The 57,671-nt window shown below is 65.8% G+C and carries 47 protein-coding genes and 5 tRNA genes (1 of these 52 running past the window's edge); 27 read left to right on the top strand and 25 right to left on the bottom strand.

Annotated elements, in window-relative coordinates; all coding sequences use genetic code 11:
- The first annotated feature begins 39 nt into the window (after positions 1–39).
- The 15 genes from rlmE (at position 40) to ABR323_RS18120 (ending at position 15,206) form a co-directional block, all read left to right on the top strand.
- Positions 40–672: a 23S rRNA (uridine(2552)-2'-O)-methyltransferase RlmE gene (gene rlmE / locus ABR323_RS18190; protein ID WP_005409014.1), complete on the top strand. Its 633-nt coding sequence runs from the start codon at positions 40–42 to the stop codon at positions 670–672.
- 69 nt (positions 673–741) lie between these two features.
- Positions 742–2,676, top strand: a complete 1,935-nt coding sequence (gene ftsH / locus ABR323_RS18185; RefSeq protein WP_167796794.1) for an ATP-dependent zinc metalloprotease FtsH — start codon at positions 742–744, stop codon at positions 2,674–2,676.
- A gap of 102 nt (positions 2,677–2,778) precedes the next feature.
- Positions 2,779–2,964 (top strand): hypothetical protein, encoded by a 186-nt coding sequence (locus ABR323_RS18180; protein ID WP_135273106.1) that lies wholly within the window; start codon positions 2,779–2,781, stop codon positions 2,962–2,964.
- A gap of 398 nt (positions 2,965–3,362) precedes the next feature.
- Complete coding sequence (folP, locus tag ABR323_RS18175; protein WP_439450294.1) at positions 3,363–4,259, top strand: dihydropteroate synthase; 897 nt, start codon at positions 3,363–3,365, stop codon at positions 4,257–4,259.
- Positions 4,259–5,212 (top strand): tRNA (adenosine(37)-N6)-dimethylallyltransferase MiaA, encoded by a 954-nt coding sequence (miaA, locus tag ABR323_RS18170; RefSeq protein WP_439450293.1) that lies wholly within the window; start codon positions 4,259–4,261, stop codon positions 5,210–5,212. The genes folP and miaA overlap by 1 nt, the downstream gene beginning before the upstream one ends.
- A 96-nt stretch (positions 5,213–5,308) precedes the next feature.
- Positions 5,309–5,584 carry an RNA chaperone Hfq gene (hfq, locus tag ABR323_RS18165; RefSeq protein WP_004152891.1) on the top strand — a complete coding sequence of 92 codons (276 nt, stop codon included), beginning with the start codon at positions 5,309–5,311 and terminating at the stop codon, positions 5,582–5,584.
- Positions 5,585–5,598: 14 nt separating this feature from the next.
- Positions 5,599–6,909 (top strand): ribosome rescue GTPase HflX, encoded by a 1,311-nt coding sequence (gene hflX / locus ABR323_RS18160; RefSeq protein ID WP_135273109.1) that lies wholly within the window; start codon positions 5,599–5,601, stop codon positions 6,907–6,909.
- 132 nt (positions 6,910–7,041) lie between these two features.
- Positions 7,042–7,536 (top strand): CinA family protein, encoded by a 495-nt coding sequence (locus ABR323_RS18155; RefSeq protein WP_135273110.1) that lies wholly within the window; start codon positions 7,042–7,044, stop codon positions 7,534–7,536.
- Positions 7,537–7,570: 34 nt separating this feature from the next.
- On the top strand, positions 7,571–9,253 hold the full coding sequence (gene ubiB, locus ABR323_RS18150) for a 2-polyprenylphenol 6-hydroxylase (RefSeq protein ID WP_439450305.1): 1,683 nt from the start codon (positions 7,571–7,573) through the stop codon (positions 9,251–9,253).
- A gap of 193 nt (positions 9,254–9,446) precedes the next feature.
- Entirely contained in the window at positions 9,447–10,082 is a 636-nt protein-coding gene (lexA, locus tag ABR323_RS18145) for a transcriptional repressor LexA (RefSeq protein WP_135273111.1), read from the top strand.
- A gap of 204 nt (positions 10,083–10,286) precedes the next feature.
- The gene (gene recA / locus ABR323_RS18140; RefSeq protein ID WP_439450304.1) at positions 10,287–11,324 is read left to right on the top strand and encodes a recombinase RecA; all 1,038 of its coding nucleotides are present in this window, start codon (positions 10,287–10,289) and stop codon (positions 11,322–11,324) included.
- Between the two features lie 110 nt (positions 11,325–11,434).
- On the top strand, positions 11,435–11,926 hold the full coding sequence (gene recX / locus ABR323_RS18135; protein WP_439450292.1) for a recombination regulator RecX: 492 nt from the start codon (positions 11,435–11,437) through the stop codon (positions 11,924–11,926).
- Between the two features lie 109 nt (positions 11,927–12,035).
- Positions 12,036–14,684: an alanine--tRNA ligase gene (gene alaS / locus ABR323_RS18130; protein ID WP_439450291.1), complete on the top strand. Its 2,649-nt coding sequence runs from the start codon at positions 12,036–12,038 to the stop codon at positions 14,682–14,684.
- A 147-nt stretch (positions 14,685–14,831) separates the two neighbouring features.
- Positions 14,832–15,035: a carbon storage regulator CsrA gene (gene csrA / locus ABR323_RS18125; protein ID WP_004152909.1), complete on the top strand. Its 204-nt coding sequence runs from the start codon at positions 14,832–14,834 to the stop codon at positions 15,033–15,035.
- Between the two features lie 78 nt (positions 15,036–15,113).
- Positions 15,114–15,206, top strand: a tRNA-Ser gene (locus tag ABR323_RS18120).
- 91 nt (positions 15,207–15,297) lie between these two features.
- Here ABR323_RS18120 and ABR323_RS18115 read toward each other — a convergent pair.
- Positions 15,298–15,744: a DUF4189 domain-containing protein gene (locus ABR323_RS18115; RefSeq protein WP_439450290.1), complete on the bottom strand. Its 447-nt coding sequence runs from the start codon at positions 15,742–15,744 to the stop codon at positions 15,298–15,300.
- Between the two features lie 120 nt (positions 15,745–15,864).
- Positions 15,865–18,195 carry a TonB-dependent receptor gene (locus ABR323_RS18110; protein WP_439450289.1) on the bottom strand — a complete coding sequence of 777 codons (2,331 nt, stop codon included), beginning with the start codon at positions 18,193–18,195 and terminating at the stop codon, positions 15,865–15,867.
- Positions 18,196–18,334: 139 nt separating this feature from the next.
- On the opposite strand from ABR323_RS18110, the gene ABR323_RS18105 reads away from it, so the two are divergent.
- Entirely contained in the window at positions 18,335–19,273 is a 939-nt protein-coding gene (locus ABR323_RS18105) for a helix-turn-helix transcriptional regulator (protein ID WP_439450288.1), read from the top strand.
- A 111-nt stretch (positions 19,274–19,384) separates the two neighbouring features.
- Complete coding sequence (gene fauA / locus ABR323_RS18100) at positions 19,385–21,556, top strand: TonB-dependent alcaligin siderophore receptor FauA (protein ID WP_439450287.1); 2,172 nt, start codon at positions 19,385–19,387, stop codon at positions 21,554–21,556.
- A 17-nt stretch (positions 21,557–21,573) separates the two neighbouring features.
- Here fauA and ABR323_RS18095 read toward each other — a convergent pair whose 3' ends face one another.
- From ABR323_RS18095 to ABR323_RS18080, 4 genes are all read right to left on the bottom strand, one after another.
- Positions 21,574–22,680: a YdcF family protein gene (locus ABR323_RS18095; protein ID WP_439450286.1), complete on the bottom strand. Its 1,107-nt coding sequence runs from the start codon at positions 22,678–22,680 to the stop codon at positions 21,574–21,576.
- Complete coding sequence (locus ABR323_RS18090; protein WP_439450285.1) at positions 22,680–25,175, bottom strand: TonB-dependent receptor; 2,496 nt, start codon at positions 25,173–25,175, stop codon at positions 22,680–22,682. Before ABR323_RS18090 ends, ABR323_RS18095 begins: the two co-directional genes overlap by 1 nt.
- A gap of 86 nt (positions 25,176–25,261) precedes the next feature.
- Complete coding sequence (locus tag ABR323_RS18085; RefSeq protein WP_439450284.1) at positions 25,262–26,419, bottom strand: ROK family protein; 1,158 nt, start codon at positions 26,417–26,419, stop codon at positions 25,262–25,264.
- On the bottom strand, positions 26,416–27,645 hold the full coding sequence (locus tag ABR323_RS18080) for an MFS transporter (RefSeq protein ID WP_439450283.1): 1,230 nt from the start codon (positions 27,643–27,645) through the stop codon (positions 26,416–26,418). The genes ABR323_RS18085 and ABR323_RS18080 overlap by 4 nt, the downstream gene beginning before the upstream one ends.
- 192 nt (positions 27,646–27,837) lie before the next feature.
- On the opposite strand from ABR323_RS18080, the gene ABR323_RS18075 reads away from it, so the two are divergent.
- On the top strand, positions 27,838–28,320 hold the full coding sequence (locus ABR323_RS18075) for a LuxR family transcriptional regulator (protein WP_439450282.1): 483 nt from the start codon (positions 27,838–27,840) through the stop codon (positions 28,318–28,320).
- Positions 28,321–28,378: 58 nt separating this feature from the next.
- Here ABR323_RS18075 and aceE read toward each other — a convergent pair whose 3' ends face one another.
- The 5 genes from aceE to ABR323_RS18050 all read right to left on the bottom strand — a co-directional run bounded on the left by aceE (position 28,379) and on the right by ABR323_RS18050 (position 38,194).
- Positions 28,379–31,051, bottom strand: coding sequence for a pyruvate dehydrogenase (acetyl-transferring), homodimeric type (gene aceE, locus ABR323_RS18070; protein WP_439450281.1), 2,673 nt, complete (start codon positions 31,049–31,051; stop codon positions 28,379–28,381).
- Positions 31,052–31,310: 259 nt separating this feature from the next.
- Positions 31,311–33,419 carry a phosphocholine-specific phospholipase C gene (locus ABR323_RS18065; RefSeq protein ID WP_439450303.1) on the bottom strand — a complete coding sequence of 703 codons (2,109 nt, stop codon included), beginning with the start codon at positions 33,417–33,419 and terminating at the stop codon, positions 31,311–31,313.
- Positions 33,420–33,427: 8 nt separating this feature from the next.
- Positions 33,428–35,806, bottom strand: a complete 2,379-nt coding sequence (locus ABR323_RS18060) for a TonB-dependent receptor (RefSeq protein WP_439450280.1) — start codon at positions 35,804–35,806, stop codon at positions 33,428–33,430.
- 118 nt (positions 35,807–35,924) lie between these two features.
- Positions 35,925–36,851: a c-type cytochrome gene (locus ABR323_RS18055; protein WP_439450279.1), complete on the bottom strand. Its 927-nt coding sequence runs from the start codon at positions 36,849–36,851 to the stop codon at positions 35,925–35,927.
- Positions 36,848–38,194: a c-type cytochrome gene (locus ABR323_RS18050; protein ID WP_439450302.1), complete on the bottom strand. Its 1,347-nt coding sequence runs from the start codon at positions 38,192–38,194 to the stop codon at positions 36,848–36,850. Before ABR323_RS18050 ends, ABR323_RS18055 begins: the two co-directional genes overlap by 4 nt.
- Before the next feature lie 183 nt (positions 38,195–38,377).
- Between ABR323_RS18050 and ABR323_RS18045 the strand changes: the two genes are divergently transcribed.
- Positions 38,378–39,496, top strand: a complete 1,119-nt coding sequence (locus tag ABR323_RS18045; RefSeq protein WP_439450278.1) for an alpha/beta fold hydrolase — start codon at positions 38,378–38,380, stop codon at positions 39,494–39,496.
- Between the two features lie 77 nt (positions 39,497–39,573).
- Here ABR323_RS18045 and ABR323_RS18040 read toward each other — a convergent pair whose 3' ends face one another.
- On the bottom strand, positions 39,574–40,713 hold the full coding sequence (locus ABR323_RS18040) for an MFS transporter (protein ID WP_439450277.1): 1,140 nt from the start codon (positions 40,711–40,713) through the stop codon (positions 39,574–39,576).
- Positions 40,714–40,897: 184 nt separating this feature from the next.
- Here ABR323_RS18040 and ABR323_RS18035 point away from each other — a divergent pair, with 184 nt between their 5' ends.
- Together ABR323_RS18035 and ABR323_RS18030 are read left to right on the top strand one after the other, a co-directional pair.
- The gene (locus ABR323_RS18035; RefSeq protein WP_439450276.1) at positions 40,898–41,593 is read left to right on the top strand and encodes an alpha/beta hydrolase; all 696 of its coding nucleotides are present in this window, start codon (positions 40,898–40,900) and stop codon (positions 41,591–41,593) included.
- A 147-nt stretch (positions 41,594–41,740) separates the two neighbouring features.
- Positions 41,741–43,939, top strand: a complete 2,199-nt coding sequence (locus tag ABR323_RS18030; RefSeq protein WP_439450275.1) for a TonB-dependent siderophore receptor — start codon at positions 41,741–41,743, stop codon at positions 43,937–43,939.
- Between the two features lie 83 nt (positions 43,940–44,022).
- Here ABR323_RS18030 and ABR323_RS18025 read toward each other — a convergent pair whose 3' ends face one another.
- On the bottom strand, positions 44,023–44,724 hold the full coding sequence (locus ABR323_RS18025) for a pirin family protein (RefSeq protein ID WP_439450274.1): 702 nt from the start codon (positions 44,722–44,724) through the stop codon (positions 44,023–44,025).
- A 140-nt stretch (positions 44,725–44,864) separates the two neighbouring features.
- Here ABR323_RS18025 and ABR323_RS18020 point away from each other — a divergent pair, with 140 nt between their 5' ends.
- Positions 44,865–45,785, top strand: coding sequence for a LysR family transcriptional regulator (locus ABR323_RS18020; protein WP_439450273.1), 921 nt, complete (start codon positions 44,865–44,867; stop codon positions 45,783–45,785).
- A gap of 591 nt (positions 45,786–46,376) precedes the next feature.
- Here ABR323_RS18020 and ABR323_RS18015 read toward each other — a convergent pair.
- The 10 genes from ABR323_RS18015 to ABR323_RS17970 form a co-directional block, all read right to left on the bottom strand.
- Positions 46,377–46,453: transfer RNA gene (locus ABR323_RS18015), tRNA-Arg, on the bottom strand.
- Positions 46,454–46,485: 32 nt separating this feature from the next.
- A tRNA-Arg gene (locus ABR323_RS18010) sits at positions 46,486–46,562 on the bottom strand.
- A gap of 69 nt (positions 46,563–46,631) precedes the next feature.
- Positions 46,632–46,708 (bottom strand) — tRNA-Arg (locus ABR323_RS18005).
- Complete coding sequence (locus ABR323_RS18000; RefSeq protein ID WP_439450272.1) at positions 46,699–47,625, bottom strand: alpha/beta hydrolase family protein; 927 nt, start codon at positions 47,623–47,625, stop codon at positions 46,699–46,701. The genes ABR323_RS18005 and ABR323_RS18000 overlap by 10 nt, the downstream gene beginning before the upstream one ends.
- Positions 47,622–48,431, bottom strand: coding sequence for a bifunctional hydroxymethylpyrimidine kinase/phosphomethylpyrimidine kinase (gene thiD / locus ABR323_RS17995; RefSeq protein WP_439450271.1), 810 nt, complete (start codon positions 48,429–48,431; stop codon positions 47,622–47,624). Before thiD ends, ABR323_RS18000 begins: the two co-directional genes overlap by 4 nt.
- A 64-nt stretch (positions 48,432–48,495) precedes the next feature.
- Complete coding sequence (locus tag ABR323_RS17990) at positions 48,496–49,164, bottom strand: YoaK family protein (protein WP_135273152.1); 669 nt, start codon at positions 49,162–49,164, stop codon at positions 48,496–48,498.
- An 11-nt stretch (positions 49,165–49,175) separates the two neighbouring features.
- Complete coding sequence (locus tag ABR323_RS17985; protein ID WP_439450270.1) at positions 49,176–49,682, bottom strand: hypothetical protein; 507 nt, start codon at positions 49,680–49,682, stop codon at positions 49,176–49,178.
- The gene (locus ABR323_RS17980; RefSeq protein WP_135273154.1) at positions 49,679–51,079 is read right to left on the bottom strand and encodes a PhoH family protein; all 1,401 of its coding nucleotides are present in this window, start codon (positions 51,077–51,079) and stop codon (positions 49,679–49,681) included. Before ABR323_RS17980 ends, ABR323_RS17985 begins: the two co-directional genes overlap by 4 nt.
- 84 nt (positions 51,080–51,163) lie before the next feature.
- Entirely contained in the window at positions 51,164–51,643 is a 480-nt protein-coding gene (locus ABR323_RS17975; RefSeq protein ID WP_439450269.1) for a peroxiredoxin, read from the bottom strand.
- A 79-nt stretch (positions 51,644–51,722) separates the two neighbouring features.
- On the bottom strand, positions 51,723–52,283 hold the full coding sequence (locus ABR323_RS17970) for a glycine cleavage system protein R (RefSeq protein WP_439450268.1): 561 nt from the start codon (positions 52,281–52,283) through the stop codon (positions 51,723–51,725).
- Positions 52,284–52,447: 164 nt separating this feature from the next.
- Between ABR323_RS17970 and dapA the strand changes: the two genes are divergently transcribed.
- Positions 52,448–53,341 carry a 4-hydroxy-tetrahydrodipicolinate synthase gene (dapA, locus tag ABR323_RS17965; RefSeq protein WP_135273156.1) on the top strand — a complete coding sequence of 298 codons (894 nt, stop codon included), beginning with the start codon at positions 52,448–52,450 and terminating at the stop codon, positions 53,339–53,341.
- Between the two features lie 32 nt (positions 53,342–53,373).
- Complete coding sequence (locus ABR323_RS17960) at positions 53,374–53,889, top strand: hypothetical protein (RefSeq protein ID WP_439450267.1); 516 nt, start codon at positions 53,374–53,376, stop codon at positions 53,887–53,889.
- A 165-nt stretch (positions 53,890–54,054) separates the two neighbouring features.
- On the opposite strand, the gene fdxA is transcribed toward ABR323_RS17960, so the two are convergent.
- Positions 54,055–54,378 (bottom strand): ferredoxin FdxA, encoded by a 324-nt coding sequence (gene fdxA / locus ABR323_RS17955; RefSeq protein WP_005409054.1) that lies wholly within the window; start codon positions 54,376–54,378, stop codon positions 54,055–54,057.
- A gap of 190 nt (positions 54,379–54,568) precedes the next feature.
- On the opposite strand from fdxA, the gene ABR323_RS17950 reads away from it, so the two are divergent.
- Complete coding sequence (locus tag ABR323_RS17950) at positions 54,569–55,993, top strand: sugar porter family MFS transporter (protein ID WP_439450266.1); 1,425 nt, start codon at positions 54,569–54,571, stop codon at positions 55,991–55,993.
- A 98-nt stretch (positions 55,994–56,091) separates the two neighbouring features.
- On the opposite strand, the gene ABR323_RS17945 is transcribed toward ABR323_RS17950, so the two are convergent.
- A tRNA-Glu gene (locus ABR323_RS17945) sits at positions 56,092–56,166 on the bottom strand.
- A 49-nt stretch (positions 56,167–56,215) separates the two neighbouring features.
- On the opposite strand from ABR323_RS17945, the gene pcnB reads away from it, so the two are divergent.
- Together pcnB and folK are read left to right on the top strand one after the other, a co-directional pair.
- Complete coding sequence (gene pcnB / locus ABR323_RS17940; RefSeq protein ID WP_135273170.1) at positions 56,216–57,595, top strand: polynucleotide adenylyltransferase PcnB; 1,380 nt, start codon at positions 56,216–56,218, stop codon at positions 57,593–57,595.
- Positions 57,596–57,598: 3 nt separating this feature from the next.
- On the top strand, positions 57,599–57,671 hold the 5' portion of the coding sequence (folK, locus tag ABR323_RS17935) for a 2-amino-4-hydroxy-6-hydroxymethyldihydropteridine diphosphokinase (protein WP_439450265.1). 413 nt of this gene lie beyond the right edge of the window; only the first 73 of its 486 coding nucleotides appear in the window; the start codon lies at positions 57,599–57,601; the stop codon falls past the right edge of the window.

The following is a 57,671-nucleotide window of genomic DNA, read 5'->3' as shown; positions in this document are numbered from 1 at the left end:
ATCAGGGTATCATGAGGACCCCATCAGCCCCTATTTTCAATGGCTACCCGCAGCAAAAGCAGCCAGCGCTGGCTCAAGGAACACTTCTCCGACCCCTTCGTGAAGAAGGCGCAGGCCGAAGGCATGCGCTCACGCGCCGCCTACAAGCTTGAAGAGCTGCTCGAACGTGACCGGCTGCTGAAGCCGCATATGGTCGTGGTCGACCTTGGCGCGGCCCCGGGCGGTTGGTCTCAGCAGGTGCGGAGACAGATCGGCGATACCGGCCGCGTGCTGGCCCTGGACATTCTGGACATGCCGCCGCTGGCTGGCGTGGAGTTCCTTCATGGTGACTTCAGGGAAGAAGCCGTTCTATCGCAGTTTGAAGCCATGCTCGGGGATCAGCCGGTAGACCTTGTGCTGTCGGACATGGCCCCCAATAAGAGTGGGGTAGGCGCGGTCGACCAGCCGCGGATGATGCACCTGGCGGAGCTGGCACTGGATTTTGCCGACAACCACCTGAAGACCGGTGGGGCATTCCTGATCAAGCTGTTCCAGGGTGAAGGCTTTGACGACTACGTGCGCGACATGCGCCGCCGGTACGACAAGGTCTCCATCCGCAAGCCGGAAGCGTCGCGCAAGCGCTCTCCCGAGGTGTATGCCTTGGGTCAGGGAAAACGCGCCCACATGAAGTAAGCTCGCAACGTACGCAAGTTCGACCCCAACGCAACGCCAGCACTAAGAGGAACACCGGAGCCAATGAGGATGAACGACTTGACCAAGAACCTCCTGCTATGGGTGGTCGTCGCCGTCGTGCTGATGGTGGTCTTCCAGAGCTTCTCGCCCAAGACTTCCGGGGCAGGGGCGCAGGGCGCGTCGTATTCGCAGTTCCTGGACCAGGTGGACACCGGCAACGTGCAGAAGGTCGCCTTCGGCGGTGACATGCGCGGCGGCACCAGCCAGCTCACCTACACCACCCGCGGTGGGCAGTCGGCCACCATCACCGCACCGTTCGATCGTGACCTGATCAACGTGCTGCGAACCAAAAACGTTGAAATCGTGCAGGAAGAGCCGTCCAGCGGCATCTCCCTCGGCGCGATCCTGATGAATTTCCTGCCGGTCATCCTGATCATCGGTTTCTGGTTGTTCATCATGCGCCAGATGCAGGGCGGTGGCGGCGGGGCCAAGGGCGCGATGTCCTTCGGCAAGTCGCGGGCCAAGCTGCAGGGCGAGGACCAGATCAAGGTCACATTCGCCGACGTCGCCGGTTGCGATGAAGCCAAGGAAGAAGTGGGCGAACTGGTCGACTTCCTGCGCGACCCGTCCAAGTTCACCAAGCTGGGCGGCAAGATTCCGCGCGGCGTGCTGATGGTGGGCCCGCCGGGTACCGGCAAGACGCTGCTGGCCAAGGCCATTGCCGGCGAAGCCAAGGTGCCGTTCTTCTCGATCTCCGGTTCGGATTTCGTGGAAATGTTCGTCGGCGTCGGCGCCAGCCGCGTACGCGACATGTTCGAGCAGGCCAAGAAGCATGCCCCGTGCATCATCTTCATCGACGAAATCGACGCCGTCGGTCGCCACCGTGGTGCCGGTCTGGGCGGCGGTCATGACGAGCGCGAGCAGACCCTGAATCAGCTGCTGGTCGAGATGGATGGTTTCGAGGGCGGCGAAGGCGTGATCGTCATCGCCGCAACCAACCGTCCGGACGTGCTGGACCCGGCGCTGCTGCGTCCGGGCCGTTTCGACCGCCAGGTCGTGGTCGGCCTGCCGGACGTGAAGGGCCGCGAGCACATCCTGAAGGTCCACATGCGCAAGCTGCCGCTGGCCGACGACGTCGAGCCGATGGTGATCGCGCGCGGTACTCCGGGCTTCTCCGGTGCCGACCTGGCCAACCTCTGCAACGAGGCGGCCCTGTTCGCCGCGCGTGGCAACGAGAAGGAAGTCCGCATGGACCACTTCGACCGTGCCCGCGACAAGATCCTGATGGGTGCCGAGCGTCGTTCGATGGCCATGAGCGAGGAGGAGAAGACCCTCACCGCCTATCACGAAGCCGGCCACGCCATCGTCGGCCGCCTGGTGCCCGAGCATGATCCGGTCTACAAGGTCACCATCATCCCGCGCGGCCGTGCGCTGGGTGTGACCATGTACCTGCCGGAAGGCGACAAGTACTCGATGAACCGCGTGGCGATCAAGTCGCAGCTGTGCTCGCTGTACGGTGGCCGCGTGGCGGAGGAGCTGATCTTCGGTGCCGACAAGGTCACCACTGGCGCCTCCAACGACATCGAACGCGCCACCAAGATGGCCCGCAACATGGTCACCAAGTGGGGCCTGTCCGACCAGCTCGGCCCGATCGCCTATGGCGAAGAGGATGACGAGGTGTTCCTGGGCCGTTCGGTTACCCAGCACAAGAGCGTGTCCAACGACACCGCGCGCCGCATCGACGAGGAAGTGCGCAATATCCTCGACGAAGCCTACGCACGCACCACCGAGCTGATGACCGCCAACCTGGACAAGCTGCACGCGATGTCCCAGCTGCTGCTGCAGTACGAGACCATCGACGCGCCGCAGATCGACGCCATCATGGAAGGCCGCGATCCGCCGCCGCCGATGGGCTGGAACAAGTCGAACAAGGACGGTGGCAACGACAAGGGTGGCGACGCCCGTCCGCTGCCGCCGATCGCCGGCCCGGCCGAGTCGCACTGACGGCCTGCTGCACGTGATACCAGACGAGGCCGGGGCAACCCGGCTTCGTCGTTTCTGGGCCGCCGGCCCATCCCGAAGAACCGATCTGACGCTGGAGCCTGCATGTCCACCCCGAAGCCCGAACCGATTTCCCACACCGCCGAAATGGTCATCGCCACCGTGGTCGGTGTGGGCGTAGGCCTTGGCGCAGACAACCTGTTGCTGGGCTGCGTGGTGGGTATCGGGGTCGGCATCGTGCTGAGCATCGCCAAGACCCTGTACGTGGACCGCAAGCGCCGCCGCCGTTGAGGGGGTGTCGGCAGGGCTGCGCCCCACCTCTGACAGATTCCGGCAGCTGTTGGTAGGTGCCGACCTTGGTCGACGCGGTAGATCCACGCCATGCGTGGATGAATCTCCATCGAAATCGAATATTTCGAGAATTGAACGAAGAGCATCCACGCATGGCGTGGATCTACTCGATCGCGGAAATCTGTCAGAGGTGAGGCGGTGGCGGATTGCGGGGTGTCAGCCGCATGGATGCGACTGCCAAGCCTACAAGGACGTACTTGCGGCGTCCCCGCAATCCGGCACCGCCTCGCCCAACCACGGAATCTCGCCTTTGCTTTGGCTTTTGATCTGGTCTCTGCGGGTGCAGGGCGCCGCCCTGCCGAACTAAACTACCCGCCGTTGTCCCTGCAGGATTGCCCATGTTCGATACCTCGCCCCAGCTCGATTGCGCCGGCCGCATCCTGCGCCTCGACCGTGCCCGGGTCATGGGCATCGTCAACGTCACCCCGGATTCGTTTTCCGATGGCGGCGCGCACGACACCACCGAGGCCGCGGTCGCACATGGCCTCAAACTGGTCGAGGAAGGCGCAGACCTGCTCGATATCGGTGGCGAATCGACCCGCCCGGGCGCTGCGCCCGTATCGGTCGAGGAGGAACTGCGCCGGGTGATTCCGGTGATCGAGCAGCTGGCCGCTCGTACCCAGGTGCCGATCAGCATCGACACCTTCAAGCCCGAGGTGATGCGCGCGGCGGTGCCGGCCGGCGCCGGCATGATCAACGACATCTTCGGCCTGCGTCAGGAAGGTGCGCTTGAGGCCGCCGCTGAAAGTGGAGTGCCGGTGGTGCTGATGCATATGCAGGGCGAGCCGGGCCACATGCAGGCCGATCCACACTACGACGACGTGGTGGCCGAGGTGCATGGCTTCCTGGTGCAGCGCCTGTTCGCCGCAGAGATGGCCGGCATCGCGAAGAAGAATCTGCTGATTGATCTCGGTTTCGGCTTCGGCAAGAGCACCGCCCACAACATGACCCTGCTGGCGCGCTCGGAGCGTTTCCTGGAGCTGGGCGTGCCGATGCTGGCCGGCCTGTCGCGCAAACGCAGCCTGGGCGAACTGACCGGCCGCGACATGCCGTCCGAACGGGTGGCGGCGTCCGTGGCCGCGCATCTGATCGCGGTCCAGCGTGGCGCGCGCATCGTGCGCGTGCATGACGTGGGCGGCACCGTCGATGCGCTGAAGATCTGGCAGGCGGTCGAAGCGGTGCCGACGCCGCGCGCCGACGCGACGCCGACGATCCGCTGGCCGGACGAAGACTGATGGGCATCGACCGGCGGCCACTGGCGATCGCCGTGATGGGGCCGACCGCCAGTGGCAAGACCGCCACCGCGATCGCCCTGGCGCAGCAGCTGGATGGCGAAATCGTCAGCGTCGATTCGGCACTGGTGTATCGCCATCTGGACATTGGCTCGGCCAAGCCCGATGCGGCCGAGCGCGCGCAGGCACCCCATCATCTGCTGGACCTGCGTGATCCGTGGCAGACCTATTCGGCGGCCGAATTTGCCGCCGATGCGGGGCGAGTCGTCGCGGACATCGTGGCGCGCGGTAAAACGCCGATCCTGGCCGGTGGCACCGGCCTGTATTTCCGGGCGCTGCTGCAGGGCCTGTCGCCGATGCCGGAGGCCGATCCGGCGACGCGCGAAACGCTCAGCGCCGAAGCGGCCGTACGAGGCTGGACAGCCTTGCACGCTGAGCTGGCCAAGGTCGATCCAGTCGCGGCCGCACGCATCCATGCCACCGACCCGCAGCGCATCCAGCGTGCACTGGAGGTCTACCGCCTGACCGGCATCCCGATCAGCGAGTGGCAGCGGCGGCCCGGCGTGGCGCGGTTGCCGGTGCGCACCCTCAAGCTGATCCTGGCCCCGCGTGATCGCGCGGTGCTGCACCAGCGCATCGAGGCGCGCCTGGACGCCATGCTGGCGCAGGGCTTTCTTGACGAGGTGCAGGCATTGCGTGCGATGCCCGAAATGGCCGCCGTGGAAGCGCCGCTGGACCTGCCGGCGGTGCGCGCGGTCGGCTATCGCCAGGCCTGGGAATACCTGGACGGGGAGGGTGATGCCGCCCGTTTCCGTGACAAGGCGATCTTCGCCACCCGCCAGTTGGCCAAGCGCCAGCTGACCTGGCTGCGCGGCGAGCTTGATGCGCGCTGGTTCGACCCCCATATGGATCAGGAGCGCCTGGCCCGCGCGGTGTCGACCTTCGTTGCACGCTGAACCCCCGCCAGCCGTGTAACATCATCGGTCGGTGGGCGGCTCGGGGGCCGCGGCAACCGCCGGCAACCCAATAAGAACAATAATCAGGAGTGTGCAATGTCCAAGGGACAATCGCTGCAGGATCCTTTCTTGAACGCACTGCGGCGCGAACGCGTGCCGGTTTCGGTGTACCTGGTGAACGGCATCAAGCTGCAGGGCACGATCGAGTCGTTCGACCAGTTCGTGGTCCTGCTGCGCAACACGGTCAGTCAGATGGTCTACAAGCACGCCATTTCCACGGTGGTGCCGGCCCGCAACGTGAAGGTCGGCCCGGGCGGTGGATATGTGCAGTCGGGTGAAGGTGGTCAGGCAGGTGATGAAGCAGACGAGTAAGACCGGAGCGGTGAATGTTTGACCGCTCGAAAAAGGGCGAACACGCCCTCTTGATCCAGCCGCATTTTGGCAAGCTGGAAGACGATGTGCTGGAAGAATTCGGCGATCTGGCCCGCTCTGCCGGGGCCAGCATTGCTGCCACCATCACTGCGCGCCTGGATCGCCCCAACCCCTCGACCCTGATCGGCAGCGGAAAGCTGGATGAGATCAAGGCAGCGGCCGATGCCAGCGGTGCCGACCTGATCCTGGTCAACCATGCGTTGAGCCCGGGCCAGGAACGCAATCTGGAACGTTTCCTGGAGCGCCGGGTGATCGACCGTACCGGACTGATCCTGGATATCTTCGCCCAGCGAGCGCGTAGCCATGAGGGCAAGCTGCAGGTCGAACTGGCCCAGTTGCGCCATATGGCGACGCGGCTGGTGCGCGGCTGGACCCATCTGGAGCGCCAGCGCGGTGGTTCGATCGGTCTGCGCGGCCCGGGTGAAACCCAGCTGGAAACCGACCGCCGCCTGTTGCAGAAGCGGGTCGAGCAGCTGCAGAAGCGATTGGAAAAGGTCGAGGTGCAGCGCACCCAGATGCGCCGTGCGCGTGTGCGCAGCGAACTGCCGCGCGTGGCCCTGGTCGGCTACACCAATGCGGGCAAATCAACGTTGTTCAACGCGATGACCGGCGCCGAGGCCTATGCCGCCGATCAGCTGTTCGCCACGCTGGACCCGACCGTGCGCCGCATTGCCGTGCCCGGTGGCAACGTGGTGCTGGCTGACACGGTCGGTTTCGTTCGCGACCTGCCGCATGACCTGGTGGCCGCGTTCCGCTCGACCCTGTCTGAAGCGCGCGAAGCAGATTTCCTGCTGCACCTTGTCGATGCCGCTGATCCGCATCGCGAGGAGCGCATCGCCCAGGTGGACGAAGTGCTGACAGCCGTCGGCGCCGGCGACCTGCCGCAACTGCTGGTGTTCAACAAGATCGACCGCATCGAGGGTGCCGAAGTGCGCCACGATGGCCAGGACGGCGTGCCGGATGAATCTCGGCGTGAGCGGGTATGGATTTCCGCACGCGACGGGCAGGGCATCGAGCTGTTGCAGGCCGTGCTCGGCAAACGCCTGGGGCTGCAGCATGTCACCGGCGAACTACGCCTGCCGCCGGATGCAGGGCGCCTGCGCGCGCGCCTGCACCAGCTGGAGGTGATCCGCAGCGAGCAGGCCGATGAAGACGGCTGGCTGCTGCAGGTCGACCTGCCCATTGCCGAAGCCGAAAAGCTGGCCGCCAGTGCCGACGGCGCGCCGATCCGGGCGTTGCTGCCGGAAAAGCTGCCGGAGTGGTGAGGTCGCGCCGGGTCATGCCCGGCCCTGCCAGGTAGTGCCGGCCGCTGGCCGGCAGCTGCTACGTCGTGGCGCGCGACATCCAACTGTCATCTGCGGTACAACGTGCAGGTTCTTCACCCCACGATCATGCCGATGTCCACTCCTACCGACGCCGATCTCAATGCCCAGTCCGCCGCGCTCGGGCAGCGCCTGCAGCAGGCCTCGCTGCAGCTGGTGACCGCCGAAAGCTGCAGTGGCGGCTGGATCGCCAAGTGCATGACCGACATCGCCGGTTCCTCGGCGTTCTTCGACTGCGGCATGGTCGTCTACAGCTACGAAGCCAAGCAGCGCCTGCTCGGCGTGCGCGCGCAGACCCTGGAGCAGTTCGGCGCGGTCAGCCGCGAAACCGTGCTGGAAATGGTGTCCGGTGCGCTGGTCAACTCCGGCGCCGGCATCGCCGTGGCGGTGACCGGTATCGCCGGTCCCGGTGGCGGCAGCCCGGACAAGCCGGTTGGCAGCGTCTGGATCGGCTGGAAGCGCCGGGGCGGCTACGCCCGCGCCGAGCTGTTCCAGTTCGATGGTGACCGCGAAACCATCCGCCGGCAAACCGTGGCGGCAGCATTGCGCGGTATCGACGCCCAGCTGTGACATGCTGCTCCGGTAATTGTCCGGAGCACGCATGATGTGGGAAACGCTGGGCACCGTCCGTGACCTGGGCCGACTGCAGGAAATCGCCGTCGTCCTGATCCGCTATGGCTTCGGCGACGTGGTGCGGCGCATTGGCCTGGCCAGCACATTGGAGCGGGCAGGGCGCCTTCTGCATTGGAACGAGGAGCGGCAGGAACTGCTGCGGATGACCGCGCCAGTGCGTGTGCGCAGCGCGATGCAGGATCTCGGCCCGACCTTCGTCAAGCTCGGCCAGGTACTTGCGACCCGCGTTGATCTGCTCCCGCCGGAATGGATCGCCGAGCTCTCTGAGCTGCAGAATGCGGTGCCGGCGCTGCCATACGCGGATATCCGCGAGCAGCTTGAAGCCGATCTTGGTGCGTCTCCACAGGACGTGTTCGCTTTTCTCGATGAAACCCCGATGGCCGCCGCCTCGCTGGCGCAGGCCCACCGCGCGCGCCTGCATGATGGTCGCGAGGTAGTGCTGAAGGTGCGCCGCCCTGGTATCCGCGATGTGGTCGAGGCCGACCTGCGGCTGCTTGCCCGCCTGGCCGAGATCGTTGAAGCACGTCTGCCGGACCTGCGTCGCTATCGACCGGCTGAGGTCGTGCAGCAGTTCACCGTATCGCTGCGCCGCGAACTGGATTTCGCCGCTGAATGCCGCAATGCCGAGCGCATCGCGCGCAACTTCAAAGGCCGCGACGACATCCTGATTCCGAACGTGCACTGGCAGTGGACCTGCGAGAGCCTGAACGTGCAGGACTTTGTTGACGGCATTCCTGGCCGTGACCTGGCCGGCGTCGATGCGGCAGGGCTGGGCCGGCGCGAGCTGGCGCGGCGTGGCGCCGACATCGTGCTGAAGATGGTGCTGGAGGACGGCAGCTTCCACGCCGATCCGCATCCGGGCAACATCATCTACCTGCGAGACGGCCGCATCGGTGTGATCGATTTCGGCATGGTCGGCGCGCTGTCGGAAGTGCGCCGCTTCCAGGTCGCGCAGCTGCTGCACGGGCTGGTCGAGCAGGACCCGCAGGGCGTGGCCGACGTGCTGCTGGACTGGGCCGGTGGCGTGGAAGTGGACGAAAACCGGCTGCAGCACGACATCAGCCAGTTCGTCGATCAGTATCGCGGCGTGCCGCTGAAGGATCTGCGCATCGGCCTGATGCTGGGCGACATCACCCAGCTGCTGCGCAGCTACAGCCTGACCCTGCCGGCTGACCTGGCGTTGATGATCAAGGCGTTCCTGACACTGGAAGGCATGGGCCGGCAGCTGGACCCGGATTTCGACATGGCCAGTGCCGCGCGCCCGTTCCTGGAGCGGGTGGTGCTGCAACGCTATGCGCCCAAGGCGCTGCTGAAGCGGGGCCGGCGCAGCCTGCTGGGCCTGGTCGACTTCGCTGGCGAACTACCGCGCGACCTGCGCAAGCTGGTCCAGGCCGCGCGTCGCGGCCGTCTGCAGCTGAAGGTGGAAACGACGGCGCTGCAGGGCTTCGGCGAACAGGTCAACCGCGCGGCGAATCGACTGGTGATGGGCATTGTCACCGCCGCACTGATCATCGGTTCGTCGATCGTGATGCACAGCGTCGGTGGGGTTTCCAGCCGCTGGCTGCTGGCGCTGGGCGTGTGTGGCTTCATCGGCGCAGGCTTCTGCGGCGTGTGGATCCTGTTTTCGATCTGGAGAAGCGGTAAGCACGCCTAGCGTGCTTACCGCAGCGGTTCCCAGCGGGAACCGCGATTCCTGTAGAGCCGACCGCTGGTCGGCTGCCTTTGCTCCTGGTGCCAGCCCATGCCCGGCGACGCTTGCCGAGCATGCCTCGGCCCAACAGGCCCGCACCACCCCATGTCGTTTCCGGCACTTGCAGTCCCGCATGTTAGTAGTAATACTACTAACCATGGACCTGACCGACACCCAGCAGGCGATCCTGCAGTTGATCGCCGAGCGTATCGAGAGCGAAGGCGCACCGCCGTCGCAGACTGAAATCGCACGCGCATTCGGCTTCAAGGGCGTCCGCGCGGCCCAGTACCACCTGGAAGCCCTGGAGCAGGCCGGTGCGATCCGTCGTATCCCCGGCCAGGCCCGCGGCATCCGCCTGGTGCAGGCGCCACCCTTGGAGACGCTGGCGGAGCCGGGTCTGCCCGACAGCGTCCTGCGCCTGCCGGTGCTGGGCCGGGTCGCAGCGGGCCTGCCGATCGGCGCCGACATCGGCTCGGACGATTTCGTGGTGCTGGATCGGGTGTTCTTCTCGCCGGCGCCGGATTACCTGCTGAAGGTGCAGGGCGATTCGATGATCGACGAGGGCATCTTCGACGGTGACCTGATCGGCGTGCACCGCACCCGCGACGCCCATTCCGGGCAGATCGTGGTGGCTCGCATCGATGACGAGATCACCGTCAAGCTGCTGAAGATCGCCAAGGACCGGATCCGCCTGCTTCCGCGCAACCCCGATTACAAGCCGATCGAGGTGCTGCCGGATCAGGACTTCTCGATCGAAGGCCTCTATTGCGGTCTGCTGCGGCCCAACCGTTGACCTGTTCCATAGCGCATTACTCCGCGGTCTTTTGTGGCGATTCTCTGGTTCTACTGAGGTTGGTACGGATGTCCGATAATTCTTTTCAGAGCGCCGGGCAGAATCTCAGCCTGTGCGATACGTCCGACTTAAAGTGAACCCATGGCAAAGAAGACCCCCAAAGACAGCACCTCCAACGACACGACCTCTGCAAGGACCAATCCGATGGACGAGAACAAGAAGCGCGCCCTCGCTGCAGCTCTGGGCCAGATCGAAAAGCAGTTCGGCAAGGGTTCGGTGATGCGCATGGGCGACCGTGTGGTCGAACCTGTCGAAGCCATCCCGACCGGTTCGCTGATGCTCGACATCGCGCTGGGCATTGGTGGTCTGCCGAAGGGACGCGTCGTTGAAATCTACGGCCCGGAGTCGTCGGGCAAGACCACCTTGACCCTGCAGGCCATCGCTGAGTGCCAGAAGCTGGGCGGCACCGCCGCCTTCATCGATGCCGAGCATGCGCTGGATCCGATCTACGCCGCCAAGCTGGGCGTCAACGTGGACGACCTGCTGCTGTCGCAGCCGGACACCGGTGAGCAGGCGCTGGAAATTGCGGACATGCTGGTTCGCTCGGGCTCGGTGGACATCCTGGTGATCGACTCGGTCGCCGCACTGACCCCCAAGGCCGAAATCGAAGGCGAGATGGGTGACCAGCTGCCGGGCCTGCAGGCCCGCCTGATGAGTCAGGCGCTGCGCAAGCTGACCGGCAACATCAAGCGCTCGAACACCCTGGTGGTGTTCATCAACCAGCTGCGCATGAAGATCGGCGTGATGATGCCGGGCCAGAGCCCGGAAGTGACCACTGGCGGCAATGCGCTGAAGTTCTATGCCTCGGTGCGCCTGGACATCCGCCGTATCGGCGCGATCAAGAAGGGCGACGAGATCATCGGCAACCAGACCAAGATCAAGGTGGTCAAGAACAAGCTGGCGCCGCCGTTCAAGCAGGTCATCACCGAGATCCTGTATGGCGAAGGCATCAGCCGCGAAGGCGAACTGATCGACATGGGCGTGGATGCCAAGCTGGTTGAGAAGGCCGGCGCCTGGTACAGCTACGGCGAAGAGCGCATCGGTCAGGGCAAGGACAACGCCCGTGGCTACCTGCGCGACAACCCGACCGTCGCCGCCAAGCTCGAAGCCGAGCTGCGTGAGAAGTTCCAGCCGTCTGAAGCTGCCCGCGAAGAGGGCGACGACGAAGGCGACGACGAATAAGGCTTGCTGTGGGGCAGGGCGGCGCCGTCAGTGACGTCGCCCTGCTCCGCAGGTTCGAATCGCCCATGGACGGGCAGGGCGCCACGGACGGCGCCACCCTTGGAGCACCGATGTCCGACGCCGAAGACATTTCCACAGGCCGCAAGCGCCGGCCGCGTGAGCAGACCCCCGTACAACGGGCGCTGGGCCTGCTGGTCCGCCGTGAACACTCGCGCAAGGAACTCACCCGCAAGTTGACCGCCCGGGGCATTGAGGGCGAAGCAGCGCAGGCTGCTGTTGCCAAGCTGACCGAAGCCGGCTGGCAGGATGACACCCGTTTTGCCGAGAACCTGGTGCGGATGCGTGCCAATACCGGCTATGGGCCGATCCATGTGCGCGCGGAGCTTGGTACCCATGGTCTGGATAGCGCGGCGATCGCTACGGCCATGGACAGTTATGAAGGCGACTGGCAGGAAAACGCCCGCGACCTGATCCGCCGCCGCTTTGGCGATGCCGGCCCGCAGGACTTGGCACAGCGGCGCAAGGCCGCCGATCTTCTGGCCCGGCGGGGCTTCGACGGCGACAGCATCCGCCGTGCGACCCGTTACGACCCGGATGACTGAGACTGGCGGCGCCGGGCCTGCTACCCTTTAGGTTTTCGGCGGTCCCGCGCGACCCTGGCCATTGCGGCCGGTGGTCCCGGTCCGCCGGCCCGCCGACTGCCAGCCCCCAATGAACGCATCCGCCAAATTCACGACCTCCCAGATCCGCAGCGACTTCCTTGAATTCTTCAAGGGCAAAGGCCACACCATCGTGCCGTCGGCGCCGCTGGTGCCGGGCAATGATCCGACCCTGCTGTTCACCAACTCCGGCATGGTGCAGTTCAAGGACGTGTTCCTTGGCGCGGAGAAGCGCAGCTACGTGCGCGCGGCTGACGTGCAGCGCTGTCTGCGTGCCGGTGGCAAGCACAACGATCTGGACCAGGTCGGCTACACCGCACGTCATCACACCTTCTTCGAAATGCTGGGCAACTGGTCCTTCGGCGACTACTTCAAGAAGGATGCGATCGCCTGGGCGTGGGAGCTGCTGACCCAGGTCTGGAAGCTGCCGGCTGATCGCCTGCTGGTCACCGTCTACCAGACGGACGACGAAGCCTACGCGCTGTGGCGCGACATGGTGGGTATCCCGGAAGAGCGCATCGTGCGCATCGGCGATAACAAGGGTGCACCGTACGCCTCGGACAATTTCTGGCAGATGGCCGACACCGGCCCGTGCGGCCCGTGCACCGAGATCTTCTACGACCACGGTGACCACATCGCCGGTGGCCCGCCGGGTTCCCCCGATGAAGACGGTGACCGCTTCATCGAAATCTGGAACCTGGTGTTCATGCAGTTCGACCGCCAGCCCGACGGCACGCTGGTGCCGCTGCCGGCACCGTGCGTGGATACCGGCATGGGCCTGGAGCGCCTGGCGGCGATCCTGCAGCACGTCCACACCAACTACGAAATCGACCTGTTCCAGGCGCTGATCCGCAAGGCCTCCGAGCTGACCGGCACCGCCGACCTGGAGAACAAGTCGCTGCGCGTGATCGCCGATCACATCCGTGCCTGCTCGTTCCTGATCGTCGACGGCGTGCTGCCGTCCAACGAAGGGCGTGGTTACGTGCTGCGCCGTATCATCCGCCGCGCCCTGCGCCATGGCTGGATGTTGGGCGTGCGCCAGCCGTTCTTCAGCAAGCTGGTACCGACTCTGGTCGAACAGATGGGCGAAGCCTATCCGGAACTGCCGGCGGCGGTGGACACCGTCACCCGTGCGCTGCAGGCCGAGGAAGAGCGTTTTGCTGAAACCCTCGATGCCGGCATGAAGATTTTCGAGGACGTGGCCGGCAAGGCCAGCAATGGCGTGATCCCGGGTGTTGACGCGTTCCGCCTGTACGACACCTATGGCTTCCCGCTCGACCTGACCCAGGACATCGCCCGCGAGCGCGATCTGACTGTCGACATTGCCGGTTTCGATGCCGCGATGGAACAGCAGCGCGAGACCGCGCGTGCGGCCGGCAAGTTCGGCGGCGGGGTGACCCTGCCGGCGGATCTGGTGGCAACCCTCAGCCCGACCCGGTTCCTTGGCTACGACCGCCTGCAGGCCGATGGCCTGACCGTGCTGGCGGTGCTCAAGGATGGTCGTCCGGTGCAGTCGGCCAATGCCGGTGATGCGGCCATCGTGATCACCGATCAGACCCCGTTCTACGCCGAATCCGGCGGCCAGGTCGGCGACACCGGGGTACTCACCGGTAACGGCGTGCGCCTGGTGGTGGAAGATACCCAGAAGTTCGCCGGCCAGTTCCATGGCCACGTCGGCACCCTGTCCGAAGGCGGCCTGAAGGTGGGCGACGTGCTCTCCGGCCAGGTCGATGGCGAGCGTCGCGGCGCCACCATCCTCAACCACTCCGCGACCCACCTGCTGCATGCCGCCCTGCGCGAAGTGCTGGGCACCCATGTACAGCAGAAGGGCTCGCTGGTCGCGCCGGACCGCCTGCGTTTCGACTTCTCGCACTTCCAGCCGATCAGTGCGGAAGAACTGGCCGTGATCGAGCGCAAGGTCAACCAGCAGGTGCGCGCCAACAACGCCGCCGAAGTGCACACCATGGGCATGCAGGAAGCGCTGGACTTCGGCGCGATGGCCCTGTTCGGCGAGAAATATGGCGAGCACGTGCGCGTGCTGAAGATGGGCGATTACTCGACCGAGCTGTGTGGTGGCACCCACGTCAACCGCACCGGCGACATCGGCCTGTTCAAGATCACCTCCGAGGGCGGCGTCTCCGCCGGCGTGCGCCGCATCGAAGCCGTCACGGGGCAGGGCGCCCTGGATTACGTGGATGCCGAAGAGGCTCGTCTGGCCGACGCCGCTGAACTTCTCGGCGGTAGCGCCGCCGACGTGGTCGAGAAGATCCGTGCCCTCGGCCAGCGCCAGAAGCAGCTGGAACGCGAACTGGAGGCCGTGAAGGCCAAGGTTGCCGCCGGTGCCACGGCCGATCTGTCCAGCCAGGCCGTCGAGGTTGCCGGCGTGAAGGTGCTGGCCACCCGCCTGGAAGGCTTCGACGCCAAGGCCCTGCGTGACGCCATGGACCGCCTGAAACAGCAGCTGGGCGACGCGGTGATCGTGCTGGCTGGCGCCCAGGATGGCAAGGCCGCCCTGGTTGCGGGTGTGAACGGCAGCGCAATGGGCAAGGTCAAGGCCGGGGAACTGTTGTCCCATATCGCCGGTCAGATCGGGGGCAAGGGCGGCGGACGCCCGGACCTCGCCCAGGGTGGTGGCGAGGACGGGCCCGCCCTTGCCACTGCGCTGGCTGCCGTCGTCGAATGGGTCAGCCCCCGCCTGTGATGAACCGCGCCGTCCCCCTCCTTGTAGGAGCGGGACGGCTGACGGTACCATTGCGAATCTTTTCCCTTTGTCGTGGTAGCGCTTCTTGACGGAGCGTCAAGCCGGTGGGGGATACCCTTCCACACGGTTCCATGGAGACTTACAAAAATGTTGATCCTCACTCGCCGCGTCGGCGAAACCCTGATGATCGGTGACTCGGTGAGCGTCACCGTGCTCGGCGTCAAGGGTAACCAGGTGCGTATCGGCATCACCGCGCCGAAGGACGTCGCTGTGCATCGCGAAGAGATCTACCAGCGCATCCAGCGTGGTGACGAAGCCGGTGGCACCGGTAGCGAAAATTCTGCCGAATAACGCTTTACCTTCGCACTCGATTAACGTTATGATTCACGCCCCGCTGAGGTGCAACGCACCAGACGCGGTAAAAACCCCGGAGTGATGCCCGAGCGGCTGAAGGGGCTCCCCTGCTAAGGGAGTATAGGGTCAAAAGCTCTATCGAGGGTTCGAATCCCTCTCACTCCGCCAGATACAAAGAAGCGCCTGCAGATCCTCGATCTGCAGGCGTTTTTCTTTATCTGGTGCTCGGAAGGGCAGACCTGTGCCGAATTGCGCATGCCTACTCGGCAGTGCTGATCATGTGCAGCGAACGGGTAGGGGACGCGGGCATTGCAGCGGGCGCAGGGAGTACTGGCGGTTCAAGATCGCGAGGCTGCGTTTCCCGCCACAACAGGACAAGCGCGCAATCGTTGGCGCGCTCCCTGCACATTCTCTCTGCCTTCTTCTGCGCGGCGTCCGGCGTCTTCTCAGCCAGTGCAAAGCCCAACGCAATCGTGCCTGTGGCAATGGCCGAATAGCCTTCGCTTGCGGTACTGGCGGACTCACCGCAATTGCGCGATCGCGCTGCGCAATAGTGCAGCGACTGCTGCATCGCCGCGGTCAATGAGCGTTGGTTCATCGAATAGCCGTAGCGGCCATCCTTGTCGTAGGTGATTGCAGACGCAGCGCTCGCGCCTGACGAGATGGATAACAACAGCCCAAGTGAAACCAGTCGCATCCGCTTCATCGCCATCTCCCTTTTTGCCGATGGTGGATCACGCGGGGGGGCGAGGCGCAACCAGCCAGGATTCTGGTCCAGGGTGCCTGCAGGCAGTTCACCTGCAGGCGTGTTTCGTTCAATCCCTGATCAAAGCTTCACCGTCACACCCACCTGGAAGCCACGTCCTGGCAACGGCGCGATGTACTTCAGCGGCGAGTTGTGCGGGCGTGCTTCTTCATTGAGCAGGTTGCTGCCGTTGACGAACACTTCCATGCCGGCGATGTAGCTGTTGCGTACCGGCAGCTCACGGCTGACCTGCAGGTCGACCAGATTGAACGCATCCAGCGGCACCTCCTCGCTGACATTGCGGCCGAGGTACTTCTGCGTGTCGTAGTAGGTGCTTGAAAGCTGCGCCTTCCATCCTTCGCGTTGCCACTGCAGGTTGGCGCCGTAGCGGTTGGTCGGCATGTTCGGCAGGTACTCACCGTCATTGTGGGCACGCAGCGAATCGGGGTGGTCGGCCTTGTTCTTCACCAGGTCAGCGAAGGCGGAGACGTTCAACGTGCCGTAGCGGCCCAGCTCCAATGCCTGCGAGGCATCGATCTCGAAGCCCTTCACCGTGGTGTCGGTCTGCTTCCAGTACTTCAGCGGCAGGCGGTTGGCGGTCTGCAGGCCGGAGTAGCCAAGGTAGAGATAGTTCTCGTATCTCATGCGGTAAGCAGTGGCGGACAGCTCGAACCCTCCGAGGTGGAACAGGCCGGTCAGTTCCAGGTTCTTCGCGCGTTCCGGCTCGAGGTTCTGGTTGCCTTCTTCCTGGGTCATCACCGAGTAGTGCGCGTTGCTCGCATACAGTTCGTTGATCTCTGGTGCGCGCTGCGAGGACGAGTAGCGCAGCTTGGCCGCGAACAATGGGCCGAGCTCGACATACGATCCCAGGCTGTAGCTGTTGAGCCGGTAGTCGCGGTCCTGCAGTTTCGTGTTGGCGGCATTGCGCGCGGTCTTGAAGCGGCTCGACTGCAGTTCATGGTCGACGCGCTCGTGGCGCACGCCAGCGTCGAAACTGGCCCAGCCGAAGTCCAGCGTCTCCTTCAGGAACACCGCGTTGCTGCGGGTGTCGACGTCAGGCAGGTAGCGTAGCGAGCCGCTGCCGGTGACATCACGCGACTGGTGGCTGAAGCCGAGCAGGCCGCTGAGCGGACCGACGCGCTGATGGCTGAGCAGCAGCTCAGCCTGGGTGCTCTCGAAGTCGTAGTCATTGGCCCGGGTGGCGCCCAGCCGCTCGCCCGAGGTGTTGTCCAGCTTGGAGACACGCAGTTCGGCGCGCTCGAGCCACGGCAGCGGATCGCGCAGCAGGGCTTCCAGTGCGTAGCGTTCCTGCTTGATCACCACCCCCACCGGCAGCCCGTTGGCGTAGTTGGAACCGAACGACAGGTTCTGCATCGAGAACCCCGGAACGCCGTACTCGCTGTCCTTGGCATCGATGCTGACCCCCACGTAGCCACGGTCGAAGAACAGGGTCGAACCGAACGCCACCTGCGAGTTGCGCGCGTAGCTGTTGCCCAATCGGTGATGGTAATCGGGCGTCACATCATTGTTGATCTGCTTCTGCACGTACGATGGCGTGCCAGCGACATAGGCAGGATTGACCGGATTGATATAGGTACGGCGCTGCCACACCGAGGTCGGGTTGTTGGTGAAGAACGAAAAATCACCGTCAGCCCAGTCTGGGTTCTCGGTCATGAACTGGTCGATGTAGGGCTGCGAGGCCTTGTTGTAGATCTGCTGGACGCGCGCCTCCTTCTGGCAGCTGTCGGCCAGTGCCGAGTTGACGCCGCCGGTCGGCGGGAACAAGCGGGTGTTGCAGGCACTGGCCTTGCTGTTGCCGGGGATGTCGTAGTGCGAGATGCGCTGGCGCGAAACCTGCAGGTTGGTGGAGAGGTTGCGCTGGTTGTTGAAGTTCATGCGGAAGCCCTGCGCGTCGGCGGCATTGAAGCCCTTGCGCAGGACCAGTTCCATCGACTGGTCCTTGTCTTCCATGCTGCGCGAGATCAGGCCCGGATCGATCTCAACGCTGCCGCCGATCGCATTGCCGCCATAGCGCACTGTGTCGGAGGACTTGTTGACGGTGACACTGCGTACGAACAGCGGATCGAAGGGGATGTTGATGTCGCCGCTGATTGCGTTCATGCCGAGAATGGACTGGCCATCCTGCAGGATCTGCACGCGGTTGCCGCTGAGGCTGCGGATGACCGGAGCGCCTGCGTTCGGGCCGAAGGCGCTGTTCTGCACGCCGGAGACATGTTCGAGCAGGCCGCCGAGGGTGCGGTTCTGCGCCTGCGGGTTGTCGACGGTGACCCGGCTGTCGATGCGCGAGGGCTGGGAGGCCTGGACCTGGAGGGTGGGGAGGGTGGGCTCGTCCGCGGCCTGGGCGGTGTGGACGGCGAACAGAATGGCAGCAGCAAGCAGGTGACGACGCATGGCACGATCCGTGAAAATGACGTGAAATGTTATAACGTAACTATTTGTATCGACAAGGGTGGATTGGGCCTTGCGGCAGGGGCTGGATATGAGAACGGTTCTCATATGAAAATGACGGACGATCCACTGCAGGCCCCTCATGCTCAACCTCACCCTTGCCGACCTCGATCGCCTGGGTCGCAGCAGCGGCTTCCGCTATCGCTTGCCAGCACTGGCGTCAGTGGACGCGTCGGGTGAACAGTGCGTGGTGCAGGGCAGGGTGGAGCAGCGTCGCCTGCGCCCGGGCATGACCCTGGCGCTGTCGGACGTGATCGCGCATCAGCCGTTCGAGGCAACCTCGGAGTCGCCGCCGGCCTTCTCGGCGATCGTCATGCTGGAGGGACGCGCAGGGGCGCGGTTGGCCGGGCAGGCGGTGATCGGCATGAGCCCGGGTGCCGGCGCGATGGTGCTGGCCGAGACCGCGCCGATGACCGCGATTCATCCCGCAGGGCAGCGGATGCGCAGCCTGAATGTCTCGTTGGACGCACCCGCCGGGATTGACGACCCGATGATCAGCGAGCTGCTGTCCACCGCGCGCCGCCCCGGTCACCCGCGGTTGCGTGGTTGGCAGGTCCCCGGGCACCTCGAGCACGCCGCCGACCAGCTGCTGTCGGGCACCTGGCAGGGCGCGATGCATGCACTGCTGTGCGAGGGCATCGGCCTGCAGATGCTGGCCCTGGCGCTGGGCGCACCCGCGCCGGAGGCGTCGCCGGACCTGCGTGTTTCAGCACGTGACCGCCGCATGCTGCAGCGGGTGATGGATTGCCTGCAGGCGGCACCGGCCGCAGACCATTGCCTGGAGGATCTGGCGCGCCTGGCCTGCATGAGCCCAAGCAGCCTGCGCCTGAAGTTCCAGCAGGTGTATCAATGCTCGGTGTTCGGCTGGCTGCGCGAGCATCGCCTGCAACTGGCCTGCGAGCAGCTGCGGCAGGGCTGCAGCGTGCAGCAGGCCGCGCATTTCGTCGGCTACCGGCACGCCACGAATTTCGCGACCGCGTTTCGTGCGCGCTACGGCATCGCGCCCAGCCAGCTGCGCTGACTCCGGATCAGCATCGGCAGCGCGCATACATCTGCTGCGTCCGCGCATACGTGCGCTCACGCTCAAATGACAATAATTCTCATCCAGCCTTTCCCTCCTGCTGGATCTCCCATGCCCGCCTGTATCCGCCCGCGCGCCCTGGCAACCGCCATCGGCACGACCCTGGCGCTGTTCAATACCGCCCACGGCGCCGAGCGCGCTCCCGCCGCGAAGACCTCGCAGCTGCCCACCGTGCAGGTCACGGCCGACCTCGATGGCAGCACCGAAACCTCGCGTTCCTACACCACCGATTCCATGGGCACGGCGACTGGGCTGTCGCTGACCTCGCGGCAGACGCCGCAGTCGGTCAGCGTCATCACCCGCCAGCAGATCGAGGATCGTGGCCTGCTCAGCACCGCCGATGCGCTGGCCACTGCTCCGGGCATCTCGGTCACGCGCAGTGATGCCAACCGCTATTCGTTCTCGGCACGCGGCTTCGACATCGACAACTACCAGTTCGATGGCGTGGTGATGCCGGTGCTGTCGCCATGGAACTTCGGCGAGAACAATCTGGACATGGTCGTGTACGACCGCATCGAGATCGTGCGCGGTGCCAATGGCCTGATGACCGGTGCCGGCAATCCGTCGGCTGCGGTGAACTACGTGCGCAAGCGCCCGCTGCGTGATGTTGCTGCCAGTGGCGGCATCAGCCTCGGCAGCTGGGACGCGCGCCGCGCCTGGGTGGATGTGTCCAGCCCGTTGAGCCGGGAAGGGCGTGTGCGTGGCCGTGTGGTCGCCGCGCAGGCAGAGGGCGACAGCTACACCGCTGGCCTGGACAGCACCGCGAAGACGCTCTACGGCGTGGTCAGCGTGGACCTGGGCGAGGACACCGGATTGATCGCCGGTATCTCTTACCAGGCCAACGACAATCGTGGCTTCGGTAGCGGCTTCGCGCTGTTCAACGCCGACGGCACGCGTACCCGCTTCGACCGCTCGGTATCGGCCACCGCACCGTGGGCACGGATGACCACCGATACCCGCAACGGCTTCTTCGATTTCAACCATCGCTTCGGCAACGACTGGCAGGCGCGCGTGTCCTACAGCCGCTCGCATACCGACATGGAGATGAAGCATCTCTACCGGGGCGGCTATCCCGATCCGGTTACCGGCGCCATGCCTACAGGCAACAGCTTCACCCGCTACGACGGTCCGGTGCGCCGCGAGGCGGTCAGTGTCAGCCTGACCGGTCCCTTCCAGCTGTTCGGCCGCCATCACACGGCGTCCGTCGGCTGGTCGCGTTCACGCGACGAGATCGCACTGGGGCAGTACCGCGCGCTGGCGCCGCTGGCGCCGTTGGCCAGCTACCTGGACTGGCACGGGCCCGGTACGCCGGAGCCGGTGTGGGCCAGCAGCAAGACCCAGGCCGATGATCTGGACAACCGGCAGAGCGGTGCCTATGCGGTGGTGCGGCTGTCGCTGGCGGATCCGCTGCATGTGATCGTCGGTGGCCGCCTGAGCAACTGGGAGACCGACCAGGTCTACTTCGGCAGCAAGCGCAAGTACCGGTACCGCAATGAGTTCGTGCCCTATGCCGGTGTGGTCTGGGACCTCAACGGCTACAGCAGCGCCTACGCCAGCTACACCGGTATCTTCAAGCCGCAGAACAACCGCAACGAATCCGGGCAGATCCTCGACCCGGTCAGCGGCCGCAGCTATGAGCTGGGCCTCAAGGGCAGCTGGCTGCAGGAGCGCTTGAATGCGTCGGCGGCGCTGTTCCGCACCCAGCAGGACAATCTCGCCGAGGCCACCGGCGGGCTGGTCGAAGGCAGCACGCAGGCGGCCTACCGCGCGGTGAAGGGCGCAACCGTGGACGGCCTGGAACTGGAACTGGCCGGCGAACCACTGCCGGGCTGGAGCCTGGGCACCAGCTTTACCACCTTCATCGCGCAGGACGCGCAGGGCCGTGCGATCAACACTGCCAAGCCGCGCAGCCTGTTCAAGCTGTTCACCACCTGGCGGCTGCCGGGTGCCTGGGACCGGCTGACGATCGGCGGTGGCGTGGACTGGCAGAACCGCATGTACCAGACCGCCACCGCGCCCGGAAATCGCCGGGTGCCGGTGGAGCAGCCCAGTTACGCACTGGTGAACCTGATGGCGCGCTATCAGTTCAGTTCCAATGTGTCGGCGGCGGTCAACATCAACAACCTGTTTGACCGCCACTACTACTCGCAGATCGGCTTCTACAACCAGGGCTGGTACGGGGCCCCGCGAAACGTGATGTTCACGCTGAAGGTCGGCTACTGAAGATGCTGTCGCGGGGGTCAGGGATCCAGCGGATCCATCGGGTCGATGCGCAGCGATTCGGTAGCCGGCACGAACGGGATCGCGTAGGGCGAAACGCGTGAACCGACCTTGCCCGGAACGTAACCCAGTTCATGGCGGTTGCGCTCGCTGAAGGCGCTGCTGGCGACCGAATCGATATGCGACGGACTGCTGACCACCAGTGCCGGTTGCCGCGGCGGTGCCTGCAGGGCCGCCAGCAACCGGGCTGCATTGCGCAGATTGGTGGTGGTGTGGCGGGCATACGGCTCGATGATGATCGCATCTGCGGGAATGCCGAAGCGTGCCATCAGCGCTTCGCGCATCTGCACCGCTTCGACGCTGCGGGTGCCGCGCGGATGTACCGCACCACCGGAGACGATGAGGAAGGGCGCATCACCTGCCGCGTATCGCTGCGCGGCCGCCTTCAGGCGCAGCTTGCTGCCGGCGCTGAGCGGGGTGGTCAGTTCATCCGGTCCCTGGCCCAGCACGATGATCGCGGTGTACGGATGCGCATTCCAATCGAGCTGCCGCGCACGCGCAAACGGCGCGGCGTTCATCCCCGCGCTGATCGGCTCGAAACGGATCGCATCGAGGCGGTCATTGGCATCGAGCAGGCCTACCGCCACCGCGATGCTGTGATCGAAGGCGGTGTAGGCCGCGCTGGCGTCCACCTCGCTCATCTGCATGGCAATGGCGACGTCGCCGGCCAGTCGCGTGCTGCCCGCTGCGCCGACCGGGCCGTCGATGGCGTCGTAGCGGGGCGGCTGGCCCTGGCCATAGACGGAGAGAATGTTGTTGAGGCCCGCCAGCTCCCGTTCGATGGCCTCGGCGTGCGCGGGAGCCGCGGCGGTCAACAGGCCTGCCTGCGCGGGCGTCCAGCGTGCGGACGCGAGCGTGCAGGTGGCGGTCCGGCAGCGGGCCAGCTGCTGCGTGCGTTCAGCCAGGAGGGCGCGCGCATCACCGGGCAGCGTATCGGGCTTCAACTGCATGAGGGTCGGGAACAAGCGTGCGGCAAGCGCGGCGCTGTCGCGGTCGTCGGCCGCCGCCGCAAGCGGCAGCGCTGCCGTGGCGAACAGGGCAAGGGACAAGGTAAGTCGTCGATGCATCACCAGCTCCTGCTGACCATCAGGCGGACGTTGCGGCCGAACAGCGGCCGTCCATAGATTGCCTCGGCCGAACCCTGTCCGGCCAGGGCATCGGTGCGGGTGTTGCCTTCGGTGAGTCCCTTTTCATTGGTGAGGTTGTCGCCCACCAGCTGTGCGCCCCAGTTGCCGCGCTTCCATGAAACGCCCAGGCCCAGGGTCTGGTAGGCAGGCAGCGCTGTCTGGTTGAACAGATCAACATAGGATTTGCCGACCACGTCATAGCGCAACCAGGTCTCGAACTGGTCCTGGCCGTGCTGGAAGCTGAAGGTCGGGCGGAGGTTGCCGTAGAGCTTGGGCTCGCGAACGATCTGCTTGCCGTTGACGGCAGCCGGATCGGCACCGGAATCGTTCTGCAGGCTGTCGTACTGCGGATCGCTGATCGTGATCGAGCCGGCGATGCTGAACCAGTCCAGCGGCCGGAACAGCCCATCCAGTTCGATGCCCTTGGAGACGGCGGTACCGATGAACGGCACCGACTGGTCATTGCGGCCGGTCGTCGGGTTGAACGCCACGAACGAGGCGTTGAGTGGATCGAACTTCGTGTAGAACGCGGTCAGGTACAGGTAGGACCGGCCGAATCCGGCCTTCAGGCCCAATTCGTACTGGTCCAGCTGGGTCTGCACGATGGTGGGATCGATCGAGCGTGCCACCGATGAGTTGGGAACGATCTCCATGTGCGACACACGGGCGTAAGCGCCCACCGAAGCGGTGAAATCGAAGTTCGCACCCACGGTCCAGTTGGTCGCGGACGGATCCAGGCGATGGTTCTGGACGACACCGGTGAACCGACGCGTGGTGTTGTCGGCCAGTGTGTTGCGGTCGCCGAGGTCGACCTGCGCGGTCTGCTCTGCATAGCCTTCATAGCGGTAGCGTTCATGGCGGATACCGGCGTCGAGCTTGAAGCGGTCCGTCAGTGTCCACGTGTCATTGGCGTACACCGCGAACATGCGGGCATCGACCTTGCCGCGATTGAGGGTGGTGGTGTAACGCAGCGTGCCCTTGTCGGTGACATAGCCCAGCGGGGCGCCATCGTTGCCGTAGGCCACCAGATCCAGCAGGCGTGGCTTGCCGCGCATCTCCATCAGCATGTCCTGGTACAGGCTGAGAGCCGTGGTGCCGAAGAAGGCTGTGTATGCGCCGATGTTCAGATCGTGGCTGCCCCAGGCCGTTTCAAACAGCCGCGTCGCACTGACGTCGGCCTGGCCGGAGTAGAAGTCCGAATCTGCGGCCCGGTACTGGGCCGAGATCACCAGGCCGGAGTCGGCATAGGGATCGTAGGCGCTCGCCCCGTTGCTGCCGGCCAGCGCGTAGCCCATCCGCGCGACGCCGGCACCGAAGGCGGTACGGGCCGCACCCAGATAGCCGTTGGCGAAAGCGCGTGCGTCGACCGGGTTGGTGGTCGAGTACAGCGCGTCGAAGGTGTTACGGCCCTTGGTGTAGCCGGTTTTCAGCGAGATCGTCCAATCGCTGGCGGTATTCTCGTACTGGAAGCCGATGTTGCCGAAGCGCATGTGCCGGCCATCAGCCAGGTCGCGGTTCATGCCCTGCAGGACGCCGCCGCCATCGAGGTACTTCAGGTTGACACTGCGCAGCGACGGCGAGTTCAGCGTACCGTCGAAGTAGTCGATGTACGGGTCCAGCGGAACGCTGGGATTGCGCGGATCGGCGACCGGGATCGGCAGGTAGAACGTATTGTGGTCATCGACGAAGGTACCGCTGACCTTGAACCAGCTGGTGTCGTCGAAGTAGTGCTTGATGTTGCCGCGGATCTGCCCGCCCTTGTCGTTCGGGAAGCCGTTGTCGCGGTAGCCATCGTGCTGGCGCAGGAACCCACCGACTGCATAGAAGGTGTCTTTGCCGAGGGCGCCGGACTGGTACATCTCGCCGCGGTACAGCCCGGTGTCACCCACGGTCAGCTGGGCCTTGCCGTGGGTCTCTTCGGAGCCCTCGGCCAGGATGTTGTTGACGATGGCGCCGCCACTGCTCGCATAGATCGGCGCCGGGCCACCACGTACGATCTCCACCCGCTGGTTCATCACGTCGAACCGGTTCATGCCGTCGCCGGAATTGAAGAAGTGGCCATCCAGCTCCTGGTAGAGCGGCAGGCCGTCCTGCTGGAAGGCGATGAAGCCACGATCGGTGGGAATGCCGCGCAGCCGGGTGATGTTCTGCACCTCGCCTCCGGTGGCCTCGACATGGATGCCGGGCACGGACCCGAGCAGGTCGGCGTAGCTTTTCGGTGCGAGTTTCTGCACGTCTTCGCGGCTGAGTGAATTGACCGCGAAGGACGCATCGAAACGACGCTGGGTGCGTGCCGCACCGGTGACCACCACCGCATCCAGCGTTGCGGCGTCGGCGCTGCCCTGGTTCTGGACGGGGGCGTCCTGCGCAGAAGCGTTGCCGTGCAGGGATATCAAGGCCAGGGAGATTCCCAGGACCAGGGGGCTGATGTTCATCGGAGGGCGGCCATGCAGGGAAGGGGGACCGCTGCACGGTAGGTCCGGGCGATGACGGAATTGTTTACTTCGGCGGAAATAAACAATTAAACGATGGCGTCGGCGCCCAGCTGGTGGATCGGCAGCAGCGCTGCGCCCACCGATACCGCGGATCCTCCCAGCCGGGACACATGCACCTGCGGCAGGCGCAGGCTGTCCAGCGCGCTGCTCCAGCGTGCCGGCTGCTGCAGGTGTTGCCCCAACGCTTCCAGTACCTGGCGGGGCAGGGAACCGGACAGGATCACAGCGCCCGGATCGAGCCAGGCCACGCCGGTATTGGCCGCTGCGCCCAGCTGGTTGCCCGCGCGTTCGGCCCAGGCACTGATGATGCCGGCATGGCTGTCCAGGCAGGCCTCCAGCTCGAACAGCGAAGGAATCCCGGCGCCGGCGTTGCGCAACGTGGCCAGCAGGTCGATGCCCGAGGGGCGCGGTGCGTCCATGCGGAACAGGCGGCCGATGTCGCCGGCATTGCCGAATTCACCGCGCATCACATCACGCCGGTGGATCACGCCGCCGCCCACGCCGTGGCCGACATACAGCAACAGCGCCGAAGCGCAGTCGCGGATCAGCCCGCTGTCGTAGTACTCCGCCAACGCCGCCAGGGTTGCATCGTTCTCCACCCAGACCGGAAAGCCGAAGTAGTCTTCAAAGAACTGGTCGTTGTCGATATCGCGCCAGCCATGCAGCCAGTCCACCGCGTGCCGGCGTGCCGGACCGGTTTCGACCACGGGCCCGGGAACCGCCACGCCGAGACCCAGGAAGCGCGCGCGCATCAGTCCGGTGCTGCTGGTGAGGCTGCGCAGGCGCTGGTCCACGCGATGGACGAAATCGAGGGGATCTGCGCTGTCGAATGCGGTGGCATCACGGGCGATGACCTGGCCGGCGAAGTCCACCAGCGCGATCTCCAGCCAACCGGGATGCACCGTGGCACCGGCGGCATAGCCGCCCCGACCGGACAGCGCCAGTGGCACCGAGGGACGGCCGCGCTGGCCATCGGACAGTTGTCCCTGTTCCTCGATCACTTCCAGCATCAGCAGTTCACGCGCGAGGCGGGTCAACGCGCCGTTGTGCATGCCCAGCTGGTGGGCGATGGTGATGCGGGGAACGGCGCCCATCGTGCGCAACAGCCAGATGATGCGCTTGTGGTCCGCATCCAGCGCGATCAGCGGCTTGCGGCGCAGCCGCGATGCCGGGGCCAGGCTCACGGTTGCAGGCCCTCGGTGTGTGCTGGCGGGATGGGCCAGGCCAATGCGGCCAGCGAAAGCAGGCTGCCGGCGGCGACCAGCGAGACCAGAGCGGCCGCGGTGCCCGGATTACCCGCCTGTATGCCGGGCAGCAGTTGGCCCAGCAGCAATGAGGAGGCCGCAATGGACAGCTTCATGGTTCCGGTGAGCAACGCAAAACAACTCAGGTCATCGTCGCGTCCGCTGCGGGCAGCATGGCGACGGGCGATCAGCGCGGTGCGTCGCCACAGCACCAGGCCGACGCTGGCCACCGCCGTCCCGTGGATGGCGGCACCTGCAATCGCTACGGGTGTGGAGGGGATGGTCAGGTACACGACAACGGTGGCGACGGCCAGCACCGACATCAGCGCGATCATCCCGGTCTCGCTGTGCAGCGTTGAACGCAGACGCAGGCAGAGCCAGGGGGCAACCACCATGCCTGCCACCATCGCGAAGGTCAGTGCTGCCCCGTGTTCGGCGAAGGGGAACAGACGCCCGGCCAGGCCTACCAGCGCCGTCTCTGCCGCTGCGGCCAGCAGAACCGGCAGCAGCGCAGGCAGAGGCAGGGCAACAGCACCGGGGATCCTGGTTGCGGACGCCCGTGAGGGCGCGGCGACGCAGGCCAAGGGAAGCGCGGCAGCCGTGATCAGCACGCCGATGATCATGCAGATCAGCAACGCGTCGCCACTACCCTGGGACGCAGGCGCACCGACCACGCCGAACAGCGCCGAGGCGACGCACAGCTTGGAGATCGGCACCACCACGGCGCGGGTCGAGACATAGCGCATGGCCTCGTCCTCGTCACGGGGCAGCAACGAAGTCAACGCGTTCTGCGCCACGTCGTAGACCGCATAGCAGCTACGGAACAGCAACGATGCGACCAGCAATGGCAGGAAGGCGGTCTCGGCTGCGTTGCCCGGGCTGAACAGCAGACAGGCGCTGGCCGCCGTGCCGAGCCCGCCGATGAGCTGCAGGCGCAGGGCGAGGCGCTGCTGGTTGCGCAGGCGGCTGAATACGGCGGCCAGCAGCAGATCGAGCAGGCTGCTGTAGGCCAATGAAATGGCCAGCAGCTGGCCGGTGTGGGCCGCCGACAGTTCCAGCCGGGCGTGCAGGTAGTAGCCCAGCACCAGATCCACGAACGACCAGGCCAGGGTGCGGGCAAAGTGGCCGGCGGCATAGAGGTGCCGTGGCGAGGGCTGCGCGTTCAACGCCGTGTACTGGGGAAGAAGAGCCGGAGATGCTGGATCGTTCTACTACCCCTGTGTGACATGGTCCTGACATGGCGCGCGGTCTGGCATTCAGCGAGTGGCTTGCACCGCCTGCCGCAGGCGCGCAGCATTCGCCCCGCTGCCCCCCATCACGCGTCACGCAGCGCCTTCTTCACTGGAACGGAGCAACGTATGAAGCTGTTGTCCGCTGTGTTGTTGTCTGCGCTTTCGCTACCCGCCGTTCCGGCGCTGGCAGTCGAAGCTTCGCCTTCGCCGCTGCTGGGGCGCTGGTCGCTGGATATCGCCACGTCTGCACTTCCCGAAGCGCAGCGCCCGAAGCACGTGGTGCTCGAGTTCAAGGACGCCGGTGCGGGGCGTTGGAGTTCACACGTGGACATCGTCCTGCACGACGGCAAGACCATGAAGTCCGACGGCACGCTGGCGCTGAACGGTACGCCGGGGACCTTGTCCGGCACCTATGGCGCGGACAAGGCCAACCTGAAACTGCCGGCGCCGAACACTTTGGTGATGCAGCTGGTGGACCACGGTACGCCGGCCTCCACCCGCATCTATACCGTGGCGGCCGACCATACGAAGATGACCGAGACCAAGGCGTTCTACGGTCACGACGGTACGCCGATCCTGCAGACCAACCTGTTCACGCGGATACCGTAGTGGCGCTGCCTGCGCCATGCCCATGGGGAAGAAATCCACAGGCATGGCACCGGCAGCCTTACACCGCGGCCGGGTCGCGCTTGCCGGTGTCGATGCCGTACTTGTCGATGGCCTCCTGCATCCGCGCGCGTTCGATGCGACCTTCGTCAGCCAGTGACTTCAGGGCGGCCAGCACGATGAAGTGGCGATCCACTTCGAAGAAGGTGCGCAGCGATTCACGTGTGTCGGAGCGGCCGAAACCATCGGTGCCGAGCGCGGTGAAGCGACGGTCGTTGATGAAGGGACGGATCTGGTCGCCGACGATCTTCATGTAGTCGGTGGCCACCACCACGGGGCCTTCGTGGTCCTGCAGGCACTGCTGCACGTACGGCACGCGCGGTTCCTCGGCCGGGTGCAGCAGGTTCCAGCGCTCGGCGGCCAGGCCGTCGCGGCGCAGTTCGGTCAGGCTGGTAGCGCTCCAGACATCGCTGGCGATGCCGAAGTCCTGCAGCAGCAGTTGTGCCGCGGCTTCCACTTCGCGCAGGATCGAGCCGCTGCCCATCAGCTGCACGCGAGGCTGCGAGGCAGCATCGGCGGCTGCTGGATGCAGCAGATACAGACCCTTCAGGATGCCCGCTTCCACGCCCTCCGGCAGTGCCGGCTGCGCGTAGTTTTCGTTGAGTACGGTGATGTAGTAGTAGATGTCTTCCTGCTCGACGTACATGCGGCGCAGGCCGTCGTGGATGATCACCGCCAGCTCGTAGTTGAAGGTCGGGTCGTAGGACACGCAGCTCGGAATCACCGACGACAGCACGTGGCTGTGGCCGTCATCGTGCTGCAGGCCTTCGCCCATCAGCGTGGTGCGGCCCGACGTGGCGCCGAGCAGGAAGCCGCGGGTACGCGCATCGGCAGCGGCCCAGGCCAGGTCACCGACGCGCTGCAGGCCGAACATCGAATAGAAGATGTAGAACGGAATCGTGGCCAGGCCGTGGTTGCTGTAGGCGGTACCGGCGGCGATCCATGAACAGATCGCACCGGATTCATTGATGCCTTCCTGCAGGATCTGACCGTCCTTGGCTTCCTTGTAATAGCTCAGCTGGCCGGCATCCTGCGGGGTGTACAGCTGGCCCAGGTAGGAGTGGATGCCGATCTGGCGGAACAGGCCTTCCATGCCGAAGGTGCGCGATTCATCGGGCACGATCGGAATCACCAGCTTGCCCAGCTCCGGGTCCTTCAGCAGGCTGGTGAGAATGCGCACGAAGCCCATGGTGGTGGACTGGCCGCGATCACCGCTGCCCTGCAGCTGGGTGTTGAAGATGGACAGCGGCGGCAGCGGCAGCGGATCGACCTTGGCCAGGCGCGCCGGCAGCTGCCCACCCTGGATGCGGCGGCGTTCGGCGAAGTAGGCAGCCTCGGCGCTGCCGGGTTCCGGGCGCAGATAGGGCATTTCCTCCAACTGGTCGTCGCTGACCGGCAGGTTGAAGCGGTCGCGGAAGGCGCGCACCGCATCGGCGCTCATCTTCTTCAGCTGGTGGTTGATGTTCTGGCCTTCGCCGGCTTCGCCCATGCCGAAACCCTTGACCGTCTTGGCCAGGATCACCGTCGGCCGACCGCTGGTGTTCACCGCCTGCTGGTAGGCGGCGTACACCTTCTGCGGGTCGTGGCCGCCACGCGCCAGCGCCCAGATGTCGTCGTCGCTCATGTGCGCGACCAGCTCCAGCAGCTCGGGGTAGCGGCCGAAGAAATGCTCGCGCACGTAGGCGCCGCTCTGCGACTTGAAGGTCTGGTAGTCGCCGTCCACGCATTCCATCATGCGCTGGCGCAGCAGGCCGCTGTGGTCGCGGGCCAGCAGGTCGTCCCAGCCACTGCCCCAGATCAGCTTGATCACGTTCCAGCCGGCCGCGCGGAAGGTGCCTTCCAGTTCCTGGATGACCTTGGCGTTGCCGCGCACCGGACCGTCCAGGCGCTGCAGGTTGCAGTTGACCACGAACACGATGTTGTCCAGCCGCTCGCGGCCGGCCAGTGAAATTGCCGCCAGCGATTCGGGCTGATCCATCTCGCCGTCGCCGAGGAAGGCCCAGACCTTGCGGCCCTGGTGTTCTTTCAGGCCGCGGTATTCCAGGTAACGCATGTAGCGCGCCTGGTAGGCGGCGGTCAGCGGGCCCAGCCCCATCGACACGGTGGGGAACTGCCAGAACTCCGGCATCAAGCGCGGGTGCGGATACGAGGACAGGCCTTCGCGGCCGGCTTCGCGGCGGAAGTTGTCCATCCGTGCCGGATCGATGCGGCCTTCCACGTATGCGCGGCCATAGATGCCCGGCGCCGAATGGCCCTGGATGTAGATCATGTCGCCGTCGAAGGTGTCGGTGCGGCCACGGAAGAAGTGATCGAAGCCCACGTCGTACATCACCGCCGCCGACTGGTAGGTAGCGATGTGGCCGCCGACGTTGGAATGCTTGCCGGCACGCAGCACCATCACCATCGCGTTCCAGCGGATCATCGCGTTCAGGCGGCGCTCGATGGCCAGGTCACCCGGGTAGGCCGGCTGGCGCTCGGGCGGGATGGTGTTGACGTAGGCGGTCCAGGCACGGGTATGCAGGTCGCCGTGCTGCTGGGCGTCCAGATCGCTCAGCTGGTCGATCAGGTAGTGCGCGCGCGGCCGGCCGCCGGCCTGCATCACCGCCTCCAGCGATTCACGCCACTCCTGGGTTTCCAGTGGGTCGGTATCGAAGGGAATGAGGGCTTGGTTCATGGCTGTCTCCAGAGGGCGCCGGTCGGACTTCTGCCTGGGCGACAACACCGGCAGGGCGCACAGCACTGGAGCGGGGTCGCAACGGCGGGGGCCGTGACGCGAAGGGCGACCGTGGCGGCCACCGAGAAGACAAGGGTAGGCCTGCCCCCGGGGCTTCGGTAGGCGGGCGGGGCTTGGGTCTCTGGCAAGCAAGGGTTGGTGCTGCGCGCCGTATCATGGGCCGATGCGTGGGAAACGGCCGCCGATCAGGCTGGGTTGCTCAATCGTGCTCGAACCGCAGTGGTTCGCTGCCCATCGCCGGGTCACTGGTGCCGGGGCGCCCGTCCTCGGCACGGCCGGCCAGGCGTAGGACATTTTCACCTGCGCTGACCTGTAGGTCATACCAGCCGGCGGTAGGCGTTGCATCCCACGCCAACGAAGTCTCTGCATGCGCCGGCAGTGCCACAGTCTGCTCCGGCATGTGTCCGGCATAGGCGCCCGCCTGCACACGCACTTGCTGCGCGCTGCCACCCAGGTTGCGCAGGTGCAGCCGCAGTTGGCCATCCGCACGATCGATTGAAGCCTGCACGGCAGGCCCCTTGGCCGCCCCCTGGAAGTGGCGGTGGAAGCCGTTTGGGCCCAGCAGCCACAGGTCATAGCGGCCCTGGGAATCCAGCGGCCAGCGCTCGCGCAGCGGCGTACCGGGCAACAGCGTGTAGCGGCGTGGCACCGAATCCAGCCGCAGCCGGTCGTAGGCATGCAGCACTGCCGCTGCACCTTCGCAGGCCAGCGCCAGATCCACGCCCGAGGCGTCGACCGCAGCAATCGATGCCTGCGGCCGATAGGGCAGGGCACGCGCAGGGCGTACGCCGCTTTCCTGTTTCGCCGGCTTCAATCCCTCCGGCAACGCGGGCACGGTGCGTCCCGGCAGGGCGGCGGCACGTGCGGCCACCGCGCTCACATCGGGCAGGCCGCGCACGAAAGGACGAGTGTCGCGCTGGGCGAAGTCGAAGGCGTTGCTCAGGTCACCGCAGACCGCGCGGCGCCACGGCGAGATGTCCGGTGCGGCCGCGCCGAAGCGGCGTTCGATCAGCCGTATCACCGAGGTGTGGTCGTACACCTGCGAATCGACCCAGCCACCGCGGCTCCACGGCGAGATCACATACAGCGGCACGCGCGGACCCAGCCCATAAGGGCGGCCACGCAGTTCGGCGAGGTCGTACTTCTCGTCGCCCGGTGCCGGATGGCGATGGTACTCGCCCTCGGTGCTGACCGAAGAAGTGCCTGCCCAACCGTCATCCACAGGCGAAGGCGGTGCCGGCGGCGGCATGTGGTCGAAGAAGCCGTCGTTCTCGTCGAACATCAGCAGCAGCGTGGTGCGGCTCCACACCTGCGGATCAGCAGTCAGCGCATCCAGCACGCGCGCGGTATAGGCCGCGCCCTGGGCCGGGCTCGACGGGCCGGGATGCTCACTGCCGGCTGCATCGGCGATGATGAAGCTGACCTGCGGCAGGCGCCCACCGATCACGTCCTGGCGCAACTGCACCAGGCCACGCGTGCTGACACCGCGTGCGCGCAGCTGCGGGTCATGTCCTGGCGCTGCGCGGTGGGCCTGGCGGAAGGCTTCAAAGCCGGCCAGGGGATTGTCGGTGAAGTTGTCGGCCATGTCCTGGTAGATCTGCCAGGACACGCCCGCCTTCTGCAGGCGCTCGACATAGCTGGTCCAGCGGTACGACGCCGGGTGCCCGCCCTGTTCGGGGAAGTTGTCGTGCGAGTTGGCGATCACCGGGCCGCCAGCACGCGCGTGTGCATCATTGTGGCTGGTCCACAGGAACACCCGGTTCGGGTTGGTGCCCGCCTGCATCGCGCAGTGATAGGCGTCGCAGAGGGTGAAGGCATCGGCCAGCGCGAACTGGAACGGCAGGTCGCTGCGCTGGAAGTAGCCCATCGAGTGGTTCTGCTTGGCCTTCGGCCATTGGCCCATGCGCCCGTGGTCCCAGGCCCGCTGTGCGTCGGGCCAGGTGTGCGGTGTGCCTTCCACCCGCATGTAGCCGAAGTGCGCGGCGGTATCCAGCGGGAACGGTGCGATCGCGCGCGTGCCGCTCGCGTCGGGCTGCAGCCACAGGCTGCGGGTGCGGCCACCGGCCTGCAGCGCCGGCGCCGGGGCCACGAAGCGGTCGCCGAAACCACGTACCCCCGGCAGCGTGCCGAAGTAGTGGTCGAACGAGCGGTTCTCCTGCATGAACACCACGATGTGCTGCAGGTCTTCGAGGCTGCGTGTCTGCGCCGCAGGGGCGATCGCTGCGGCCCGGGCGATGCTGGGCAGCAGCGGGGAAAGGCCGGCGGCAGCGCCGGCCTGCAACAACCGGCGTCGGCCGATATCGGTCACGGGTTCACTCACAGGTCCACACGGAAGGAGATGCCGACGGTGCGCGGGGCTCCGATGAAGGCGTTGTCGCGGCCGTCCACCCCTGCAAGATACCGCTTGTCGGTGAGGTTGCTCACCACCAGGTTGGCGCCCATGCCCTTCAGGCGCGGCGACAGCGCCTGCAGGTCGAAACCGATGTTGGCGTTGAACACGGTGGCCGAGGGCAGTTTGTTGACGTTGGCGGCGTCGAGGTAGCGGGTGCCCAGATAGCGGCCGGACAGGCCGAAGTTCCAGTTAGCGCCCTGCCAGTCGGCCGACAGCACCAGGGTCTGTTCGGGCTGGCCGATCACCTTGGCACCGTCGACGATGCCCAGCTGGGTGTCGCGTGCGGCATCGCCACTGCCCAGGTACTTGGAACGGTTGTAGGTATAGGCCGCGTTGAGCCGCCAGCCGTTGTCCCAGCCGTAACCGAATGCGGCTTCCAGGCCGTTGCTTTCCACACCGCCGAAGTTCTCATAGACACCATCGGTCTCGCCCAGGTAGTCGATGCCGCTGACGAAACCGGCCGGAAGGTAGACGATGCGGTTGTCGAACTTGATGTTGTACAGGGTGACCGAGGCGGTCAGCGGCCAGCGGCTGATGCGCATGCCGACTTCGATGTTGTCGGCGGTCTCCGGTTCGACATTACGGAAGCGCTGCGGATCGGTCTCGCCAAGTACGCCGGAAGGAATGGCGGCGAAGTTCTGCGAGAAGCCGGCAAACAGTTCCATGCCTTCCACGCCCGGTGCCCAGGTGAAGCCGGTGGACAGCAGCGGATCGGACTTGGAATCGGATTTGACGTGTTCGCTGGCACCAATCACGCGGCGGCGCGACTGGTCGACGAAGAACTGCTTCACGCCCAGGCGTGCACTGAACGGCCCGAAGCGGGCCACGTCCTCGACGTAGTACATCTGCTCGTCAACCTTGTACTTGTCCTCGAACTGCACCCAGTACGGCTGATGGTCGAAGGCGATGTCCTGGCCGACGTTGAGCAGGCGGTGCCAGTCACGGCGTGCCGAACGGTCCAGCTTCTCCACCCACAGGCCACCACGGATGGTGTTGTCGATCGCACCGAAGGTCTGCCGCCATTCGACGTCGGCAGTCACGCCCATGCGGTCGTTGTCGTAGTGGGTGTGGCGGTAGGACTGCGCGCCCAGCACGTTGCCCGCGTAGCAGTTCGGATCATATTCGGCGGTGAAGCCCAGGCGCGGGGTGCAGCTGGCCAGGCGCTGCGCAGCGCTGCCGTCAGGATTGACGAAGAAGATCTGGCCTCGGTTGCTGCCGCCGTACACGGTCTTGCCACCGAGGTATTCCGATTCGGGGCGGCCTGCCCCGTCATCGCTGACCTGTGCCAGGTAGGGTGGCAGCCAGTCGCCACGGCCTTGCATGCGGTGCCCGTAGGCGGCCACCGAGGCCTTGAAGCCGCTGCCGCCGTCGAAGGCGGCGCGCAGGTAACCGAAGGTATTCTCGCGCAGCGCACGCGAGCCGGAACGGTAGTTCTGGTCCAGGTAGGGAATGCCGGTAAGGGTACCGACCAGGTTGTCACGCTCCGGGTTGGTGGCGAAGCCCTTCGGTGAAACGCTGGTGTATTCCGGCTCGTCGGCATCGTTGTAGGACAGGTAGCCGGTCAGGGTCCAACGGTCCAGTTCGGTGATGAACTTGCCGGCGATGTGGTCGTTGCTGGTCTTGCCGCTGCCATCGATCCAGTCGTGCACGCGTGCGGAGGAAGCGCTTACCCAGGCGCGGGTGTGGCCGCCGAGCAGGCCGGTGTCATAGCGCACGTAGTACTTGCGCGCCTCGTTGTCACCGGCGCCGACCACGAAGCGCAGGCGACTGTCCTGCAGCGGATCGCTGGTGAGGAAGTTCAGGGTGCCGCCCAGGGCTTCGTTCGAGCGCGAGGAGATATCGGCGGTGCCCTGGCTGACCTCCACCGTTTCCAGGTCCAGGGTGTCGATGTAGCGGTTGGCCAACGAGCCGCCGCCGTAGCCCGAGCCGCCATTGGGCAGGCCGTCGATGGTGGTGCCGATCTGCTGGGTATCACGGTTGGTGACGAAGCCGCGCATGCTGATCTGCGTCCCCCACACCGACGAACCGGTGGCATCGGCCTCGCTGACCACCACGCCGGGCACTTCGTTGAGCGCGTCGTTGACGCTGCTCATCACGGTCTGCCGATTCAGCGTTTCCGCACGCACCGACGTCTTGGCGTAGCTGGTGGCCTGACCGATCACCTGCACCTGGTCGAGGGTACGGGCATCGCTGCTGCGCGATTCGGCCGCCTCGCCCTGCGGTGCTTCTGCGAGGGCGTCCAGGGCGGGGGCGATCAGCAGGGCAAGCAGGGAGACACGGGGAAAGCGCGCAATCGTTCGCATCGAGACCGGACCTTGAGGGGAGGGAAGCCCCGGAGTGTCGGCAGCGCCAATGACATCGGCATGACGCGAAGATGCAGGAACCGTGTTGTGTGACCGCCGGTGCTGGCGGCCACTTGCCTCAGTAGCGCGCGTCCTTCGGTTTCGGATCGCGTGGCCAGTCCTTGGCTTTGTTGGCGAAGTCCGGCCGCGGCTGGTTGATGAAGTAGCTGGCGATGTCCACCGCATCCTGGTCGGGCATCACCTGCTGTCCCAGCGGGGGCTCACGGGTCACCGCCGGTGGCATGTTGTGCTTGACGAAGCCGGCGGCCTTGTACAGGCGCGCCATGCCGGCGCCGATGTTGAAGCTGTGATCACCCCACAACGGCGGGAAGGCGACGTCACCGCTGGCATCGCGCCGTCCCTCACCGTTGTCGCCATGGCAGGCAGCGCATTGCACGGCGTACAGCGCCTGGCCACGGATCGGGTCGGGAGTCAGGGTGTTGTCGATCGGTCCTTCGCTGGGTGCAGCCACGCGCGCGCCTTCGGGAACCGGGCGGCTCAACCAGGTCATGTATTCCAGCATGGCGCGCATTTCCGGCGCGTCCTTGGCCAGCGGCTTGCCGTTCATCGAACGCTGCAGGCAGCCGTTGATGCGCTCGGTCAGCCCGATCTCCTTGCCCGGACGCGGCATGTAGCGCGGGTAGGCACCGCCGCCGGTATTGAAGTAGTGGTTGCCGAACGGCCGCTTGCCTTCGGCCATGTGGCACGAATTGCAGTTCAGATCGTTGCCGACATTGTCCGGCAGCAGCCGCGCGGTCTCGTTGAGGAGCCGGCGGCCGAACATCACCGATTCTGCATTGCCGAGCCCGGCGATTTCCTCGGCGCTGGGTACGTTGTACTGCCCGACCACCATGCCCTGCGCATCCAGGATGTCGATCGTGCTGGCCACGGCGGCATCCAGGTCCGGGTACAGATGACGGTAGGCGAGGGTGCCGGCGCAGGCCAGTACCACGAAGGTGATCGCACTGCCGATCAGCAGGCGGGAACGCGCGCGCGAACGCTTCATTGTGCGGTCTCCTGCGGAACGTAGTGCACCGGCTTGTCGCGCACCACCCGGCGCATGCGCGCCACTTCAACTTCGCTGACCGCGCTGGCCTGGTTGCCCCAGCTGCTGCGGATGAAGGTCAGGATCTGTGCCAGCTGCGCATTCGGCAGCTGCTCGAAACCGGGCATGGTGAAGGCCATGCGGTCGTGCGGGGTATGTGGCGTGCGGCCACCGATCAGGGTCACCTGCACCAGCGAGCTGGGATCATCGGCGAACACGATCGAGTTGCCGGCCAGCGCCGGATAGACGCGCGGCATGCCACGGCCATCTGCACGGTGGCAGGCCTGGCAGTGCTCGGCATAGGCCAGCGAACCGGCAACACGGTAGTCGCCGCTGCGCAGTGCGGCGGTGGTGGTGTCGGTACCGGGCGACCACTGCGCACTGCGTCCTTCGCGCGCCGGCAGCTGCTTCAGATAGCGTGCCATCGCCAGCAGGTCGGCGTCGGACAGGTATTGCGTGCTGTGCTCGACCACATCGGCCATGCCACCGAAGGCCGCCGAGCGATCGGTGCGTCCGGTACGCAGGAAGTCCACGATCTCGCCCTCGCTCCAGCTGGCCAGACCGGTCGACTCATTGCGCAGGTTCTTCGCGTACCAACCCTCCAGCACCGAGCCGGACAGGAACTGGCGGCTGCCATCGTCGGCCATCGCCTTTTCCTGGAACGCCAGCCCGCGCGGTGTATGGCAGGCTCCGCAGTGGGCCAGGCCTTCAACCAGTTCGGCGCCGCGCTGCTGGCCGGCATCCAGCGCCGGATCCGGGCTGAAGCTGCGCGGGCGTGCAAACAGCAGCTGCCACCAGGCCAGTGGCCAGCGCATGTTGGCTGGCCAGGGAATCGTGCTGTCGGCGTTGCTTTGCTTCACCGGCTGCACCGAGCCCATGAAGTAGGCGTACAACGCCTTGATCTCGGCATCGCTGGCGATCACGTACGAGGCGTACGGCATTGCCGGATACAACGGCTGCCCGTCGTGACGGATGCCGCGTCGGACCGCGCGCTCGAAGTCGGCGTAGTCGTAGGCACCGATGCCGGTATCCGGATCGGGGGTGATGTTGGTCGAGTAGATCGTACCCATCGGCGTCTGCATGCCGAGGCCACCGGCGAACGGCTTGCCGCCCGGTGCGGTGTGGCAGGCCGCGCAGTCGGCGGCACGCGACAGGTACTGCCCCTGCGCGATCAATGCCGGATCGTGGATGTCGACCTGCGCCGTCTGTCGCGGTGCGAACCAGTAGGGCGTAGTGCGGGCGATGCCGTAAGCGGCGGCCACGGTGGCGGCCAGGGCAATGGCGAGCTTGAACGAGGTGCGCATGGCGGCACTGTGGACAAACACGCCGGCGTATTCATTGATCCGGATCAATGCCGAGGTCGATCGCGCCATTGTGACAACCTGAATCGATCCCGCATTGTCATCAGGCCGTCATCCGCGCGCGATAGATGGCCCGCGTCTGCGTCGCTAACCTGCCACGCTGTCGCTCCTTTTCCCCGATTGCCCATGAAACGCCTGCTGCTGTTGTTGCTGGCGTGCGCCGGCCTGTGGCTGGCTGCATGCTCATCCTCTATCAACGCCTCGTCCACCTCGCTCGCCGATCGGCTGATCGCGCCGGGTGGCGTATCGACCCTGCTCGATCGTCCACGCATTGCCGCGGCCATTGCCGAACTGCCCAACCGCCATGGCTTCGCGCCGGGCCGCGATGGCGTGCCGATCTTCTGGCGTGTGTTCGACCCTGGCAATTACGGCGCGCGTTACCATTACTTGCCGCAGCGCCACGAGAATGGCCTACCGCTGGATACCGGCCTGAGCCTGGCAGTACCGCAACCGTTTCGCGCGCAGGCACCGCGCGGCACCGTGGTGCTGCTGCACGGCTGGATGATGAACGGTGATTCGATGCTGCCGTGGTCGCTGCAGCTGGCCGAATCCGGCTACCGCGTGGTCACGCTCGACCTGCGCAACCATGGACAGTCCGGTGCCGGCCCGTCCGGCTATGGCACCTATGAATCGGATGACGTGGTCGATGTGATCAGCGAGCTGCGTGCGCGTGGTGAAGTGACGGGCCCGTTGTACCTGTTCGGTGTGTCCTATGGCGCTGCCACCGCAGTGTTCGCCGCCGACAAACTGGGCGACCAGGTGGCCGGCGTTGTGGCGATGGAGTCGTTCGCCAATGCCGGCGTGGCAATCCGCACGATGATCCCGCATCTGATGGGACTGCAGCCGGAAGGGTTGAAGGCGCAGGCCGTAGCCTCCTACGCGCGCTGGCGCTACGGCGGGCAGGACATCGACCAGGTGGTGGCCGCTGCCAGTCGTCGCATCGACGTCGATCTTGACCGTGTGGACGTGGCGCGCGCGCTGGCCGATACCCGCGCCTGCGTACTGCTGCTGCATGGGCAGGGCGACCAGCACATCCCGGTCAGCCAGGGCCGCGAACTGGCCCAGGCCAACCCGCGCGCGCACTACATCGAGATGCGTGGCGAGGATCACATCACCCTGCCGCTGCGACTGGACCTGCTGGCCGGTGTGGTTGACGACTGGATGGCGCGTGACGAGCACCATCCGAAGAGCGCGTGCCCGGCGCCGCAGCTGCCGGCCCAGGCCGAGTGGCTGACGCGCAGCTGAAAAAAGGGGACGGAGGGGATTAAGTCGTTTGTGCCCAGGTCGGATTACGACTTAATCCCCTCCGTCCCCTTTTTCTGTCAGGCCACCCGTCGTGCCAACGCGCGCGCGGACGCGGCCACGCCGAGTAGCAGTGCGGCCACGCACAGGAAGGCGAAGCCGAGGCTGGTGACGTGGGCCAGTGCACCGATCGCTGCCGGGCCGGCGAGGATGCCGGCGTAACCGAGCGTGGTCACCGCGGTGATGGCGATGCTTTCCGGCATCACCCGCTGCTGGCCGGCCATCGAGAACAGTGCCGGCACGATATTGGCGCAGCCCAGCCCGACCAGCACGTATCCCGCCAGCGCCACCGGGAACGAGGGTACCAGCGTGGCCAATGTGAACCCTGCTGCGGCGGTGATGCCGCCGAAGACCATTGTGCGGGTCCGTCCGAGGCGCTCGACGATGCCGTCGCCGAACAGGCGCATCGCGGTCATCGCCAGGGTGAACACTGCAAAGCCTGCCCCTGCCTGGTCGCGCGGCACCTGCCGCACCTCGGCCAGGAACACCGCGCTCCAGTCCAGCATCGAGCCCTCGGCGAGGAACACCACGAAGGCCAGCACGCCGATGAACAGCACCACGCCGTGCGGCAGCGCCAGCAGAGGGCCCTCGTGCAGGATCCGTTGCGGTCGCCAGTGCGGCGCCGACAGCACCGCGACCAGCAGCAGCGCCGCCACCGAAACCAGCGCGGCCAGCCACAGCGGCGTACCCAGGATCAGCAGGCCGGTCATGCAGCCGGCGCCGACGAAGCCACCGATGCTGTAGAAGGCATGGAAGCCGGACATCATCGCGCGCCCGGCGTCGCGCTCGACCGCGACCGCCTGCATGTTCATCGCACAATCCAGTGCACCGACGCCGGCACCGAACACGAACAGCGCCGCGCCCAGCGTCACCGGCGAGGGTGCCAGCACCAGCAAGGGCAGGGCGCACAGCATCATCGCGCAGGTGATCACCATCACCCGGCGGCAACCCAGCCGCCCGGTCAGCGCACCCGCCAACGGCATCGCCAGCAACGAGCCGAGCCCGAGGCACAGCAGCACGGCGCCGAGGCTGGCGTCGGACAGCCCGGCCTTGGCCTTGGCATAAGGCACCATCGGCGCCCACGCAGCGGTGGCGAATCCGGGAATGAAGAAGGCGGCACGGGTGGCGTGCTGCTGGGCACGTGGGGATGAAGGCGTCATGCGCGATGCGAAGCTCCAGGGGATATTTATGAAAACGTTTTCAGGTCGGCTCGGCAAGTGCCATGCGTGACATCGGGCGACGCATACGATTGCAGTGACCCGATCGCGTCACTGGCGATTAACGTCACCCACGGACAGTGGCTGCACGGTCGGCATCCCGCCGGCCGCTGCCGGAGACCCGTACATGAGCACGACACCGACCATCCTCCTCGTCCATGGCTTCTGGGGCGGGGCCGCACACTGGGCCAAGGTGATCCTGGAACTGCATCGCAACGGCCATGACCGTGTGCAGGCGGTGGAACTACCGCTCACGTCGCTGGCCGACGATGCAGGCCGCACCCAGAAAATGATCCGCCAGATCGACGGCCCCGTGCTGCTGGTCGGCCATTCCTACGGCGGTGCAGTGATCAGCCAGGCCGGCAACGAGGACAACGTGAAGGGCCTGGTCTATATCGCCGCCTTCGCGCCCGATGCCGGCGAGAGCCCCGGTGGCATCACCCAGCAGCACCTGCCGGAGGCGGCACCGAACCTGGCGCCGGACAGCGATGGCTACCTGTGGCTGCGTGCGGACAAGTTCCATGAGAGCTTCTGCCAGGATCTGAGCGAAGACGAAGGCCGGGTGATGGCGGTGACCCAGAAGGCGCCGCTGGCCAGTACTTTCGGTGATGTGATCAGCGACCCGGCGTGGAAGCGCACGCCGAGCTGGTACCAGCTGTCCCGCCACGACCGCATGATCGCGCCGGAAAACCAGAAGGCCATGGCTGCAAGGTTGCAGCCCAAGCGCCTGCTGGAGCTGGATGCCAGCCATGCCTCGCTGGCCTCGCAGCCGAAGGAAGTGACGGCGCTGATCCTGGAAGCCTGTTCCGCCATCGGCGGCTGACCCCGCGGCAGCGCGCCGCACGCCAGCACGTCGCACGACAGCCGGGGCGCAGGGGAGTACACTCCTGCGCCTGCGGCCATCAGGCCGCGCCCCTCACTTGCCTCCAGCCGCCGCCAGAGGATCCCACCCTATCGTGGAGGTCCCGCCGTGCTGTCTGTGCCTGTCCGTTTTCCGCTCTTGTTTCCGCGTCGCCTGCCACTGCCGCATGCACTGGCCCAAGGCCTGCTGCTGCTTGCACTGAGCAGCGGCACCGCTGCTGCCCAGTCCACCCAGGACGAGGACAAGGCCAAGCCGGCGCCCGCCTCGCAGACCCTGCAGACCGTGCAGGTCACCGCCAACCTGCTCGGCACCATCACCGAGGGCAGCGGCGCCTATACGCCCGGCACCATTGCCACCGCCACCCGCCTGGTGCTGACGCCACGGCAGACCCCGCAGACCATCAGCGTGATCACCCGCGCACAGATGGATGACTTCGGCCTGCACGGCATCGATGACGTGATGCGGGTGACCCCCGGCATCAGCATCGTGACCTACGACAGCGAACGCACCGAGTACTACGCGCGCGGCTTCGCGATCCAGAACTTCCAGTACGACGGCATTCCGATGTCGCGCGATTCGGCGTACTCCGCCGGCAATACGCTCAGCGATACCGCCATCTACGACCGCATCGAGGTTCTCAAGGGCGCGACCGGGCTGCTGACCGGCATGGGCGACCCAGGCGCGACCATCAACCTGGTGCGCAAGAAACCGGGCAAGGACTTCGCCGGCAGTGCCTCACTGGGTGTCGGTCGCTGGGATGACTATCGCGCCGAGCTCGATGTGGGTGGCCCGCTGACTGCCGATGGCCGCGTGCGTGGCCGCGCCGTGGGCGCTTGGGAAGACAAGCGCTCCAACCTGGACAACTACCAGCGCACCAGCAAGGTCGGCTATGCCGTGCTGGAAGCCGATCTGGGCGAACGCACGCTGCTGTCGGTCGGTGGCGACGTGATGGACAGTGACCCGAAGGGCTCGACGTGGGGCGGCATTCCGCTGCTGGACAGCGCTGGCAACTTCAACCGCATGCCGCGCTCGTTCAACAATGGTGCGCAATGGGCCGGCTGGCGCCAGTACGTGCGTACCGGTTTCGCCACGTTGGAGCACACGTTCGCCAACGATTGGATTGCCAAACTGCAGCTCAACCACCAGGTCAATGGCTATGACGCCGCACTGGCCGGTGCCGCCGCCGGCAATCCTGATCCGTTGACCGGCGAGGGCGTCAGCCTGTGGCTCGGCAAGTACGTCGGCAAGACCGTCAGCAATGCCGCCGACTTCTATGTGAGCGGGCATTTCGGCCTGTTCGGCCGGGAGCATGAGCTGGTGGTCGGTGGCAGTGCCTCGCGCAAGCGCTGGACCAATACCGGCTACGGCCCGCAGGCGGGGTTCCCGGATACCGTGCCGGACTACAGAACCTGGAATGGTGACATTGCCGAACCGCAGTGGCAGCGCACCTATGACAACAATGAAGTGACCCGTGAGAACGGGCTGTACGTGGTCGGCCGCTTCGACGTGGCCGATCCGTTGAAGCTGATCGTCGGCAGCCGCCTGGCCAGCTACCGTTCGCCCGATACGCGTGAGACCGGTGTCTATGTCCCGTATGCCGGCGTGGTCTACGACCTCGGTGAGCACTATTCGGTGTACGCCAGCTACAGCACCATCTTCAAGCCGCAGGGACAGCGTGACGAGCAGGGCAAGGCATTGGATCCGCTGGAAGGCCGCAGCTACGAGATGGGGCTGAAGGCCGAGTTCTTCGATGGACGCCTCAATGCCAGTGCGGCGCTTTTCCAGCTTGATCAGGACAACTTTGCCCAGCCCACCGGCGGCAAGACGCCGAATGGCCAGGATGCCTACCGCGCGTTGATGGGCGTGCGCACCAAGGGTTACGAGCTTGAAATGTCGGGTCAGCTGGCCGATGGCTGGCAGGTGCAGGGTGGGTTCTCTCACAAGATCGCGCGCCAGGCGGGCACCAAGGTGACCACGCTGGAGCCGGAGAACCAGTTCAGCCTGCACACCAGCTACCGCCTGCGTGGCGCCTGGCAGGGGCTGACGCTGGGTGGTGGCGCACGCTGGCAGGATTCGACCTTCGGCGAGATCACCAACCCGGCCACGCGGGCCAAGGTGGTGCATCGCACGCAGCCGTACTGGTTGCTGGATGCGATGGCGCGCTACCAGTTCAACGATCGCCTGTCGGCCACGGTCAACGTCAACAACCTGCTCGACAAGCGGTACTACACGATCTTCAACTGGTACAGCACCTACACCTGGGGCGAGCCGCGCAATGTGCGGCTGACCTTGAACTACAAGTTCTGACGCGGGTGTTGTGTAGAGCCGAGCCCGCGCTCGGCTCTACGGAATGACGCCCGCGATGCTCTGCAGTATCGCGGGCATTGTGGTTACAGCGGCAGGTCGAACACCAGCACTTCAGCGTCGTTGCCGTTTTCCAGCGTCAGCTGGGCTTCGTCACTGACCTGCAACGCATCGCCGGCTTCCAGGGTGATGCCATTGACCTGCAGCTGGCCACGCGCCACCTGCACATAGGCGCCACGACCGTTGCCAAGCGCATGGTGCAGCTTCTGGCCGCCATCGAGGATGGTGGCGAAGATGCGGGCATCCTGGTGGATGCGCAGCGAACCGTCGGTACCGTCCGGCGAGGCGATCAGGCGCAGCTGGCCGCGCTTGGTCTCCGGCGCGAAGTGGGTCTCCTCGTACGACGGCGTGATGTTCTCGGTGTCCGGGAAGATCCAGATCTGCAGGAAGTGCACCGTCTCGTCGGCCGAGTGGTTGAACTCGCTGTGGCTGACACCGCTGCCGGCGCTCATGCGCTGCACATCGCCGTAGCGCAGCACCGAACCGGTGCCCATCGAGTCCTTGTGCTCCAACGCTCCGCCCAGCACGTAGGAAATGATCTCCATGTTGCTGTGACTGTGGGTGCCGAAGCCCTGGCCGCCGATCACCTTGTCTTCGTTGATCACCCGCAGCGGGCCGAAGCTGACGTAGCGAGGGTCGTAGTAGCTGGCGAAGGAGAAGGTGTGACGCGAGGACAGCCAGCCATGCTCGGCCAGGCCACGGGTAGCGCTCTTGCGGATCTGCAGCATGATGGAATCTCCTTGTTCGATGGTTTCGATGGGGCGGGGTGGGCCGGTAGCCGCTGTGTTTCCCCGTTGGAGAGAAGTATCTGCTTGCACCTTGGGTTTGAAAAACGGATAGTTTTGACAGCCATCATCGAAAAATTCGAATGCTCAAGCTCAGCCTCGATGCCCTGCAGATCCTGGATGCCATCGACCGCCGCGGCTCGTTTGCCGGCGCCGGCAAGGCCCTGCACAAGGTGCCCTCGACCATCTCCTACACCGTGGCCAAGCTGGAGGAGGACCTGGGCGTTCAGCTGTTCGACCGGGTCGGCCCGCGCGCTGAGCCGACCGAGGCCGGACGCGCCCTGCTGGAAGAGGGGCGGCACCTGCTGCGCGCAGCCCGCGAACTGGAACTGCGGGTACGCAGGGTGGCGTCGGGCTGGGAGACCGAGTTGACCCTGGCGGTGGACTCGGTGTTTCCGACCTGGTTGCTGGGGCCGGACATCGCTGCATTCCGTGAGGCTGAAGCACCGACCCGGCTGCGGCTGATTGGCGAGGCCTTGTCCGGCACCTGGGAAGCGTTGCTGGACCGCCGTGCCGATCTGCTGGTCGGCGCGCCGGGTGAGGGCCCCAGTGGCGGTGGTTATGTGGTCGAGCCGCTGGGCACGGTGGGGTTCGTGTTCGCGGTCGCGCCGGATCATCCGTTGGCCGTGGTCCCGGGTGTGCTGGGTCGCGAGCAGCTGGTCGAGCACTGCGCGATCGCCGTTTCCGACTCGGCGCGACGGCTGCTGCCGCGCACGGTGGGGCTGTTGATGGGGCAGGAGATGCTGACGGTGCCGGACATGGCCAGCAAGCTGAAGCTGCAGTGCGAAGGCGTGGGCTTCGGTTTCCTGCCCGAACCGTGCGCGCGCGCTGCGGTGGCGCGCGGCCAGCTGGTGATTCGCGAAGTAGAGGAGCACAAGCCGGAAGAGACCTTCTGGCTGGCCTGGCGCACCGGTGAGGATGGCGCCGCACTGCGCTGGTGGCGCGAGCGCCTGCGCAGGCCGGAGGTGCTGTCGCAGTGGTGGCAGGCAATGGCCAAGGGGTAGGGGGTTGACAGGGCTGCGCCCTGCACCTGCCGAAGCAACAGCCACAGCAACAGCAGAAGCTGGTTTCCTGAGGGATGGCGGGGTGGGTCCGGTTGCGGGGGGCCGCTGCAAGTACGTCCATGTAAGCTCGGTCGCCGCATCCATGCGGCTCACGCCCCCGCAACCGGACCCACCCCGCCTTCGACAGTTTTCCGCGATCTGTCGGAACGGCGTACTGCTCTGGTAGGTGTCGACCTTGGTCGACACGGTAGATCCACGCCATGCGTGGATGCTCTTCGATCAATTATCGAAATATTCGAACTCGATGGAGATTCGTCCACGCATGGCGTGGATCCATCAGATCGCGGAAATCTGTCAGAGGTGGGGCGGCATGGGCAGGCAGGACCGTTGGCGGCATGGATGCCGCCATCGAGCCCCCATGGATGGGTTTACGGCGTGTCCTGCCTGTCCATGCCGCCCCGCCAACCCACGGAATGCCAGCTTTTGCTGTTGCCGTTGCCTTGGCCTGAAGCCTCTGCAGGTGCAGGGTGCAACCCTGCCGAAAAACACACATAAAAAAACAGCAGGCCGAGGCCTGCTGTTTTGGTGTAATGGTGCGCCCGGAGAGATTCGAACTCCCGACCGCCTGGTTCGTAGCCAGGTACTCTATCCAACTGAGCTACGGGCGCCAATTACATAAACTTGTTGTGCTGACTGTGTATGGTGCGCCCGGAGAGATTCGAACTCCCGACCGCCTGGTTCGTAGCCAGGTACTCTATCCAACTGAGCTACGGGCGCGCGGTACACAATCAACTTACTGCCTGATTTTACTGCATTTCCAGCGGCGGATGCTGAAAACCTGTCGAGTGGTGCGCCCGGAGAGATTCGAACTCCCGACCGCCTGGTTCGTAGCCAGGTACTCTATCCAACTGAGCTACGGGCGCCCTGCGACAGGAGCGGAATTATGCGGATCTCGGCGCAGACCGTCAACAGTTTTGTGAAAATTTTCACTCAACTGAATGAAAAAGCTGTCAGCCACGGCGTCCGGTGCCTTCAGCCAGGCGAAATGATCGGCACGTGTGCCCAGCTCCTGCGCGGAAAGCACGCGCAGCTGCGCGACCACATTCGGCAGCTTCGCCAGTAGCGTCTGCATCGACCCGGTCGGTGCCAGCCAGTCGTGTTCCATCAGCACCGCCTGTGCGCTGCCATGCACGCGCGCCATCTGTGCATCGAGGTCTTCGGCCATGCCTGCGGCAGCGTAGCGGTTGTTCAGGCCCACGCGCGCCCAGTCGGCAATCAGCCCGCGTGCTTCGGTGCCGCCGAAACCGAGGCGACGGCCATGCAGCACGCCCTGGCGTTGCGCGATCCACGGCAGGAAGCGATAGACCAGTGGCAGCAGCCAGCCGCGTGGCGGTGGAAAGCCGCGCCAGAACGGAGAGCCGCTGGCGGCCAGCCACAAACGGTTGAAGTGCTGCGGGTTGCGGCCGGCATGCACGCAGGCCAGCTGGCCGCCCAGGCTGTGGCCGCCGATGATCCAGGGCAGGGCACCTGTTTCGTCGTCCGCTGCGGCCAGTACGGCCTGGCTGCCCGGCAGATCCTGATCGAGCACCTCGCGATAGCCCCAATCCTGTGTACGTGACGGACGCAGCGAACTGCTGCCATTGCCGCGCCACTCATGCAGGTACACCGCCACGCCTCTTGCTGCCAGCGCCTGTGCCAGCGGCAGGTAGTGACGCGCGGCCACGCCCAGTGCAGGCAACCACAGCAAGCGCGCGTTGGGCTGTGCCGGTACACAGGCGATCACTTCATAGCGATGGCCATCACTGCACTGCACGGCAACAACCTGCGGTGTCACGCTCATGCGTGCGGTGCCGCGCCGAAGTGATCGAGCACCCGTACCTCGCTGCGGCCGGGCGTGTAGCCCAGCTGCAGTCCGCGTGCGACGTAGTCGATGCCGGCTTCGCAGGCGTTGGCCAGGCTCAGGCCGTTGCACAGCTGCGCGGCGATGGCCGAGGCCAGCGTGCAGCCGGTGCCATGTGCATCCAGTGGCAGGCGGGCATGGATGAACTCTTCGCTGCTGACGCCGTCGAAATAACGGTCGATCACGCGGTTGCCTTCGTGCAGGTGGCCGCCCTTGAGCAGCACGGCGCCAGCACCGAGGTCGAGCAGGGCAGCAGCGGCCTGTTCGGCGTCATCGCCGCTGCCGATCTTCCGGCCGATCAGCAGTTCTGCTTCCGGTGTGTTCGGAGTGACCAGGGTCGCCAACGGCAGCAGGCGCTCGCGCATTGCCTTCAGTGCACTCTCTTCCAGCAGGCGTGCGCCGCTGGTGGCGACCATCACCGGGTCCAGCACCACGTGCGGCGGGCGGTGCTTCTCCAATGCATCGGCGACGGCATGGATCACTTCGGCGTTGGCCAGCATGCCGAGCTTGACCGCATGGATATCGAAGTCGTCGAAGCAGGCTTCGATCTGCGCCTGCAGGAAGGCGATCGGTGGTACGTGCACGGCGGTGACGCCACGGGTGTTCTGTGCGGTCAACGCGGCAAACACGGCCAGGCCATGCACGCGGTGCGCGGCGAAGGCCTTGAGGTCGGCGGGAACGCCGGCGCCGCCGCCGGAGTCGGAGCCGGCGATGGTGAGGGCGGAAACGGGAGTGGTCGGGCTCATCAGGTGATTGTGCCGTGGTCCAGCAGGGGAAGGTAGATCCACGCCATGCGTGGATGCCTTTGATTCAATGCCGCCAACGCGCCCACTGCTGGTACACCACATAGCCCAGCCCGGTCAGGCCGGTCAGCAGGGCCGGGGCGAGCAGGGCGTCGTACTGCCAGTGCACGAACAGCCAGGCACCGATGATGCCGCCGGCGAGGAAGCCGCTGATGATCAGGCCGCTGAGCGTCAGCCGTCGTACCTGCAGTGGCAGCCCGCGCAGCAGGTGGCCGAGGCCGATGCCGAGGTCGGTGAACATACCGCTGAGGTGGGTGGTGCGCACCACCGCGCCGCTGAAGGTGGTGGCCATCGCGTTCTGCAGGCCGCAGGCCATGGCGGCGGCCAGTGCGCCCCAGATCTGGTGCCGTTCAAACAGCGGAATGGCCACCAGCAGCAGCGCCGATTCCAGTGCCAGCGCCACGCCGTAGCGGCGGCCCAGCTGCAGGGCACTGTCCTGGATCAACAGGCCGCTGAGCATCGCGCCCAGCGAGAACGCGATCAGCAGCCCCCACAGGTGGCCGACCGCGCGCCAGTCGCCCTGGGCCAGCGCCATGCCGAGCTGGCTGGTGCTGCCGGTCATGTGGCTGACGGCCTGGTGCTCGAAGCCGAGGAAGCCGACCACGTTGACCATGCCGGCCACGCACGAAAGCGCGACCGCGCCGATCCAGACCCAGGTGGGCAGGCGTATTCCCATCGGCAGGGCCCTCAGGGCCCGCCGAAGCCGCCGTTGAACTGCAGCTCGCTGAAGGTGTTGCTGGCCGGATCGAACACCGCGCCCCAGAACTGCGTGCCGCCATCGCAGACGCGGATCGCTTCACGGGCCGGATTGATGCTGCCATCGTCGGGCAGGTGGAAGGCGTTGATGTAGATCAGCCGCTTGCCGGCGCTTTCGATGCCGACGTACTGGCGGTCGAAGTCCAGGACCTTCGGTACCTGTGCCTCCAGCGACGACAGCTGGGATTCCAGCTGGTCGATCTGCTGCCGGCTGGGCGCCCAGTAGCCGCTCACCCGCCCGGCCTCGCGGCCGGGGCTGGCGCGCGAGCAGGTGTCGAGCACCTGCGCGGCGATGATCGGGCGAGTGACCACCCAGGACTGGCCGGTACGCTCTGCGGTCGGCACGCTGGCCGGACCGCGCGTGGTGGTGCAGGCGCCGAGCACGGCTGCGAGGGTGATCGCAGCCGTGGGCAGCAACAAGCGGGTGCAGCGGTTCACAACACCTCCGAAGCGTAATCGGCCAGGCGCGAGCGCTCGCCACGGCGCAGGGTGATGTGTGCGCTGTGCGGCCAGTTCTTGAAGCGGTCCACCGCGTAGGTCAGGCCCGAGGTGGTCTCGGTCAGGTACGGGGTGTCGATCTGCTCGACGTTGCCCAGGCAGACGATCTTGGTGCCGGGGCCTGCGCGGGTGATCAGCGTCTTCATCTGCTTCGGGGTGAGGTTCTGTGCCTCGTCCAGGATCAGGTAACGCGACAGGAAGGTACGGCCACGCATGAAGTTCATCGAGCGGATCTTGATGCGGCTGGCGAGCAGGTCGTTGGTGGCCTGGCGGCCCCAGGTACCGCCTTCCTGGTTGTGCGTGAGCACTTCCAGGTTGTCGGTCAACGCGCCCATCCACGGCGTCATCTTCTCTTCCTCGGTACCGGGCAGGAAGCCGATGTCCTCGCCGACGCTGACCGTGGCGCGGGTCATGATGATCTCGCGGTAGCGTTGCTGGTCCATCGTCTGCGCCAGGCCGGCGGCCAGTGCCAGCAGGGTCTTGCCGGTGCCGGCGGTGCCGAGCAGGGTGACGAAGTCGATCTCCGGGTCCATCAGTGCATTGAGCGCGAAGTTCTGTTCGCGGTTGCGCGCGCTGATGCCCCACACGGCATGGCTGCCGTGGCGGAAATCATCGACCAGCGACAGCACCACCTTGCCATCGCCGACCACGCGGCTGACGCGCAGCTCGACTTCATCTTCGCCAGGCAGGTAGACGTACTGGTTCGGATACCACTCCTCGCCGTCCTGGCCCAGGATTTCGTAATGGGTGCGGCCCTTGTCGCTCCAGCTGCGCAGGTCGTCGCCGTGGCGCTTCCAGAAGTCTTCCGGCAGCTCGGTGGCGCCGGTGTAGAGCAGGCTGAAATCGTCCAGCGCGCGGTCGTTCTCATAGTCCTCGGACACGATGCCGGCGATGGCGGCCTTGATCCGCAGGTTGATGTCCTTGGAAACGAACACCACCGGAATCTCAGGGGTCTCTTCCTTCAGGGCCAGGATCGCGCCGAGGATGGCGTTGTCCGGAATGACCTTGCCAAAGCTCTTGCCCGCATCGAAATGGCTGGTCTGGAAGCGCAGCAGGCCGACGCTCTGCTTGCCGCGCAGCTGCAGGCCCTGCGGCCGCTGCAGCGGGATGCCGTCGGCCAGATTGTCCAGGCCCGAAGCCTGCACCAGTTCGTTGAGGAAGCGGCTGACCTGACGGGCGTTGCGGCTCGCCTCGGTGGTGCCCTTCTTGCCGTTGTCCAGCTCCTCGATCACCTGCATCGGCAGGTAGACGTCGTGCTCCTCGAATTTGAACAGCGCGGTGGGATCGTGCATCAGCACGTTGGTATCCAGCACGTAGATGCGCTTGCCTCGGGTCATCGTCGATTCCTGGTTACGGACAGGGAAAAACCATCACGGCCTGCTGCAGGGCAGGGTGATGGCAGACACGGTGGGCAGTGGGACTCACTTGGACTGGGAGGCCTTCAGTTCGGCGAGAACGGCATCGGCATGGCCGGCAACCTTGACCTTGCGCCAGGACTGCACGATGCGGCTGTCGGGGGAAATCAGGAAGGTGCTGCGCTCGATGCCACGTACCTGCTTGCCGTACATGTTCTTCATCTTGATCACGTCGAAGGCGCTGCACAGCGCTTCGTCGCCATCGCTGACCAGCGGGAAGCCGAAGCCCTGCTTGGCGCAGAAGTTGTCGTGCGACTTCACCGAGTCACGCGAGACGCCGAGCACCACCGCGCCTGCCTTCTGGAACTTCGGCAGCAGCGCGTTGAAGTCGATGCCCTCGGTGGTGCAGCCGGGGGTGCTGTCTTTCGGGTAGAAGTACAGCACCAGCCAATGGCCGGCATAGTCGCCGAGGGTGGCCTGTTCGCCGCCGGACAGCGCCAGCGGCAGGGAAAGAATGGTGCTGTCCAGGGTGTCGCCGTTGTTCATGAGGTCCTTCTGTCGAGCCTGGGTTCTTTCTACGACAATTGCATGAAACGCCACGCGCCCGTGAGAGGCGCGCGAAGAATCAGAATTTCATCGGGTCCATGATCGCGTCCAGGTTCAGGTGATCGCAGAATTCAAGGAAATCGTCACGCAGCGCGGCGATGTGCATGTTGGCCGGCACGCCGATGGTGACCTGCGCGCTGAACATTTCCGCACCGGTCTGCATGGCGCGGTAACGCGTGCTCTGCAGGCTCTCGATGGTGATGCCCTGGCGGTCGAAGAAATCGGCCAGCTGGAACAGGATGCCCGGCTTGTCGGCGGCGATCACCTCGACGATGTACGGCAGCAGGTTGGACTGCGCCTGCTTGGCTTCGGTGCGGTACCAGACCAGCTTCAGGCCTTCTTCGCGCTCCAGCCGGGTCAGCATCGCTTCCAGCTTGGCCACCGAATCCCAGGAGCCGGTGGCCAGTGCGGTCACCGAGACATCGCGGCCCACGGTGGCCAGGCGCGCATCCACCAGATTGCAGTCGCTGTCGGCAATGCGGCGGGTGACGGACAGCAGGGGGGACTCCGGATGCGTCGTATAGGCGTTGATCAGGAGGTGGTTTTCGCTCGGCGCGGGGCGCGGGGTGGTGTCGGTCAAGGCGATTCCGGGTAATGCATGCGTTAGTCTGAATGCCCGCCAGAGGCGGGGATCCACCGGTGTCCAGCATACTTGCCCGTGGTTTCGCGCCGCAAGTAACATTCAGGTCGCCCCCGGCCTTTCGTGGCGGGCGTTTTCCCTTTCCAGCCAAGAGCAGCACGTCCTTGTCCCTTTCCGGCCTCATCACCGCGCTGGCGACCCCGTTCCGGGCCGACGGTGCACTCGACCCCGACGGTTGGCAGCGCCTGCTGCACCTGCAACTGGAAGGTGGCGTCCATGGCGTTGTCGTAGCTGGCTCGACCGGTGAAGCGGCAACCCTCACCGATGCCGAATACGATCAGCTGCTGGCCAGCGCGGTCGAGCGCATCGGTGGCCGCATCCCGGTCATGGCCGGTACCGGCCTGTCGGGCACCGCCAAGACCATCGAACAGACCCGCCGTGCCGCCGCGCTCGGCGCCAGCCATGCGCTGGTGGTCACCCCGCCCTATGTGCGGCCGACCCAGGCCGGCCTGATCGCGCACTACCGCGCGGTCGCCGACCAGGGCGGGTTGCCGGTCGTGCTGTACAACGTGCCTGGCCGCACCGGTTGCGACATGCAGCCGGAGACCGTAGCCGAGCTGGCCAGCCACCCCAACATCGTCGGCATCAAGGAAGCGGTGGGCGATACCGGCCGTGTGCAGGCGCTGCTGGCGCTGCGCAGCGCGCAGTTTGCCGTGCTCAGCGGCGATGACGGTACCGCCGCGCGTTCGATCCGGGCCGGCATCGATGGCCTGATCTCGGTCGGTTCCAACGTGCTGCCAGGTGCCTACCGCCGCATGTGCGAGCTGGCTGCCGCCCACGACCACGAAGCCACTGAATCATGGGATGCGCGCCTGCAGCCGTTCCACGAGTTCTGTGGCGTCGAACCGAACCCGATCCCGGTCAAGGCGCTGCTGCGCCGCGTCGGCATCGGCCACGACCTGCGCCTGCCGCTGCTGCCATTGTCGGCAGCGCATCATCCGGCTGCCGATCACCTTGCCGGCGACATCGCCGCCCTCGAAGCCCTTTCCAGCCACTGACCTTCCGTCTTGGTCTGACCCAGGAGATTCACATGCGTCAATCCGTTTCCACTGTCCGCGTGCTGTCCTACGCGCTGCTTGCCGTGGCTGTCGCCGCGGGTACCACCGGTTGCTTCAAGCGAGGCGTCAAGGGCGATTACGCCCTGGCCCCGGAAATGCGTCCGCTGGAAGTGCCGCCGGACCTGAACCTGCCGGCCACCACCGGTGACAACAAGGTGCCGGCGCCGGCTTCGGCGACCAAGCCGGTTGCGCCGGTTGCTGCAGCGCCGGCCGTGGGCAACACCGGCTTCACCATTGCCGGTGGCAAGGATGAAGCCTTCGCCAAGGTCGGTACTGCGCTGGAAGGTGTGGAAGGCGTGACCATCGCCAGCCGCGCGCAGCTGCTGGGCTCGTACGACGTGGCCTACGAAGGCAGCAACTTCCTGGTGCGCGTGGTCGCCGTCGACGCCGGTGCCTATGTTTCCGCGGTCGACCCGCGTGGCCTGCCGGCCACGGCCGAGGCCCCGGTAAAGCTGATCGCCGCGCTGAAGGCCAAGCTGGCGCAGTAAGGGCCGGAGCGGGTGGGTGCGGATCGCGGTCCGCGCCCGCCTTGGGTGGCGCCGGGCCATGCCCGGCGAGCGTGAAGCGCGGCCCAGGATCCGCCGGGCATGGCCCGGCGCTACCGAAAAAAAGGGCGCCATGGGCGCCCTTTTCGTTGCTGTGGTGGGCGCCTCTCAGCGCTCCAGCAGCTTCAGCTTGTCCGGCTTGCCGTCCCATTCGCCAGCGTCGGCGGGTGGGTCCTTGCGCACGGTCAACACCGGCCATTCTTTGGCCAGTTCGGCATTGAGGGCGACGAATCCTTCCTGGCCGGCGGGGACATCGTCCTCGGGGAAGATCGCATTGACCGGGCACTCCGGCTCGCAGAGGGTGCAGTCGATGCACTCATCCGGGTCGATCACCAGGAAGTTCGGGCCTTCGTGGAAGCAATCCACGGGGCACACTTCCACGCAATCGGTGTGTTTGCACTTGATGCAGTTTTCGGTGACGACAAAGGGCATGGGCTGGGGGTGGATCGATTCCTGAACCCGCCAATTCTAGAACAGGTTGGCCCCCGGTGTCGGCGCAGGGCGGAAAACGGGCGTCTGGCAGCCCCGGTCAAGGCCGGTTGGCGGCGGGGCATCCCCCATGCGACGCTGTGGCGCAGCCGGTCACGGCAATGGCCGGCGCCCCTTCCCAGCAGGAACGCCCATGTCCCAGATCCAGGCCGGATCCGCCTTGCATCGCGGCGAGAACACGGCATTCATCGTTCTGATCAGCTGCGTGGCCACCCTCGGTGGATTCCTGTTCGGCTTCGACAGTGGTGTCATCAATGGCACGGTCGACGGCCTGCGGCTGGCCTTCAACTCCAGCGAGGCCGCCCTGGGCTTTGAAGTTGCTTCGATGCTGCTGGGCTGTGCGATCGGTGCCTTCCTGGCCGGTTGGCTGGGTGACCGCCTGGGCCGTCGCGGCGTACTGATCGTCTCGGCACTGATGTTCCTGGTTTCGGCGCTGGGTGCCGGTGCTGCCCATGCTTCCTGGCTGTTCATTGCAGCCCGCGTGCTCGGTGGCTTCGCAGTGGGTGCTGCCAGTGTGATGTCGCCGGCCTACATCGCCGAAGTGGCGTCGGCGCGCTATCGCGGTCGTCTGGCCACGGTGCAGCAGATGGCGATCATCTGCGGCCTGTTTGCCGCTTTCCTCAGCAATTACCTGTTGGCCCGTGCCGCCGGGGCCTCCACCGAGCCGTTGTGGCTGGGTCATGAAGCCTGGCGCTGGATGTTCTGGATGCAGGCGCTGCCGTCGGCGTTGTTCCTGCTGCTGTTGCTGGTGATCCCGGAGAGCCCGCGTTTCCTGGTGCTGAAGGGTCGGCAGGCGCAGGCGAGGGCGGTGCTGGCACGGTTGTATGGCCCGGACGCGGCGGTGGCCAAGCAGGCCGGAATCGAGGCCAGCCTGGCCCAGGATCAGCACAAGCCGCGCTTCGGTGATCTGCTCGACAAGGCTACCGGCAGGCTGCGGCCGATCCTCTGGGTGGGCATCGGCCTGGCGATGTTCCAGCAGCTGGTCGGCATCAACGTGGTGTTCTACTACGGTGCGGTGCTGTGGCAGGCGGTGGGTTTCTCGGAAAGCGATGCGCTGCTGATCAACGTGTTGTCTGGCGGCTTGAGCATCGGCGCCTGCCTGCTGACGGTGATGCTGATCGATCGCATCGGGCGCAGGCCCTTGCTGTGGATCGGCTCGGTCGGCATGTCCGTCGCGCTGGCGTTGATGGTGGCCGCCTTCGCCAGCGGCAGCTTGGTCGACGGTCGCCTGCAGCTTTCCGATGGCATGGGCCGCCTGGCGCTGGTGGCGGCCAATGCCTACGTGGTGTTCTTCAACCTGTCCTGGGGCCCGGTGATGTGGGTGATGCTGGGCGAGATGTTCCCCAACCAGATCCGCGGCCCGGCGCTGGCGGTGGCCGGCGCGGCGCAATGGACCTCGAACTTCGCCATTACCGTGACTTTCCCGATGCTGCTGGCAGGCATCGGCCTGGCCGGAGCCTATGGCATCTACATGGTCGCGGCGATCGCCTCGATCTTCTTCGTGGTCCGCTGCGTGCGTGAGACCAAGGGCAAGGAGCTGGAGCAGATGGAAGGCTGACGGCCCAGCCTGGGTTCCGGCGCCTCCTGCGCAGGAGGTGGTCCGCAAAACAGAAAAGCCCGCACGAGGCGGGCTTTTTCGGTTCCTGCTGCGGCGACTGGTGCTCCCTAGGGGACTCGAACCCCTGTTTTAGCCTTGAGAGGGCCACGTCCTAACCACTAGACGAAGGGAGCAGTGTGTCGCTGCCGATGCAGGAGCGCTAGTATATGCACCTCGATGCCATTGGGCAATCCCGAAACTTCAACCGGAAGCGCCAACATCATTTCCTCTGCTACATCACCGTTCAGCCTGCGCGTCATCCCGCGCGACCAGCACACGATCTCCCGCAAGGACATCAGCCCGAACGCCCTGCGCGTGCTTTATCGCCTGCGCGATGCCGGCTTCGGCGCCTACCTTGTCGGCGGCGCGGTGCGCGACCTGCTGGTCAATGGGCAACCCAAGGATTTCGACGTGGCCACCGACGCCACGCCCGAACAGGTCAAGCAGTTGTTCCGCAACTGCCGCCTGATCGGCCGCCGATTCCGCCTGGCCCATGTTGTGTTCGGCCGCGAGATCATCGAAGTGGCCACGTTCCGTGCCAACAGCGATGACGGCAGCGGCGACCGCGAGATGGAAAACGGCATGCTCGTGCGCGACAACGTGTACGGCACCATCGAAGACGATGCCATCCGCCGCGACTTCACCTGCAACGCCCTGTACTACGCCATCGAGGACTTCTCGGTGCGTGACTACACCGGTGGCTTCGAAGACGTGCAGGCGCGCCTGATGAAGCTGATCGGCGACCCGGTACAGCGCTACCAGGAAGACCCGGTGCGCATGCTGCGTGCGGTGCGCCTGGCGGCCAAGCTCGGTTTCCAGATCGAAGAAGGCACCGCCACGCCGATCCCGCAGCTGGCTGGCCTGCTCAACGAGGCCGCGCCGGCGCGCTTGTTCGAAGAAGTGCTCAAGTTGTTCCTGTCCGGCCACGGCGTAGCCAGCTTCGAAGGCCTGGAGCGTTACGGCCTGCTGGATGTGTTGTTCCCGGAAAGTGCCAAGGCCCTCAAGTCCAACCGCACCGGCGCACTGCGCCGCATGCTGGTGGAAGGTCTGGCCAATACCGATGCGCGTGTGGCCAATGACGAGCCGGTCTCGCCGGCGTTCCTGTTCGCGCTGCTGCTGTGGCCGGCGTATTGCCGTGCACAGGCGACCCTGCTCAAGCAGGGCGTGGCGCCGGAAGAGGCACAGCGTCGTGCCGCCGACCGCGTCACCGTGCAGCAGCTGAGCACCATCGCATTGCCACGCCGTTTCTCGCTGCCGATGCAGGAGATCTGGCTGCTGCAGTCGCGCTTCGGTTCGCGCCAGCGCAAGCGTGTGTTCCGCACCCTGACCCACCCGCGCTTCCGCGCCGCGTTCGACTTCCTGGCCCTGCGCCAGGTGGCCTCGGCCGAGCACGAGGCCGATGTGGCGTTCTGGCGCGAAGCGCAGGCGCAGTCCGGGCATGAGCTGGAATCGTCGCTGGATTCCCTGCACCACGAGGGCGCTGACGAGGAGGGTGGGGCACCGCGCAAGCGCCGCCGCCGTCGCCGCCGTCCGGGCGCCCCGGCCGGTGCCGCAGGCGAGTAAGCAATGACCCTTGCCTGGATCGGCCTCGGCGCCAACCTTGGTGACGCGGCTGCGACCGTCCGCGCAGCGATTGCTG

It is taken from the genome of Stenotrophomonas sp. ATs4, from assembly GCF_051861585.1.
In the GTDB taxonomy this organism is placed as follows: Bacteria; Pseudomonadota; Gammaproteobacteria; order Xanthomonadales; family Xanthomonadaceae; genus Stenotrophomonas; species Stenotrophomonas maltophilia_AS.
The sequence above is the reverse complement of the archived record's forward strand: the minus strand, read 5'-3'. Positions and strand labels throughout refer to the sequence as shown.

What these genes read in the sequence shown, in the direction of transcription:
- rlmE (WP_005409014.1), top strand. Translation starts at nt 40, where the DNA reads ATGGCTACCCGCAGCAAAAGCAGCCAGCGCTGGCTCAAGGAACACTTC.
- ftsH (WP_167796794.1), top strand. Translation starts at nt 742, where the DNA reads ATGAACGACTTGACCAAGAACCTCCTGCTATGGGTGGTCGTCGCCGTC.
- ABR323_RS18180 (WP_135273106.1), top strand. Translation starts at nt 2,779, where the DNA reads ATGTCCACCCCGAAGCCCGAACCGATTTCCCACACCGCCGAAATGGTC.
- folP (WP_439450294.1), top strand. Translation starts at nt 3,363, where the DNA reads ATGTTCGATACCTCGCCCCAGCTCGATTGCGCCGGCCGCATCCTGCGC.
- miaA (WP_439450293.1), top strand. Translation starts at nt 4,259, where the DNA reads ATGGGCATCGACCGGCGGCCACTGGCGATCGCCGTGATGGGGCCGACC.
- hfq (WP_004152891.1), top strand. Translation starts at nt 5,309, where the DNA reads ATGTCCAAGGGACAATCGCTGCAGGATCCTTTCTTGAACGCACTGCGG.
- hflX (WP_135273109.1), top strand. Translation starts at nt 5,599, where the DNA reads ATGTTTGACCGCTCGAAAAAGGGCGAACACGCCCTCTTGATCCAGCCG.
- ABR323_RS18155 (WP_135273110.1), top strand. Translation starts at nt 7,042, where the DNA reads ATGTCCACTCCTACCGACGCCGATCTCAATGCCCAGTCCGCCGCGCTC.
- ubiB (WP_439450305.1), top strand. Translation starts at nt 7,571, where the DNA reads ATGTGGGAAACGCTGGGCACCGTCCGTGACCTGGGCCGACTGCAGGAA.
- lexA (WP_135273111.1), top strand. Translation starts at nt 9,447, where the DNA reads ATGGACCTGACCGACACCCAGCAGGCGATCCTGCAGTTGATCGCCGAG.
- recA (WP_439450304.1), top strand. Translation starts at nt 10,287, where the DNA reads ATGGACGAGAACAAGAAGCGCGCCCTCGCTGCAGCTCTGGGCCAGATC.
- recX (WP_439450292.1), top strand. Translation starts at nt 11,435, where the DNA reads ATGTCCGACGCCGAAGACATTTCCACAGGCCGCAAGCGCCGGCCGCGT.
- alaS (WP_439450291.1), top strand. Translation starts at nt 12,036, where the DNA reads ATGAACGCATCCGCCAAATTCACGACCTCCCAGATCCGCAGCGACTTC.
- csrA (WP_004152909.1), top strand. Translation starts at nt 14,832, where the DNA reads ATGTTGATCCTCACTCGCCGCGTCGGCGAAACCCTGATGATCGGTGAC.
- ABR323_RS18115 (WP_439450290.1), bottom strand. Translation starts at nt 15,744, where the DNA reads ATGAAGCGGATGCGACTGGTTTCACTTGGGCTGTTGTTATCCATCTCG.
- ABR323_RS18110 (WP_439450289.1), bottom strand. Translation starts at nt 18,195, where the DNA reads ATGCGTCGTCACCTGCTTGCTGCTGCCATTCTGTTCGCCGTCCACACC.
- ABR323_RS18105 (WP_439450288.1), top strand. Translation starts at nt 18,335, where the DNA reads ATGCTCAACCTCACCCTTGCCGACCTCGATCGCCTGGGTCGCAGCAGC.
- fauA (WP_439450287.1), top strand. Translation starts at nt 19,385, where the DNA reads ATGCCCGCCTGTATCCGCCCGCGCGCCCTGGCAACCGCCATCGGCACG.
- ABR323_RS18095 (WP_439450286.1), bottom strand. Translation starts at nt 22,680, where the DNA reads ATGCATCGACGACTTACCTTGTCCCTTGCCCTGTTCGCCACGGCAGCG.
- ABR323_RS18090 (WP_439450285.1), bottom strand. Translation starts at nt 25,175, where the DNA reads ATGAACATCAGCCCCCTGGTCCTGGGAATCTCCCTGGCCTTGATATCC.
- ABR323_RS18075 (WP_439450282.1), top strand. Translation starts at nt 27,838, where the DNA reads ATGAAGCTGTTGTCCGCTGTGTTGTTGTCTGCGCTTTCGCTACCCGCC.
- aceE (WP_439450281.1), bottom strand. Translation starts at nt 31,051, where the DNA reads ATGAACCAAGCCCTCATTCCCTTCGATACCGACCCACTGGAAACCCAG.
- ABR323_RS18060 (WP_439450280.1), bottom strand. Translation starts at nt 35,806, where the DNA reads ATGCGAACGATTGCGCGCTTTCCCCGTGTCTCCCTGCTTGCCCTGCTG.
- ABR323_RS18055 (WP_439450279.1), bottom strand. Translation starts at nt 36,851, where the DNA reads ATGAAGCGTTCGCGCGCGCGTTCCCGCCTGCTGATCGGCAGTGCGATC.
- ABR323_RS18050 (WP_439450302.1), bottom strand. Translation starts at nt 38,194, where the DNA reads ATGCGCACCTCGTTCAAGCTCGCCATTGCCCTGGCCGCCACCGTGGCC.
- ABR323_RS18045 (WP_439450278.1), top strand. Translation starts at nt 38,378, where the DNA reads ATGAAACGCCTGCTGCTGTTGTTGCTGGCGTGCGCCGGCCTGTGGCTG.
- ABR323_RS18040 (WP_439450277.1), bottom strand. Translation starts at nt 40,713, where the DNA reads ATGACGCCTTCATCCCCACGTGCCCAGCAGCACGCCACCCGTGCCGCC.
- ABR323_RS18035 (WP_439450276.1), top strand. Translation starts at nt 40,898, where the DNA reads ATGAGCACGACACCGACCATCCTCCTCGTCCATGGCTTCTGGGGCGGG.
- ABR323_RS18025 (WP_439450274.1), bottom strand. Translation starts at nt 44,724, where the DNA reads ATGCTGCAGATCCGCAAGAGCGCTACCCGTGGCCTGGCCGAGCATGGC.
- ABR323_RS18020 (WP_439450273.1), top strand. Translation starts at nt 44,865, where the DNA reads ATGCTCAAGCTCAGCCTCGATGCCCTGCAGATCCTGGATGCCATCGAC.
- ABR323_RS18000 (WP_439450272.1), bottom strand. Translation starts at nt 47,625, where the DNA reads ATGAGCGTGACACCGCAGGTTGTTGCCGTGCAGTGCAGTGATGGCCAT.
- thiD (WP_439450271.1), bottom strand. Translation starts at nt 48,431, where the DNA reads ATGAGCCCGACCACTCCCGTTTCCGCCCTCACCATCGCCGGCTCCGAC.
- ABR323_RS17990 (WP_135273152.1), bottom strand. Translation starts at nt 49,164, where the DNA reads ATGGGAATACGCCTGCCCACCTGGGTCTGGATCGGCGCGGTCGCGCTT.
- ABR323_RS17980 (WP_135273154.1), bottom strand. Translation starts at nt 51,079, where the DNA reads ATGACCCGAGGCAAGCGCATCTACGTGCTGGATACCAACGTGCTGATG.
- ABR323_RS17975 (WP_439450269.1), bottom strand. Translation starts at nt 51,643, where the DNA reads ATGAACAACGGCGACACCCTGGACAGCACCATTCTTTCCCTGCCGCTG.
- ABR323_RS17960 (WP_439450267.1), top strand. Translation starts at nt 53,374, where the DNA reads ATGCGTCAATCCGTTTCCACTGTCCGCGTGCTGTCCTACGCGCTGCTT.
- fdxA (WP_005409054.1), bottom strand. Translation starts at nt 54,378, where the DNA reads ATGCCCTTTGTCGTCACCGAAAACTGCATCAAGTGCAAACACACCGAT.
- ABR323_RS17950 (WP_439450266.1), top strand. Translation starts at nt 54,569, where the DNA reads ATGTCCCAGATCCAGGCCGGATCCGCCTTGCATCGCGGCGAGAACACG.